This is a genomic window from Luteimonas sp. A611 (assembly GCF_054072715.1).
Map to the genome: position 1 here is coordinate 1584471 of NZ_JBSVRP010000001.1, position 57212 is coordinate 1641682.

General features: G+C 69.4%; 49 protein-coding genes (1 of these 49 only partly in view). 22 read left to right on the forward strand and 27 right to left on the reverse strand.

The genetic code is table 11. The annotated features are described in order from the left end of the window. Positions 1 to 1449, forward strand: the 3' portion of a protein-coding gene (cydD, locus tag ACW5EG_RS07010; RefSeq protein ID WP_457018063.1) for a thiol reductant ABC exporter subunit CydD. The gene continues 267 nt to the left of window position 1, outside the view; only the last 1449 of its 1716 coding nucleotides appear in the window; the start codon falls outside the window, past its left edge; the stop codon is at positions 1447 to 1449. Further along, positions 1446 to 3113, forward strand: coding sequence for a thiol reductant ABC exporter subunit CydC (gene cydC / locus ACW5EG_RS07015; protein ID WP_457018064.1), 1668 nt, complete (start codon positions 1446 to 1448; stop codon positions 3111 to 3113). The genes cydD and cydC overlap by 4 nt, the downstream gene beginning before the upstream one ends. Before the next feature lie 27 nt (positions 3114 to 3140). On the opposite strand, the gene ACW5EG_RS07020 is transcribed toward cydC, so the two are convergent. Then, positions 3141 to 3803: a Crp/Fnr family transcriptional regulator gene (locus ACW5EG_RS07020; RefSeq protein ID WP_457021414.1), complete on the reverse strand. Its 663-nt coding sequence runs from the start codon at positions 3801 to 3803 to the stop codon at positions 3141 to 3143. 235 nt (positions 3804 to 4038) lie between these two features. Here ACW5EG_RS07020 and hisS point away from each other — a divergent pair, with 235 nt between their 5' ends. The 12 genes from hisS to hisIE all read left to right on the forward strand — a co-directional run bounded on the left by hisS (position 4039) and on the right by hisIE (position 15488). After that, a complete protein-coding gene (gene hisS / locus ACW5EG_RS07025; RefSeq protein WP_457018066.1) occupies positions 4039 to 5421 on the forward strand; it encodes a histidine--tRNA ligase in 1383 nt (460 codons plus the stop codon). Positions 5422 to 5600: 179 nt separating this feature from the next. Continuing rightward, a complete protein-coding gene (locus ACW5EG_RS07030) occupies positions 5601 to 7484 on the forward strand; it encodes an HAL/PAL/TAL family ammonia-lyase (RefSeq protein ID WP_457018067.1) in 1884 nt (627 codons plus the stop codon). 4 nt (positions 7485 to 7488) lie between these two features. Further along, positions 7489 to 7860, forward strand: a complete 372-nt coding sequence (locus tag ACW5EG_RS07035) for a hypothetical protein (protein ID WP_457018068.1) — start codon at positions 7489 to 7491, stop codon at positions 7858 to 7860. Between the two features lie 91 nt (positions 7861 to 7951). Continuing rightward, positions 7952 to 8278: a YerC/YecD family TrpR-related protein gene (locus ACW5EG_RS07040; protein ID WP_457018069.1), complete on the forward strand. Its 327-nt coding sequence runs from the start codon at positions 7952 to 7954 to the stop codon at positions 8276 to 8278. Between the two features lie 12 nt (positions 8279 to 8290). Beyond that, positions 8291 to 9205 (forward strand): ATP phosphoribosyltransferase, encoded by a 915-nt coding sequence (hisG, locus tag ACW5EG_RS07045; protein ID WP_457018070.1) that lies wholly within the window; start codon positions 8291 to 8293, stop codon positions 9203 to 9205. Between the two features lie 11 nt (positions 9206 to 9216). After that, complete coding sequence (gene hisD / locus ACW5EG_RS07050; protein ID WP_457018428.1) at positions 9217 to 10527, forward strand: histidinol dehydrogenase; 1311 nt, start codon at positions 9217 to 9219, stop codon at positions 10525 to 10527. After that, on the forward strand, positions 10524 to 11666 hold the full coding sequence (hisC, locus tag ACW5EG_RS07055) for a histidinol-phosphate transaminase (protein WP_457018071.1): 1143 nt from the start codon (positions 10524 to 10526) through the stop codon (positions 11664 to 11666). Before hisD ends, hisC begins: the two co-directional genes overlap by 4 nt. Next, positions 11666 to 12742, forward strand: a complete 1077-nt coding sequence (gene hisB, locus ACW5EG_RS07060; protein ID WP_457018072.1) for a bifunctional histidinol-phosphatase/imidazoleglycerol-phosphate dehydratase HisB — start codon at positions 11666 to 11668, stop codon at positions 12740 to 12742. The genes hisC and hisB overlap by 1 nt, the downstream gene beginning before the upstream one ends. Further along, positions 12739 to 13341 carry an imidazole glycerol phosphate synthase subunit HisH gene (hisH, locus tag ACW5EG_RS07065; protein WP_457018073.1) on the forward strand — a complete coding sequence of 201 codons (603 nt, stop codon included), beginning with the start codon at positions 12739 to 12741 and terminating at the stop codon, positions 13339 to 13341. Before hisB ends, hisH begins: the two co-directional genes overlap by 4 nt. Continuing rightward, positions 13338 to 14099, forward strand: coding sequence for a 1-(5-phosphoribosyl)-5-[(5-phosphoribosylamino)methylideneamino]imidazole-4-carboxamide isomerase (gene hisA / locus ACW5EG_RS07070; protein ID WP_457018074.1), 762 nt, complete (start codon positions 13338 to 13340; stop codon positions 14097 to 14099). The genes hisH and hisA overlap by 4 nt, the downstream gene beginning before the upstream one ends. Beyond that, positions 14099 to 14872: an imidazole glycerol phosphate synthase subunit HisF gene (gene hisF / locus ACW5EG_RS07075; protein ID WP_457018075.1), complete on the forward strand. Its 774-nt coding sequence runs from the start codon at positions 14099 to 14101 to the stop codon at positions 14870 to 14872. The genes hisA and hisF overlap by 1 nt, the downstream gene beginning before the upstream one ends. After that, positions 14865 to 15488 carry a bifunctional phosphoribosyl-AMP cyclohydrolase/phosphoribosyl-ATP diphosphatase HisIE gene (hisIE, locus tag ACW5EG_RS07080; RefSeq protein WP_457018076.1) on the forward strand — a complete coding sequence of 208 codons (624 nt, stop codon included), beginning with the start codon at positions 14865 to 14867 and terminating at the stop codon, positions 15486 to 15488. The genes hisF and hisIE overlap by 8 nt, the downstream gene beginning before the upstream one ends. Positions 15489 to 15541: 53 nt before the next feature. On the opposite strand, the gene ACW5EG_RS07085 is transcribed toward hisIE, so the two are convergent. Beyond that, a complete protein-coding gene (locus tag ACW5EG_RS07085) occupies positions 15542 to 17356 on the reverse strand; it encodes a sensor domain-containing diguanylate cyclase (protein WP_457018077.1) in 1815 nt (604 codons plus the stop codon). 107 nt (positions 17357 to 17463) lie between these two features. Between ACW5EG_RS07085 and ACW5EG_RS07090 the strand changes: the two genes are divergently transcribed. Together ACW5EG_RS07090 and ACW5EG_RS07095 are read left to right on the forward strand one after the other, a co-directional pair. Beyond that, positions 17464 to 19020, forward strand: a complete 1557-nt coding sequence (locus ACW5EG_RS07090) for a calcineurin-like phosphoesterase C-terminal domain-containing protein (RefSeq protein ID WP_457021135.1) — start codon at positions 17464 to 17466, stop codon at positions 19018 to 19020. 112 nt (positions 19021 to 19132) lie between these two features. Next, positions 19133 to 20017: a cupin-like domain-containing protein gene (locus ACW5EG_RS07095; protein ID WP_457018079.1), complete on the forward strand. Its 885-nt coding sequence runs from the start codon at positions 19133 to 19135 to the stop codon at positions 20015 to 20017. Positions 20018 to 20237: 220 nt separating this feature from the next. On the opposite strand, the gene ACW5EG_RS07100 is transcribed toward ACW5EG_RS07095, so the two are convergent. From ACW5EG_RS07100 to ACW5EG_RS07125, 6 genes are all read right to left on the reverse strand, one after another. After that, entirely contained in the window at positions 20238 to 21155 is a 918-nt protein-coding gene (locus ACW5EG_RS07100; RefSeq protein ID WP_457018080.1) for a C13 family peptidase, read from the reverse strand. Further along, entirely contained in the window at positions 21152 to 21850 is a 699-nt protein-coding gene (gene mtnC / locus ACW5EG_RS07105) for an acireductone synthase (protein WP_457018081.1), read from the reverse strand. The genes ACW5EG_RS07100 and mtnC overlap by 4 nt, the downstream gene beginning before the upstream one ends. 271 nt (positions 21851 to 22121) lie before the next feature. Then, positions 22122 to 22676, reverse strand: a complete 555-nt coding sequence (locus ACW5EG_RS07110) for a 1,2-dihydroxy-3-keto-5-methylthiopentene dioxygenase (protein ID WP_457018082.1) — start codon at positions 22674 to 22676, stop codon at positions 22122 to 22124. A gap of 114 nt (positions 22677 to 22790) precedes the next feature. Then, positions 22791 to 23432, reverse strand: coding sequence for a methylthioribulose 1-phosphate dehydratase (locus ACW5EG_RS07115; protein ID WP_457018083.1), 642 nt, complete (start codon positions 23430 to 23432; stop codon positions 22791 to 22793). 40 nt (positions 23433 to 23472) lie between these two features. After that, entirely contained in the window at positions 23473 to 24771 is a 1299-nt protein-coding gene (locus ACW5EG_RS07120; RefSeq protein ID WP_457018084.1) for an amino acid permease, read from the reverse strand. Positions 24772 to 24834: 63 nt separating this feature from the next. Next, complete coding sequence (locus ACW5EG_RS07125; protein WP_457018085.1) at positions 24835 to 26322, reverse strand: amino acid permease; 1488 nt, start codon at positions 26320 to 26322, stop codon at positions 24835 to 24837. Between the two features lie 163 nt (positions 26323 to 26485). On the opposite strand from ACW5EG_RS07125, the gene ACW5EG_RS07130 reads away from it, so the two are divergent. After that, positions 26486 to 27055, forward strand: coding sequence for an NUDIX hydrolase (locus ACW5EG_RS07130; protein WP_457018086.1), 570 nt, complete (start codon positions 26486 to 26488; stop codon positions 27053 to 27055). 251 nt (positions 27056 to 27306) lie between these two features. Here the strand turns inward: ACW5EG_RS07130 and ACW5EG_RS07135 are convergent, their stop codons facing one another. Beyond that, positions 27307 to 27990, reverse strand: coding sequence for an HAD family hydrolase (locus ACW5EG_RS07135; protein WP_457018087.1), 684 nt, complete (start codon positions 27988 to 27990; stop codon positions 27307 to 27309). Between the two features lie 146 nt (positions 27991 to 28136). Beyond that, positions 28137 to 29378 (reverse strand): phosphoglycerate dehydrogenase, encoded by a 1242-nt coding sequence (gene serA, locus ACW5EG_RS07140; protein ID WP_457018088.1) that lies wholly within the window; start codon positions 29376 to 29378, stop codon positions 28137 to 28139. A gap of 329 nt (positions 29379 to 29707) precedes the next feature. Here serA and ACW5EG_RS07145 point away from each other — a divergent pair, with 329 nt between their 5' ends. The 3 genes from ACW5EG_RS07145 to ACW5EG_RS07155 all read left to right on the forward strand — a co-directional run bounded on the left by ACW5EG_RS07145 (position 29708) and on the right by ACW5EG_RS07155 (position 33320). After that, on the forward strand, positions 29708 to 31108 hold the full coding sequence (locus ACW5EG_RS07145) for an FAD-binding oxidoreductase (protein ID WP_457018089.1): 1401 nt from the start codon (positions 29708 to 29710) through the stop codon (positions 31106 to 31108). 71 nt (positions 31109 to 31179) lie between these two features. Continuing rightward, positions 31180 to 31482: a DUF2388 domain-containing protein gene (locus ACW5EG_RS07150; protein WP_457018090.1), complete on the forward strand. Its 303-nt coding sequence runs from the start codon at positions 31180 to 31182 to the stop codon at positions 31480 to 31482. A gap of 8 nt (positions 31483 to 31490) precedes the next feature. After that, positions 31491 to 33320 carry a DUF7844 domain-containing protein gene (locus tag ACW5EG_RS07155; RefSeq protein WP_457021136.1) on the forward strand — a complete coding sequence of 610 codons (1830 nt, stop codon included), beginning with the start codon at positions 31491 to 31493 and terminating at the stop codon, positions 33318 to 33320. 250 nt (positions 33321 to 33570) lie between these two features. On the opposite strand, the gene yeiP is transcribed toward ACW5EG_RS07155, so the two are convergent. The 8 genes from yeiP to ACW5EG_RS07195 form a co-directional block, all read right to left on the reverse strand. After that, positions 33571 to 34137: an elongation factor P-like protein YeiP gene (yeiP, locus tag ACW5EG_RS07160; RefSeq protein WP_457018092.1), complete on the reverse strand. Its 567-nt coding sequence runs from the start codon at positions 34135 to 34137 to the stop codon at positions 33571 to 33573. Between the two features lie 274 nt (positions 34138 to 34411). Further along, entirely contained in the window at positions 34412 to 35182 is a 771-nt protein-coding gene (locus tag ACW5EG_RS07165) for an SDR family NAD(P)-dependent oxidoreductase (protein ID WP_457021137.1), read from the reverse strand. Positions 35183 to 35236: 54 nt separating this feature from the next. Continuing rightward, the gene (locus tag ACW5EG_RS07170) at positions 35237 to 37795 is read right to left on the reverse strand and encodes a sensor domain-containing protein (protein WP_457021138.1); all 2559 of its coding nucleotides are present in this window, start codon (positions 37793 to 37795) and stop codon (positions 35237 to 35239) included. Next, positions 37792 to 38685, reverse strand: a complete 894-nt coding sequence (locus ACW5EG_RS07175; RefSeq protein WP_457018096.1) for a hydroxymethylglutaryl-CoA lyase — start codon at positions 38683 to 38685, stop codon at positions 37792 to 37794. The genes ACW5EG_RS07170 and ACW5EG_RS07175 overlap by 4 nt, the downstream gene beginning before the upstream one ends. Beyond that, complete coding sequence (locus tag ACW5EG_RS07180) at positions 38682 to 38825, reverse strand: hypothetical protein (RefSeq protein ID WP_457018097.1); 144 nt, start codon at positions 38823 to 38825, stop codon at positions 38682 to 38684. The genes ACW5EG_RS07175 and ACW5EG_RS07180 overlap by 4 nt, the downstream gene beginning before the upstream one ends. Beyond that, entirely contained in the window at positions 38822 to 40822 is a 2001-nt protein-coding gene (locus ACW5EG_RS07185) for an acetyl/propionyl/methylcrotonyl-CoA carboxylase subunit alpha (protein ID WP_457021139.1), read from the reverse strand. Before ACW5EG_RS07185 ends, ACW5EG_RS07180 begins: the two co-directional genes overlap by 4 nt. 47 nt (positions 40823 to 40869) lie before the next feature. Next, a complete protein-coding gene (locus tag ACW5EG_RS07190; RefSeq protein ID WP_457021140.1) occupies positions 40870 to 41253 on the reverse strand; it encodes a GxxExxY protein in 384 nt (127 codons plus the stop codon). A gap of 72 nt (positions 41254 to 41325) precedes the next feature. Continuing rightward, entirely contained in the window at positions 41326 to 42108 is a 783-nt protein-coding gene (locus tag ACW5EG_RS07195) for an enoyl-CoA hydratase-related protein (RefSeq protein WP_457021141.1), read from the reverse strand. A gap of 410 nt (positions 42109 to 42518) precedes the next feature. Here ACW5EG_RS07195 and ACW5EG_RS07200 point away from each other — a divergent pair, with 410 nt between their 5' ends. Continuing rightward, positions 42519 to 44465, forward strand: coding sequence for an FTR1 family protein (locus ACW5EG_RS07200; protein ID WP_457021142.1), 1947 nt, complete (start codon positions 42519 to 42521; stop codon positions 44463 to 44465). A 375-nt stretch (positions 44466 to 44840) separates the two neighbouring features. Here the strand turns inward: ACW5EG_RS07200 and ACW5EG_RS07205 are convergent, their stop codons facing one another. The 7 genes from ACW5EG_RS07205 to ACW5EG_RS07235 all read right to left on the reverse strand — a co-directional run bounded on the left by ACW5EG_RS07205 (position 44841) and on the right by ACW5EG_RS07235 (position 51266). Next, positions 44841 to 45221, reverse strand: a complete 381-nt coding sequence (locus ACW5EG_RS07205) for a hypothetical protein (protein ID WP_457021143.1) — start codon at positions 45219 to 45221, stop codon at positions 44841 to 44843. 4 nt (positions 45222 to 45225) lie between these two features. Further along, positions 45226 to 45789, reverse strand: coding sequence for a bactofilin family protein (locus ACW5EG_RS07210; protein ID WP_457021144.1), 564 nt, complete (start codon positions 45787 to 45789; stop codon positions 45226 to 45228). A gap of 163 nt (positions 45790 to 45952) precedes the next feature. Further along, on the reverse strand, positions 45953 to 47287 hold the full coding sequence (locus ACW5EG_RS07215) for a glycosyl hydrolase family 8 (RefSeq protein ID WP_457021145.1): 1335 nt from the start codon (positions 47285 to 47287) through the stop codon (positions 45953 to 45955). Between the two features lie 86 nt (positions 47288 to 47373). Then, positions 47374 to 48981: a carboxyl transferase domain-containing protein gene (locus ACW5EG_RS07220; protein WP_457018105.1), complete on the reverse strand. Its 1608-nt coding sequence runs from the start codon at positions 48979 to 48981 to the stop codon at positions 47374 to 47376. A 127-nt stretch (positions 48982 to 49108) separates the two neighbouring features. Further along, the gene (locus tag ACW5EG_RS07225) at positions 49109 to 49480 is read right to left on the reverse strand and encodes a hypothetical protein (RefSeq protein ID WP_457021146.1); all 372 of its coding nucleotides are present in this window, start codon (positions 49478 to 49480) and stop codon (positions 49109 to 49111) included. Positions 49481 to 49627: 147 nt separating this feature from the next. Then, a complete protein-coding gene (locus tag ACW5EG_RS07230) occupies positions 49628 to 49963 on the reverse strand; it encodes a hypothetical protein (RefSeq protein WP_457018107.1) in 336 nt (111 codons plus the stop codon). Between the two features lie 130 nt (positions 49964 to 50093). Beyond that, entirely contained in the window at positions 50094 to 51266 is a 1173-nt protein-coding gene (locus ACW5EG_RS07235) for a thiolase family protein (RefSeq protein ID WP_457021147.1), read from the reverse strand. 151 nt (positions 51267 to 51417) lie between these two features. Between ACW5EG_RS07235 and ACW5EG_RS07240 the strand changes: the two genes are divergently transcribed. Further along, positions 51418 to 54255 carry a S8 family serine peptidase gene (locus ACW5EG_RS07240; protein WP_457021148.1) on the forward strand — a complete coding sequence of 946 codons (2838 nt, stop codon included), beginning with the start codon at positions 51418 to 51420 and terminating at the stop codon, positions 54253 to 54255. A gap of 89 nt (positions 54256 to 54344) precedes the next feature. Here the strand turns inward: ACW5EG_RS07240 and ACW5EG_RS07245 are convergent, their stop codons facing one another. Both ACW5EG_RS07245 and ACW5EG_RS07250 read right to left on the reverse strand, forming a co-directional pair. Further along, on the reverse strand, positions 54345 to 55502 hold the full coding sequence (locus tag ACW5EG_RS07245; protein ID WP_457021149.1) for an acyl-CoA dehydrogenase family protein: 1158 nt from the start codon (positions 55500 to 55502) through the stop codon (positions 54345 to 54347). A 281-nt stretch (positions 55503 to 55783) separates the two neighbouring features. Continuing rightward, on the reverse strand, positions 55784 to 56884 hold the full coding sequence (locus tag ACW5EG_RS07250) for a Glu/Leu/Phe/Val dehydrogenase dimerization domain-containing protein (RefSeq protein WP_457018111.1): 1101 nt from the start codon (positions 56882 to 56884) through the stop codon (positions 55784 to 55786). Positions 56885 to 57212: the final 328 nt, after the last annotated feature.

Here is a 57212-nt window from a genome sequence, read left to right on the forward strand (position 1 = left end):
GCGCAGGGCGCGGCGGCGAGCGTGGCCGAGGAGGTGAAGGCGCGGCTGCGCACGCGACTGGCGGAACTGGCCCTCGCGCGCGGGCCGCTGTGGCTTCGCAGCAGGCGCAAGGGCGCGCTGGTGGAGATGTCGATGGCGCAGGTCGATGCGCTCGACGGCCACTACGCGGGTTACCTGCCGGCGCGCGCGGAAGTCGTTTGGGTGCCGGCGGTGCTGCTGCTGGCCGTGTTCATGGCCGACTGGGTGGCTGGCCTGCTGTTGTTGCTGACCGCGCCGCTGGTGCCGCTGTTCCAGATGCTGGTGGGCTGGGGCGCCGAAGCCGCGGGGCGGGGCCAGCTGCAGGCGCTGGCGCGGGCCGGCGCGCACTTCGGCGATCGCCTGCGTGGCCTGGACCTGATGCGCATCCACGGCCGCGGGCGTGAGGAACTGGCCGAGGCGGCCGAAGCTGCGGACGCGGTGCGCGACGGCAGCATGCGCGTGCTGCGCATCGCCTTCCTCTCGTCGGCGGTGCTGGAGTTCTTCGCTTCGGTCAGCGTCGCCCTGGTGGCGATGTACTTCGGCTTCCGCTACCTCGGCCTGGTCGACTTTGGCCCGGCACTGCCGGCGGGATTGCTCCATACCGGCCTGTTCTGCCTGTTGCTCGCGCCTGAGTACTTCGGGCCACTGCGGCGGCTGGCCGCGCATTACCACGACCGGGCCAATGCGCTGGCCGCGGCGGCGCTGGTGGAAGAGACGCTGGGCGCTCTTCCGGATGCCGCGACGCCTCCCACGACGCCTGCACCCCCTGCGGCACGCCGCACGGACATGGCGATCGTGGCGTCGCGGCTGGCGCTGCGCCACCCGGGCGCGGATGCGCCGGTGCTGGCCGACCTGTCGTTCGAGCTGGCGCATGGCGAGCGGCTGGCGCTGGTGGGCGGCAGCGGATCGGGCAAGAGCAGCCTGCTCGAGGCACTGGCCGGTTGGTTGGCGCCGGCCGAAGGTTGGCTCGAGCTGCCGCCCGGTGCGCGCATTGCGCTGGCCACGCAGCGGCCCTGGATCTTCCGCGGCACGCTGGCGGACAACATCCGTCTGGGCGATCCCGATGCCACCGATGCTGCCGTGCAGACCGCCGCCGAGGCGGCGCAGGTGTGGCGCTTCGCCCGCCACCTTGCGCTGGGACTGGACACGCCGGTGGGCGAGCGCGGCCTGGGGCTGTCGGGCGGCGAGGCGCGCCGTGTTGCGCTGGCGCGTGCGCTGCTGCGCGATCCGGACGTGCTGCTGCTCGACGAGCCCAGCGCCTTCCTCGATCCCGCCACGGAGGCCGACCTGCTTGCCGCGCTCGATGCCTTCGCGCCGGGCAGGACGGTGGTGGTCGCCACGCACAGTCTGGCGGTGATGGCCTGGGCCGGGCAGGTGCTGCGGCTGCCCGGGGGCGGGATCGCCGCGGTCCCGCCAGAGGTGCGCAGGTGAGCGGTGACCGCGCATGGCAGGTGCTTGCCGGCCACCGGCTGGCCGTTGCGGCGACCGTGGCCCTGTTGCTGGCGACGATGCTCGCCGGCATCGGCCTGCTTGGGGTCTCGGGTGGGTTCCTGACCGGCGCGGCGCTGACCTTCGGCGTGCTCGGCGGCTTCAACTTCTTCCTGCCCTCGGCCGGCATCCGTGCCCTGACCCTGGCGCGGATCGTGTGCCGCTACGGCGAAAAGCTGGTCGGCCACGAGGCGACGCTGCGGGTCGCGCGGGACCTGCGCGTGTGGCTGTTCGCGCGGATGCTGGGGCTCTCGCCGGGTCAGCTGTCGCGGCTGCGCACCGGCGACCTGCTGGCGCGGCTGATGGACGACATCGATGCGGTCGATGGATTGCTGGTGCGGGCATTGGGGCCGCTGCTGACGCTGGCGCTCGCCGCGCTCGTGCTGGCCGGATTCGCGCTGGTGCTCGATCCCCTGCTGGGCGGCTGGATCGCGCTGACGGCCGCCGCCAGTGCGGTGCTGGTGCCGTGGCGCGTGGCGCGCCGGCAGCAGCACGCGGAAACGGTGCGCGCGCAGGTGCGCGCCGGTCTTCGCGCAAGCCTGCACGAGCTGTACGACGGAGCTGCCGACCTGGCCGCCATGGACGCGACCGGGCGCTGGCTGCAGTCGCTGCCGGGGCAGGGCGCGGACCTGGCGCAACGCGAACGCCGGCGGCGGCTGCGGGTCGCCGACGGCACCGGCATGCATGGCGCAGTGGGCGCGGCCGGATGGGTCGGCCTGCTCTGGTTCGCCTGCGGGGCGGTGGTGGGAGGGCGGATCGACCCCGCGCACGCCGCCGGCCTGGCGTTCGCGGCGCTGGCCCTGTCCGAGATCGGATCGGGTGCGGCGCTGGCCTGGCAGGCGCTGCAGGCGGCGCGCGCTTCGATGCGTCGGATCGACGCGCTGGCCGGCCAGGCCCCTGCGGTGGCCGATCCACCGCATCCGCGCGCGCTGCCCGCGGGCGGGCCGCTGGTGTTCGAGTCGGTCCGCTTCGGCTGGCCCGGCGGCCGCCGCATCCTCGATGGCGCGGAGCTGTGCATCGACCCGGGCGAACGCGTCGCGATTCGCGGCGACAGCGGCATCGGCAAGAGCAGCCTGGCCGCGCTGGCGCTGCGCGCGGTGGACCCGGAGTCCGGTGCGGTGCGCTGGGGCGGGGTCGACCTGCGCGAGGCTGCACAGGCGGACTGGCATGCGCGCGTGGCCTGGCTGCCGCAGGAGGCGCCGGTGTTCGCCGGCACCCTGGCGCAGAACCTGCGCCTGGGCTGCGCCGACGCCAGCGATGCGCGGCTGCGCGAGGCGCTTGCCTGCGTGCGCCTGGATGCGTGGGCGCAGGCCGCGGGCGGACTGCAGGCCTGGATTGGCGAAGGCGGCGCCACGGTGTCGGCGGGGCAGGCGCGGCGCATCGCCCTGGCGCGCGCGCTGCTGCGCGATGCGCCGCTGCTGGTGCTCGATGAGCCTACCGAGGGCCTGGACCAGGACACCGCCGATGCGGTGATGCGCGCGCTGCCTCATTGGTGTCTCGGCCGCAGCGTGCTGGTCATCACCCATGCACCACTTCCGCCCGGCACCGTGGATCGCGAGCTGCTGCTGCGCGAAGGCCGGCTGCATCCGCTGGAAGATCCGCAATGAGCGCGCGGCCCGGCGGCGCGGCCTGCGTCAGTGCAGGACCGAGGCCAACTCCGCGAGCGCAGCGTGGTCGAGGATCTCCACGTGCTGCGGGTCGGGCAGGGCGATCAGGCCCTGCTCGCGCAGGCGGGTGAAGCTGCGGCTGACGGTCTCGACGGTCAGCCCGAGGTGATCGGCGATGTCGCTGCGCCCCATCGGCAGCGACATCTTCGGCTCGTCGTCGCGGATCCGCATCTGCCTGCGCAGCCGCAGCAGAAAGCTGGCCAGGCGCTCCATCGGCGCCAGCCGCGCCAGCAGCAGCATCGAATCGTGGGCGTCGTCGAGTTCGCGGCAGGCACGCTCGAGCAGGGTGTGCTCGAAGCTGGGGAAGCGCTGGCGCAGGTCGCGCAGCGCGTCGAGCTCGAACACGCAGACGCGGCTGGGCACCACCGCCTCGATGCTGTGCCGGTGCAGCGGCGCATCGGACAGGCCGAGGAAGTGCCCCGGCACGGCGAAGCCGACCACCTGCCGGCGCGCGTCGGGCAAGGTGCGCACCAGCCGCAGCATGCCGCTGGTGACGTTGTAGACGTGGCTGCAGGGCTGGCCGCTGCGCGCGAGTTCGGCGTTTGCCTGCAGGGACAGCGAGTTTGCGAAGCGCTCCAGCGAGTCGACTTCCGGCGGCGGCAGTGCGGCGCAGACCGCGAGGTCGCGCACGGCGCAGCGCGCACAATCGAGGGGAACGACGGCGCGGCTCTGGTGGCGGCAGCGGCCGACGGCAAGGCTGGACATGGGGTTCGTGCTTCGCAGACTTTTCCCATGATACCGGTACGCGCGGGTTCGGCCTCCGGAAAAAATGTCCCAACTCCCCGATGCGCCGCGCGGGGCAATGCGCCGGCGCGGCGGCACCGGCGGGTAGAATGGGCGTCTTTCCCAGGCTTCCGCGACAGGCATGATCAAGCCCAGAACCCCGCCCGGCGTCATGGAACTGCTGCCTCGCGACCAGATCGCGTTCCAGCGCATGCTCGACACGATCCGGCGCATCTTCGAGGGCTTCGGCTTCCTGCCGATCGAGACGCCGGTGTTCGAACTGTCCGAGGTGCTGCTGACCAAGTCCGGCGGCGAAACCGAGCGCCAGGTGTATTTCGCCCAGTCCACCGGCGCGCTGGAGAAGGCGTCCGAGGGCCTGCCGGAACTGGCCCTGCGCTTCGACCTGACCGTGCCGCTGGCCCGCTACGTGGCCGAGCACGAGCACGAGCTGGCGTTCCCGTTCCGCCGCTACCAGATGCAGCGCGTGTACCGCGGCGAGCGCGCCCAACGCGGGCGCTTCCGCGAGTTCTACCAGTGCGACATCGACGTGATCGGCAAGGACGCGCTGTCCACGCGCCACGACGCCGAGATCCCGGCGGTGATCAGCGCGGTGTTCGAGGCGCTGGATATCGGCGATTTCACCATCCAGTTCAACCACCGCAAGATGCTGCGCGGCTATTTCGAAGGGCAGGGCATCGGCGCGGACGCGCAGGTGCCGGTGCTGCGAGAGATCGACAAGCTCGACAAGCGCGGCGAGGACGCGGTGCGCGCGACCCTGGCCGGCGAGGGCTTTGCGCTGTCGCACGAGGTGATCGATCGGCTGATGGCGTTCTCGCGCGTGCGTTCGAACGACCACGGCGATGCGCTGGCGAAGCTCGACGCGCTCGGCGGCGGCACGCCGCTGTTCGAGGAGGGTCGCGGCGAGCTGCGCGAGGTGCTGCACCGGCTCAAGGCCCTGGGCGTGCCGGAGTCGCGCTACGCGATCAACCTGTCGATCGCGCGCGGCCTGGATTACTACACCGGTATCGTCTACGAGACCACGCTGGACGCAAACCCGGGCATCGGCTCGATCTGCTCGGGTGGGCGCTACGACAATCTCGCCAGCCATTACACGAAGTCGAAGCTCCCCGGCGTGGGCATCTCGATCGGGCTGACGCGCCTGTTCTGGCAGCTGCGCGAGGCGGGGTTGGTGACCACGGCCGACAGTTCGGTCGACGTGCTGGTCACCCTGTTCGACGACGCCGGGCTCGACCATGCGCTCGGCGTGTCGCAGCAGCTGCGCGCGGCCGGGCTCAACGTCGAGACCCAGCTCGAGCCGCGCAAGCTCGGCAAGCAGATGCAGTACGCCGACCGCGCCGGGATCCGCTTCGTGGTGATCCGCGGTGAAGACGAAGCGGCCAAGGGCGTGGTCGCGGTCAAGGACCTGCGCCGCGGCGAGCAGTTCGAGGTCGCCGATGGTGATCTTGCGCGTACCCTGCTGGTGGAACGCGAGCAGTGGCGCGCGCTGGGGAAGGCGCGCGGCTAGACCGGAACCTAGCGCCATCCTGGTGTCATCCCGAGCGCAGCGAGGGATCTGCTTTCTATGCGCGAGGCCAGGCGGGATTTACCGGCTTCGCCGTTGAACAGCACTTCTCACTGCGTTTGAAATGACAGCAATGCGGCGGTGCGGGCGGGAAGCTTCTGAATGACAACGGCGAACGACCAATGAAACCTGTCCTCCTCGACGGAAAATCCCTCACCCGCGACCAGCTGGTGATGGTCGCCAGCGGCGCGCAGGTCGCGCTCGATCCCGCTTCGCTGCGCGCCGTGGCGCGCGCGGCCGACTTCCTGGCCGAGCAGGTGCGGCGCGAGGAACCGATCTACGGCGTCTCCACCGGTTTCGGCAGCAATGCCGACAAGCTGCTGGGCGCGCATCCGCTGCGCGACGAGCTGCCCGGCGCCAGGAAGTCCGGCCGCTCGCTGCACGAAGAGCTGCAGCACAACCTGATCGTCACCCATGCCGTCTGCGTCGGCGAGCCGCTGGCCGCGGACGTGGTGCGCGCGATGCTGTGCATCCGCATCAACACCCTGCTCAAGGGCCACTCGGGCATCCGCGTGCAGACCCTGGAGGCGCTGACGGCGCTGCTCAATGCCGGCATCGTGCCGGTGGTGCCGGGGCTGGGCTCGGTCGGCGCCTCGGGCGACCTGGCGCCGCTGTCGCACCTGGCGATCGTGCTGCTCGGTGGCGGCGAGGCCTGGTTCGAAGGGCAGCGCATGCCCGGTGCGCAGGCGCTGCAGGCGGCGGGGCTGGCGCCGGTGTCGCTGTCGTACAAGGAAGGCCTGGCGCTGAACAACGGCACCGCGCAGATGCTCGCCACCGGTGCGCTCGCTTTGCATCGGCTTGAGCGCCTGCTCGAAACCGCCGACCTCGCCGCGGCGATGACCATCGATGCCTTCGCCGGACGCCTGGGTGCGTTTTCCGAAGAGGTCCACGCGCTGCGCCCGCATCCGGGCCAGGTGCATACGGCTGCGCACCTGTGCGAGCTGCTCGCCGGTTCGACCCTGGCCGACATCGCCTACCACCTGGTGCCGAGGTTCCAGGCCTGGCTGCCGACGAGCTGGGACACGGACGAGGCGCGCGACCTGAGCTTCGACATCGGCTGGGACTGGGTGCCAAGCGACCAGCGCCACGGCCGCGAGAAGTTCTACGCACGCTTCAAGCCGTTCCGCGGCGGCAAAAAGCACCAGCCGCAGGACAGCTACTCGCTGCGCTGCATCCCGCAGGTGCACGGTGCGGTGCGCGACACGGTGGCGTACGCGCGGCGCGTGTTCGATATCGAGCTCAACGCGGTCACCGACAACCCGCTGGTGTTCCCCGATCGCGAGGCCGAACACGTCGAGCAGAAGGTGATCTCCGCCGGGCACTTCCACGGCATGCCGCTGGCGCTGGCGATGAGCGCGGTCAAGGCCGCGATCCCGGTGCTGGCCTCGATCAGCGAACGCAGGCTCAACAAGCTGGTTGATCCGTCCACCAGCGACGGCCTGCCGGCGTTCCTGATCGGCAACGAGGACGGCACCGAGTCGGGCTACATGATCGTGCAGTACACGGCCGCGGCCATCGTCAACGACCTGGCCACGCGTGCGCATCCGGCCAGCGTCTACTCGATCCCGACCAGCGCCAATGCCGAGGACCACGTGTCCATGGGCGCCAACGAGGCGCGCCACGTGCTGTCGATGGTCGACGACCTGGGCAAGGTGTTGGCGCTGGAGCTGTACACGGCGGCGCAGGCGCTGGATTTCCGCGTCGACATGATCAATGCCGCGCGCGACCTGGCGCGGCGCAGCGACGCGGCCGGCTTTGCGCGCAAGATCCGCGGCGTGGACGAGGGCTCGCCGCTGCACGCTGGCTTCCTGGAGGAAGTGGAAGCGCTGCGCGCGCAACTCGCGGCGGCCGAGCCGTTCCATCCGGGCACCGCGGTGGCGCTGGCGCATGCACAGATCCGCCGGCGGATCGCCTTCCTCGATCGCGACCGTGCGCTCGATGGCGAGGTCGCTGCGGCAGTGGCCATGGTCGCCGACGGCAGCCTGCTGTCCGCGATCGGCCGGTGACGGGATGAACCTGCCGTTGCCCGTCGGCTGGACCGGCGTCCTGATCGCTGCCCTGATCGCCTTCGCCATTGGCATCGCCTGCCTGCTGTTCTGGCGCTGGCTGGGGCGCCGCGCCGGCTTCAGCGAGGCCCACGCCATCGGCTGGGCCTGCGTCACCGCCGTGGCGATCGGCGCCGGGATCGACAGCTGGCACCTGTTCTACCTGGGCGTGGTGACGCTCGAATCGCCGCTGTACGCGCGCCTTGCGCTGGCCAAGATCCACGACGCCGATTCTGTGGGGACGCGCGTCTTCCTGGAATGGGTCGGGGCGATCTCCGGCGTGGTAGCCGGCTGGGTGATGGTGCGCGAGCGGGAACCGGAACCGGGCGCGGACTGATTCGCGGCTGGGCGTCTGCGGCTGTAGCGGCTTCAGCCGCGGACTCCGGCTATTGACTAATGTAATAGCACGCTATTACATTATGCCGGCCATGAAACAGCGCCTCGAACCCCTGCCGGACTCCGATGCCGACGCCTCCTTCCGGGCGCTGGCCAAGGCCCTGGCTGGCCTGGAACGGGTCGACGAAATGGCCGCCTTCCTGCGCGACCTGTGCACGCCGGCCGAACTCGAGGCCATGGCCGACCGCTGGCGGGTGGTGCCCCTGCTGCTGCAGGGACTGCCGTACCGCGAGATCCACGAGCGCACCCTGGTCAGCGTCACCACGATCGGAAGGGTCGCGCGCACGCTCGAACACGGCGCCGGCGGCTATGCGGCCGCGGTGAAGCGCCAGTACCCCCGGCTTGCGTCGGACCACTGAGGAATTCCCGAGATGAGCCCCACGGCCGTCCCCGCGACGCGCGATCGCCTGCGCATCGCCATCCAGAAATCCGGTCGCCTGAGCGATCCGGCCCGCGCCCTGCTCGCGTCCTGCGGCCTGTCCTGGCGCGAGAGCCGCGACAAGCTGTTCTGCTACGGCGAGACCGCGCCGGTGGACCTGCTGCTGGTGCGCGATGACGACATCCCCGGCCTGCTGGCCGACGGCGTCTGCGACTACGGCATCGTCGGCCGCAACGTGCTCGAGGAACAGGCGGCTGAGCGCGCCGCGGCCGGCAAGCCGCAGATGTCCCAGGAGGTCGTTGCGCTTGGCTTCGGCGGCTGCCGGCTCGACATCGCGGTGCCCGACGCCTGGGACTGGCAGGGTGCGCAGCAGCTGCAGGGCAGACGCATCGCCACCAGCTATCCCGGCCTGCTGGGCAAGTGGCTTGCGGAGCAGGGAGTCGAGGCGGGCATTGTCGTGCTGTCCGGCTCGGTCGAGATCGCGCCGCGGCTCGGACAGGCGGACGTGATCTGCGACCTGGTGTCGAGTGGTGGGACGCTGGCGGCAAACCAGCTGCGACCGGTCGAGACCATCATGCGCAGCGAGGCCGTGCTGGCCGGCCCCGTGCAGCCGTTCGCCGACATCCGTGGCGAGCTCGCGCAGATGCTGCTGCGTCGGCTGGACGGCGTGCTGCGGCTCAAGGACAGCCGCCTGCTGATGTTCCAGGCGCAGCGCGACGAGGTGCCGGGGCTGCTGGAGCTGCTGCCCGACGCCGAGCGACCGACGATGCTGCAGGTCGACGGTGCCGACACCCTGGCGCTGCAGGCGCTGTGCCATGGCGCGATGACCTGGCAGCGGCTGGAGGACCTCAAGCGCGCCGGTGCGCGTGGCCTGATGGTGCTGCCGGTCGAGAGGATGCTGGCATGAACGTGGCCCTGCTGCGCCGGCTGGACTGGAGCGCACTTGACGACGACGCGCGCGCGCAGGTGCTGCAGCGCCCGGTGCAGAAGGTGGCCGCGCAGACGCGCGCCGCGGTCGAGGCGCTGGTCGAGGACGTGCAGGATCGTGGCGACGTGGCGCTGCGCGAGATCACGCTGCGCTTCGATGGGGTTGCGCCGGAGTCCTTCGAGGTCACGGCCGAGGAGTTCGCTGCGGCCGAGGCGGCCGTGTCGCTGGAACTCAAGACGGCCATGTGCGAGGCGGCCGCGCGCATCGAGCGCTTCCACCGCGCCGGCATGGCGCAGGACTATGCGGTCGAGACCGCGCCCGGCGTGGTCTGCGAACGCATGGTGCGCGCGATCGCGCGGGTGGGGCTCTACGTGCCGGCCGGCAGCGCGCCGCTGCCGTCCACGGCGCTGATGCTGGGCGTGCCGTCGCGGCTGGCCGGCTGCCGCGAGGTTGTGCTGTGCACGCCGCCGCGCAAGGACGGCACGGCCGACCCGGCGGTGCTGGTCGCTGCGCGCATGACCGGCGTGCATCGCGTGTTCAAGCTGGGCGGCGCGCAGGCGATCGCGGCGATGGCGTTCGGCACCGACAGCGTGCCGCGCTGCGCCAAGCTGTTCGGGCCGGGCAACAGCTTCGTCACCGAGGCCAAGCAGCAGGTTGCGCGCGCGGGTGTGGCGGCGATCGACATGCCGGCCGGACCGTCGGAAGTGCTGGTGATCGCCGACGCGGGTGCCGATCCCGGGTTCGTCGCCGCCGACCTGCTGTCCCAGGCCGAGCACGGTCCGGATTCGCAGGTGCTGCTGCTCAGCGACAGCGACGCGCTGCTCGCGCGCGTCGAGGCCGAGCTGGACACCCAGCTCGCGGCGCTGCCGCGCGCCGACATCGCACGCCAGGCGCTGGCGCAATCGCGCCTGGTGCGCGTGCACACGCTCGACGAAGCCTTCGCCATCAGCAACGCCTATGCGCCGGAGCATCTGATCCTGGCGCTGCGCGAGCCGCGTGCCTGGCTGCAGCGGGTGGAGGCAGCGGGCTCGGTGTTCCTCGGCGACTTCACGCCCGAGGCACTTGGCGACTACTGCAGCGGCACCAACCACGTGCTGCCGACCGGCGGTGCCGCGCGCGCCTGGAGCGGGGTCTCGGTCGCCAGTTTCCAGAACTTTGTCAGCGTGCAGTCCGCGAGCGCTGTCGGCATCGGTGCGATCGGGCCCTGCGCGGTGACTCTGGCCGAGGCCGAAGGGCTTGAGGCGCACGCCAATGCCGTGCGTCTGCGGTTGGACAGGGCGCTTTCACCGGAGGCGGCATGAACAGGGCAACAGGCGACGTGCTCTCGCTGGTGCGCGCGGACCTGCGCGATTTCGCCGGCTACAGTTCGGCCCGCAGTTCGAAGCTCGACGGCGAGATCTGGCTCAATGCCAACGAATCGGCCTGGGGCAATGCGGCAGACGCGGACGCCAGCTGCCGCCGCTATCCGGACCCGCAACCGGCGGCGCTGTGTGCGGCGCTGGCCGGCCTCTATGGCGTGCAGCCGGAACAGTTGATCGTGGGGCGGGGCAGCGACGAGGCGATCGACCTGCTGGTGCGCGCCACCTGCACGCCAGGTCGCGATGCGGTACTGGTCACGCCGCCGGTGTTCGGCATGTATGCGGTCAGCGCGCGGCTGCAGGGCGCGCCCCTGGTCGAGGTTGCGCTGCGCGACGACGCACGCCAGGGGCTGGTGCCGGATTTCGATGCGATCGAACGCGAAGCGCTGGCGCGTGGCGCGAAGCTGCTGTTCCTGTGCTCACCCTCCAATCCGGGCGGTGCGGCGATCGCGCTGGACGATATCGCCGCGCTGGCGCAGCGCCTTGCCGGCCGCGCCCTTGTCGTGGTCGACGAGGCCTACGGCGAGTTCTCGGACACGCCGTCGGCCACGCGCCTGCTCGACGCGCATCCCAACCTGGTCGTGCTGCGCACGCTGTCGAAGGCGCATGCGCTGGCGGCGGCGCGCATCGGCGTGGCCATCGCCGCGCCGGAACTGATCGCGGTGCTGCGCCGCTGCCAGGCGCCGTATCCGGTGCCGGGCCCGGTCGCCCGGCTTGGCGTCGAGGCGCTGTCACCTGAATCCCGCGCGGCGACGGCCGCGCGCATCGAACAGATCCGCCGCGAACGCGAGCGCCTGCTTGGCGCACTGTCGAGCCTGCCCGGTGTGCGCCGGGTCTATCCCTCGCAGGCGAACTTCCTGCTTGTGCGTTTTGACGATGCCACGGCCGCGTTTGACGCGCTGCTGGGCGCGGGCATCGTCGTGCGCGACCAGCGTGCCGCGCCGGGGCTTGGCGACGCGCTGCGCATCACCATCGGCACGCCGGAGCAGAACGACCGCGTGCTGTCGACGATTTCCGCCTTGAGCCCCTCCTCCGCTTGCGGGGGAGGGGTTGGGGTGGGGACAAACGCAGGAGCCGCCTGATGGCCACGAAAATCCTCTTCGTCGATCGCGACGGCACCCTGATCGAGGAGCCCGACGACTTCCAGATCGACGCCTACCACAAGCTGCGCTTCTTCCCCGGCGTGATCCCGGCGCTGCTGAAGCTGCGTGACGCCGGCTTCGAGTTCGTGATCGTCACCAACCAGGATGGCCTCGGCAGCGAAGCCTATCCGCGCGAAACCTTCGACGGGCCGAACAACCTGATGCTGCAGGTGTTCGAAAGCCAGGGCATCGTGTTCCGCGAGGTGCTGGTCGACTGCAGCTGGCCGGCCGACAACGCGCCCACGCGCAAGCCCGGCCTGGGACTGGTACAGCATTACCTGCGCGACCGCGGCATCGACCTGGACCGCTCCGCCATGGTCGGTGATCGCGAAACCGATATCCGCTTCGCCGACAACCTCGGCATCCGCGGCTTCCAGCTGCGCACCGCGCAGTTCGGCGGCGAGTGGGACTGGCCCGGCATCGCCCACGAACTGGCGGATACACCGCGCTGCGCACTGGTGCAGCGGAACACGAAGGAAACGCGCATCCGCGTCGAAGTCGATCTCGACCGGGTGGCGGATGCGCAGGTGTCCACGGGCCTGCCGTTCTTCGACCACATGCTCGACCAGATCGGCAAGCACGGCGGCATCGCACTGTCGGTGCAGGCCGAAGGCGACCTGCACATCGACGAGCACCACACCATCGAGGACACCGGCATCGCCCTGGGGCAGGCGCTGCGCGAGGCGTTGGGCGACAAGCGTGGCATCGCGCGCTATGGCTTCACCCTGCCGATGGACGAGACCCTGGCCAGCGCCGCGCTCGATTTCGGCGGCCGACCCTATCTGGTGTTCGACGGCAGCTTCAAGCGCGAGCGCGTGGGCGAGATGCCGACCGAACTGGTCGAGCACTTCTTCCGCTCGGTATGCGATGCGGCCGCGCTCAACCTCAACCTGAAGGTCGAGGGCGACAACGACCATCACAAGGTCGAGGCCTGCTTCAAGGCCTTCGCGCGTGCCCTGCGCATGGCGGTGCGGCGCGAGGGCGCCGAGCTGCCGAGCACCAAGGGCGTGCTGTGATGCGACTGGTCATGGTCGATGCGGGCGGCGCCAACATCGGTTCTGTGCGCTGCGCACTCCAGCGGCTGGGCGTGGATCCGGTGCTCAGCGCCGACGTCGACACCATCGAGGCCGCCGACCGCGTGATCCTGCCCGGTGTCTCGACTGCGGCGACGGTCATGGGGCGCCTGCACGCACTCGGCCTGGTGGACGTGCTGCGCGGCCTGCGCCAGCCGCTGCTTGGCGTATGCGTGGGCATGCAGCTGCTGTTCGAGCACTCCGAAGAGGACGACACGCGATGCCTCGGCCTGCTGCCCGGGCGGGTGCGGCGGATTCCGGGCAACGCGGACATCCGCGTGCCGCACATGGGCTGGAACCGGCTGGCGCTGCGCCGTGCCGACCCGCTGCTGGATGGCTTCACCGACGGCGAGCACGCCTACTTCGTGCACAGCTACGCCGCCGACGCGACCGCCGACTGCATCGCCAGCACCACCCACGGCCACGAGTTCGCGGCGGCGGTGCGGCGTGGCAACGTCATGGGTGCGCAGTTCCACCCGGAGCGTTCGGCCGCGGCCGGCGCGCGCCTGCTGCACAACTTCCTGACGATGGAACCGGCATGAGCAGCTACACCCTGTATCCCGCGATCGACGTCCGCCACGGCCGCATCGTGCGCCTCGCGCAGGGCGACTACGCGCAGGAGACGCAATACGGCGACGATCCGCTGGCGCTTGCGCAGGCATACGCAGAACAGGGCGCCGCGTGGCTGCACCTGGTCGATCTCGACGCCGCACGTGCCGGCGGCTACACCCTGCTCGAACTGGTGCGCGGCATCAGCGCCAGCACCGGGCTGCGCGTACAGACCGGCGGTGGCGTGCGCTCACGCGACGATGTGCAGCGCATCCTCGATGCCGGCGCAGCGCGGGTGGTGATCGGTTCACTCGCCGTGCGCGAGGCGGAAGCGGTGTGCGGCTGGATCGACGAGTTCGGCAGCGACCGGATCACCGTTGCGCTCGACACGCGCCAGGATCGCGAAGGCGTCTGGCGCCTGCCGGTGCACGGCTGGACCGAGACCGCCGCCGGCACCCTGCAGGAGATGGCGCGGCGCTATGCCACGCGGGGCCTGCGACATCTGCTGTGCACCGACATCACCCGCGACGGCATGATGACCGGGCCCAACCTGGACCTGTACCGCCTGCTGGTGGAGCAGGTGCCGGGGCTGGCGCTGCAGGCTTCCGGCGGCGTGCGCGACCTGGCGGACGTCCTCGCCGCACAAGCCCAGGGCTGCGCCGGCATCGTGCTGGGCCGCTCGCTGCTCGAAGGCAGGCTGCAGCTGCCGCAGGCGCTGGCGCAGGTCGGCAACACGGCGGAGCCGGCCTGATGCTCGCGCGCCGCATCATTCCCTGCCTGGACGTGCGCGATGGCCGCGTGGTCAAGGGCGTGCGCTTCCGCGACCACGTCGACATGGGCGACATCGTCGAGCTGGCCCTGCGCTATCGCGACGAGGGCGCCGACGAGCTGGTGTTCTACGACATCAGCGCGACCCCGCAGGGGCGCTCGGTGGACCGTGGCTGGGTCGAGCGTGTGTCCTCGAACATCGACATCCCGTTCTGCGTGGCCGGCGGCATCCGCGACGTGGACACCGCACGCGCGGTGCTGCACGCCGGCGCCGACAAGATCTCGATCAATTCGCCGGCGCTGGAGCGCCCGGCGCTGATCGGCGAACTGGCCCGTGCATTCGGCGTGCAGTGCGTGGTGGTGGGCATCGACTCGACCCGCGAGGCCGACGGCGAATGGCGCGTGCGCACGCATACCGGGGATCCCGACCGCATGCGCGCGCCATCGATCCGCACGCTCGACTGGGTGGTCGAAGCGCAGCGCCTGGGTGCCGGCGAGATCGTGCTCAACTGCATGGACAGCGACGGCGTGCGCAGCGGCTACGACCTGGAACAGCTGCGCGCGGCGCGGGCACTGTGCACGGTGCCGCTGGTGGCCTCGGGTGGCGCGGGCGAGCCGGCGCATTTCGCGGATGCATTCCGTGATGCCGACGTCGACGGCGCGCTGGCCGCAAGCGTGTTCCACAGCGGCAAGGTCCGGATCCCGGAACTCAAGCGGTTCCTGCGCGAAAGTGGAGTGGAGGTGCGTGATGCATGAGATCGGACCCGATGCGGGCAGCTTCGGCGCCGACGCGCTGGACTGGGACAAGAACGATGGCCTGGTGCCCGCGATCGTGCAGGATGCGCGCACCCTGCGCGTGCTGATGCTCGGCTACATGGACCGTGCCGCGCTCGAAGCCACCCTGGCCACGCGTCGCGTGACCTTCTTCAGCCGCAGCAAGGGGCGGCTGTGGACCAAGGGCGAATCCTCGGGACATTTCCTCGAGCTGGTGTCGCTGGACCTGGACTGCGATCGCGACACCCTGCTCGTGACCGCGCATCCGCAGGGGCCGACCTGCCACCTGCAGCGCGAGAGCTGCTTTGCCTCCGCGCCCGGTGCCGCGCTGGCGGAGCTGTCGGCGCTGGTCGAGCAGCGCCATGCCGACATGCCCGCAGGCAGCTACACCACCAGCTTGTTCGAGGGAGGAACGCGGCGCATCGCGCAGAAGGTCGGCGAGGAAGGCGTGGAAACCGCGCTGGCTGCGGTCGTGCAGGACGATGATGCGCTGCTGGGCGAAGCCGCCGACCTGGTGTTCCACCTGCTGGTGCTGCTGCGCGCGCGCGGCCTGGGGCTGGCGGAGGTGGAGGCGAAGCTGGCGACGCGGCGGCGCTGAGTGCGAGGTGGTTCGGCAGCAGCCGCGGATGTGCGGCGGGAGTTCTTTCGCACCTACGCGGCGCTGATCGAGGTCCGCACGCAGTCGCGGCCGTTGGCCTTGGCTGCGTACAGCGCCTTGTCGGCGGTATCCAGCGCGTCGTCGATGTCGTCAGCTGCATCCGGTGCGACCGTGTGCACGCCGATGCTGGCCGAGATCCGGACCTGCAGGTCGTGCGTCTCGCAGCGCTCGTCCACCAGCGAGCGGCGCAGCTCCTCGGCCACCGCGACCGCTGCGCGGAGGTCATGGTTGGGCAGCACCACCACAAATTCCTCGCCGCCGAAGCGCGCCAGCAGGGCCTCATGCGGGCGCAGCGTGCGGCCGATGCGGCGCGCGGCCCAGCGCAGGCAGGCGTCGCCTACCAGGTGGCCGTAGCGGTCGTTGATCGCCTTGAAGTGATCGAGGTCGACCATCAGCAGCGACAACGGCCGCCGCGCCTGGCGGCACTCGGCCAGCATGCGATCGAATCCCTCGTGGAAATAGCTGCGATTGAACAGCCCGGTCAGCCCGTCTCGACGACTGGAGTCCTGCAGCTTCTCGTGCGTATCCTTGAGCTGCACCAGCGCCTGCTGCAGCTCCTGCGTGCGTCGCGCCACGTTGCGCTCGAGCTGGCGGTTGGCCTCGTCGGTGATGCGCTGGTTCTCGTTGCGCAGCTGCGCGTAGCGATAGCCCAGCGCGATCGAGAGCAGCAGCATCTCCAGCGCCGAACCGATCTGCACGCCGTATTCGGTGGCGAAATTCTTGGGCAGAGCGCCGAACGCCAGCAGGGTGAAGACCGCCGTGCCGAGCAGGAACATAGACCAGGCCAGCAGCAGCAGGCGCGCCGGCGTGTAGCCGCGGCGCAGCACGTGCAGCGAGGCGAACACGATCCAGACCACGCCCACCAGCACTGCGCGCGATGCGACCGGCGTGGCGATCCGGTACGGCAGCCATACCGAGGCCACGCCAAACACCGTGAAAAACCCGATCAGCGCGATCGTCACCAGGTTGAGCCGCGGCGCGCGTTGCGGCAGCTCCAGGAAGGTGCGCGCGAACTGCAGCATCGCGATCAGCGCCAGGCAGATCGAGATGGGCACCATGTGGTCCGCCATCCACGACGAGTTCGGCCACAGGTATTCGAAGCCCAGTCCGTTGAGGGTGAACAGCACCAGCCCGAAGGCGCTGATATGGCACAGGTACCAGAAGTAGCTGGCGTCGCGCAGCGAGAGCCACAGTACCAGGTTGTAGAAAAACAGCGCCAGCAGGATGCCGTAGTACAGGCCGATCGCCAGCTGCGCGTCGCGCGAGACCTCGGTGAACGCCGACGGCGTATAGAGCTGCAGCGGCACCTGCATCGAGCTCTGGCTCTGCACGCGCAGCAGCAGCTGCACCGGCTCGCCCATCGGCAGGTCGACGAGCACGTTGGGATGGCGGTAGCGCACGGAGCGCGCAGAGAACGGCACGTGGTCCCCGCCCACGTGGTGGATCGTGCGGCCGTCGGGATAGCGCAGGTAGATGTCGAGCCTGTCGCTCAGCGGGTATTCCTGCACCAGCAGCCAGCGTTGCTCGCCGGGGTTGCGATTGACGACGGTGGCGTGGAACCAGAACGCGCCGCTCTGGAAGCCGAAGGCGTCCTTGCCGCCCGGCAGGGCGGCGAACCCACCTTCCTCGACGCGCCGCCACGCGTCCTCGGCGCGATCGGAGCTGGTGGCGTCGTGGCGGTAGCCCAGGTGTGGCGCGAGTGACGCGCTGGCCGTCGCCGGCGCCAGCTCAAGGACGGGTCGCGCCCAGACCGGCAGGCACACGACCAGCGCCAGCAGCGCAGGCAGCCATCGCCAGGCAATCCTCATCCCGTCTCCGTCGTGAAGTCCATGGCGCAAGGCCCGTCGTGATGACTCACAGTGCAAACGCTGACCGGCGGCATAATGGGCCAGTTTTGTCGACAAGGGGAGGGTGTGTGGTCCATCGACACGTGGTCCGTGCGCTGCTGCTGATCGTCGCGATGTCGGTCGCGTCGGCATGGGCCTGCGATCGCGGCGTCGTGTTCGAGGACGTCGACGGTGACGGCCGGCGCGATGCCCGGGAACCGGCGCTCCCCGGCGTGCGGGTCTCCAACGGTGTGGAAATCGTTTCCAGCGACGTGGAGGGGCGCTGGCGCCTGCCGCCGCGCGCGGACGCGCCGGTCTTCGTCATCAAGCCGGCTGGATATGCGGTGGCATCCGGTCCCGACGGCCTGCCGGGATTCTGGCGCGCGGCGGGCGATGCGTCCTGCGATTTCGCGCTGCGGCCGCACGACGAGCCGCAGGGGCTGAAAGTGATCGTCAGCAGCGACCCTCAGGCTGGCACGCCGCGCGAGGTCGACCATTACGCGCGAATCGCGGCGCGCACGTTCGCGCCGCATCGCGATGCCAGGTTGGGCCTGACCCTGGGCGACATCGCCAACGACGAACTGTCGCTGTATCCGGCGCTGGTCCGCGCCACCACTGCGGTGGGCGTGCCGTGGCTGCACGCCGCCGGCAACCACGACCTGGATCCGGACGCCGTCGACGATGCGTCCTCGCTGGCGAGCTTCCGCAACGTGTTCGGCCCGGACAGCTTTGCCTGGGAGCAGCGCGATGCGGTCTTCGTGGTGCTCGACAACGTGGTGGCGCAGCCCGGCCAGCGGCCCGGTTATGTCGGCGGGCTGCGCGAGGATCAGTTCGATTTCCTGGACAACTACCTGGCCGGATTGGATCACTGCCGGCTGCTGGTGATTGCCGCGCACATCCCCTGGTTCGATACCGCCGGCCAGGGCCGCCCGCCGACGATGCGTGCGCAGGATCGCGAGCGCCTGTTCGCGCTGCTGCGCCCCTTCCCGAAGCTGTTGCTGCTCAGCGGCCACCGCCACAGCCAGCGCAGTGTCTTCCACGACGCTGGCAGCGGCTGGCATGGGGCGACGCCACTGCACGAATACAACGTCGGCGCGATGAGCGGCGCGTACTGGTCGGGCGTGGCGGCCGCCGACGGCATGCCCGATGCGACCATGGCCGACGGCACGCCGCGCGGATTCGCCACGCTGCAGGTCGACGCCGACGGAGGCTACCGCCTGGCTTGGCATCCGACCTCGCTGCCGGCCGACGATCCGGCGTTGACCGATGCGATGGCGCTGCACGCACCGAAGCTGCTGCGCCGCGGTGCGTATCCGGCCTGGGGCGTGTACGCCAACGTGTTCCTCGGGCACGCAGGCACACGGGTGGAATACCGCGTCGATGGCGGCGCGTGGCAGGCGATGGAGCGGGTGGAGCGCGCCGATCCGCGGCTGGCCGCGGAAAATGCGCGCGATGATGAGGCAGAGACACTGCGCGGTTTCGATCGATCGCCCGAAGCCGAAGCGTCGCCGCACCTGTGGCGCGGGCCGCTGCCCACCAGGCTCGACGCCGGTCGCCATCTCATCGAGGTGCGCAGCTTCGATGACGCGGGACGCGAATCGCGGGCGAGCACGCACTACCGGCTGGAGGACGCGGAGGCGCGCTGATCGGCGGCGCAACGGTTGCTGGGACACCCGCGCCGGGATATTGTGATCCGGTTCCGGATTCTTGCGTCCGGATGCGAACACCGCCACGACGGCGGGCGCCACAGGGGACCACATGTCGAAGTGCTTCGCCGACGGGCTGCCCGCCGGCCAGTTGGACCGTGCGCCATTCCAGTTCAGGCACGGCCTGCTGGACCATCCCGCGCTCACCATCGAGGGCCTGGCGAAGGTCCTGCCGGAGCTGCCGCCGGAGCGGGTCAGGTATTCCAGGGGGCTGGACGACCTGCGCATCAACTTCGACCACGCGCACGTCGAACACCGCAACGGCATGGGCCTCGAGGAAACCATCGAGACGATCCGGGCGGGCAATTCCTACATTGCCGTGAGCGATCCGGAGGTGCATCCCGCATTCCGTGGCCTGTACGAGGACCTGTGCCGCGAGATGACGGCGCTGCTGCGCGAGGGCGGCCGATCGAAGGCGATCCACGAGCCGCGCATCTGGCTGTTCATCGCCTCGCCCAACGCGATCACGCCGTTCCACTTCGACCGTTATTCGAACGTGCTGATGCAGATCCGGGGCAGCAAGGAAGTGGCGGTGTTTCCGAACTTCCGGCCGGACATCGTGCCGGTCGATGTCTGCGAGGCCTACATGGACCGACAGGCGATCGAACCGCTGTGGCGCGAGGAGCTCGACCAGCACGCGATCAAGTTCGAATTCCGCCCCGGCGACGCGCTGCACATTCCCTACACCAGCGGGCATTACGTGAAGAACGGTGCCGAAGACGTCTCGATCTCGCTGTCGTTCTTCTTCCAGACCGACGAGACCCTGCGCTGGACCCGTGCGATGCAGTTCAACCATCGCTTGCGTCGCTGGTCGAAGGCGGTAGGGCTCAGGCCGACGCCGGTGGGCCACTCACACTGGCTGGACGTGACAAAGTCGCACGCGCTGCCGTGCGCGGAGGCCGTGGGCCGCGTGGCGCGACGGCTGCGGCGCGCCTAGCGGGCGAGGGCGGTTCCCAGCGGGGACATCGCATCGGTTGCGTCGAAGGCGGCGATGGACACGACTTTGTTGCGATCGACTGGCTGGCGTCGGCTTGCGGACGGATCGTCGCGTGTCGCCGGCTGGCGATGGGTCCGGAGGCAGCCCGGAGCCGGTCTACGCGCCCGCCGGACTCGATCGCGGGACGGGACGCGCACGCGGCTGTGCACCCTGCGGTGGGCTACAGCGGATGCGGGTAGGCCAGCGGCGGTCCGCGCACCAGCGCCGCTTCCCAGGCGTCCAGCCGGGCGCGGATGCGGTCGCCCACATTGATCTGCGGGAACGACGCCTCGTGGCCTTCCCTCACCTCGCGCCGCGCCACCTGCTGCCGGGCGTAGGCGAACGTGTCGACCAGCCCTCCGTCGCGATTCAGGCCTTCCACCAGCAACGCCTGCCCGAAGTACGTCGCGCTCGCGGTGTCGCCGCAGCCGAACGAGGGACGGTCGCTGCGTGCTGCGGTGATCACGAGCGTGTCGGGCGTGGCGAGCTCGGGAATGAAGCCGCCGGAGAAGCAGGCCGATACGATCAACAGCCGGTTGCGGATGCCGGATTCGTCCAGCATTGCGCGCAGCTCGCCAGGTCGCAGCGCGGTGTCGAAGTAACCCGGGAGCTGCACCGACAGCGCATGGTCACGGCTGCCGTGGGTGGTGATGAGCAGGAGCAGCAGGTCCTCGTCCGGGTTCATCAGCCGGCCGATTCCCTGCAGCGCGATGCGCAGGTTGTCCGTCGTGGCCAACGGCAGCGGCGTGTCGGCCAAGCTGTCTGGATGGTTCACCAGGGCCAGGGTGCGGCCGCCCGCGCCGTAGCGGGCGGTGGTCAGCTGCTCGAAGTAGAGCGCCTCGTTGCGGAACACGTCCTCCTCGCCGTCGCCGGCAAAGGCGAGCGCGTACAGATCCGGCTGCCCGGCCACCGGGGGCGGCATCTGTTGCAGTCGTGCTTCGATCAGGGCGCGGTCGCGGATGGCGATGGCGGCCATATCCGCCGCCGCCGGGGTGACGGCATCGGCGCGGGCGTGGAGCGGCAGCAGACCGAGGCAGGCCAGCAGGACGACCAGCGCCGACGCGGCGCTGGGATGGCGATGCCCGGGCATCGCGTTCATGCCGGCAGCGGGATGCCGTCGAAGCCGGTGACGCGGGGATGGCCGCCGGCGGCATCGCCGGTGCGCGGCTGCGGATAGTCCTGCGTGCGGTCGACCAGGATGGTGCGCAGGCCCGCCTCGCGCGCCGCGTCCAGTTCGGCGACCACATCCGACAGGAACAGGATGTCGCCCGGGGCCACGGCCAGCGCCTGCGCGATCTTCGCGTAGCTCGCCGCCTCGCGCTTGCCGCCCACGCCGGTGTCGAACCAGGCCGAGAACAGGCCGGTCAGGTCGCCCGCATCGGTGTGGGCGAACAGCAGCTTCTGCGCCGGCACCGAGCCCGAGGAATACACCGCGAGCGGATGGCCCGCCTGATGCCACTGACGCAAGGCTTCGGTCGCATCCGGATAGACCGGAGCGGTGAAGTCGGCGCTCGTGTAGCCCGCTTCCCAGACCATGCCCTGCAGCGCCTTGAGCGCGATGTGCTTGCGGTCATCGTCGATCCAGCCCTGCAGGGTCTCGACGATCATCGCGTCCTGGCACAGGCCGCCGTTCTCAAGCGCCACCTCGTCCAGCCAGCGCCGCACCTCGGGCTCCTGGCTGTGTTCGCGCACGAAACGCGGCAGCTCGCGCCGCGCATAGGGAAACAGCACGTCCTTGACGAACGAGATGCTGCTGGTGGTGCCTTCGATGTCGGTGAGGATGGTGGTGGTCATGTTCTTCATTCTTAGGGCAATGCCGAAAAAGTCCCGTTTGTCATTCCGAACACAGTGAGAGGCGCTTTACAACGGCGAAGCCGGTCAATCTCGGAGAATCAACAGCATAGATTTCTCGCTGCGCTCGAAATGACAGTTTTCCAGCTGTTGCCTTGGCCACGGATTACGCGGATCAACACGGATAAGGCGATGAACCCCGAGAGCGCGCCTGCCATCTGCCTTGCTCGTGATCCGCGTCCATCCGCGTGATCCGTGGCGGAACCGCTCCGGCTCAGCCTGCTTCTTTTTCGTAGCGCGGGAACTTCTGCGCGATGTCGGTGCCGGTGAAGTGGCCGATCCAGCCGTCGGGCTGCTGGAAGAAGCGGATCGCGACGAAGCGCGGCTCCGGGCCCATGTCGAACCAGTGCGTGGTGCCGTCGGGCACGGCGATCAGATCGTCCTTGACGCACTCGATCTCGTAGACCTTGTCGCCGACATGCAGGGTGAACAGGCCCGAGCCGTCGACGAAGAAGCGCACCTCGTCTTCCTTGTGATAGTGCTCGTCAAGGAACTTGCCGCGCATCTCCTCCTTCTTCGGGTTGTCCGGCGCGATGCTGATCACGTCCACGCTGGTGAACCCGCGCTCGGCCGAGATGCGGTCGATGTCGGCCTTGTATGCAGCCAGTACCTGTTCGGGCGACGCGCCGGCCTCGACCGGATGGCTGGCCTGCCAGCGCTCGAAATGCACGCCGATCTTCGCCAGTTCGCGCGCGATCTCCTCGCCATCGTGGCTGGTGAATTCGGGTGCGTCCGGGTGGGCGTCGGGGAAGATGCGCAGTCGGCTCATGGCGGCAGGCTCGCGGGGGAGGAAGGTGGAAGGGAATCAGGCTAGCAGGGACGACGAAGACGGGGGGTCATGGCGGCGGAACACAGGCATTCCACCGTCGCAACGCGGCTGCGATCAGTGGCGCGCGCCCAGCCGGTGCAGCTCCAGCTCGCAGCCCAGCAGGAAGTCGAACGCCTCCAGGTGGCGGCGCGCTTCGGCCATGTCGCGGCCCCAGGCGTACAGGCCATGGCCATCGATCAGGTAGCCCCACATCGGGCCGCGATCGAGCAGGGCGTCGACCTGCGCGGCCAGCGTCGGCATGTGCTGGCTGTTGGGCAGCACCGGCACGTCGATGCTGGTTTCGTGCGTTTCGTTGCCGCGGAAGGCCTTGAGCAGTTCGTAGCCCTCCAGTCGCACGTGGCCGGCGCCGGAAAACAGGCGCGAGGCAACCGTCTGGTTGCGCGAGTGGGTGTGCAGGATGCAACCGACCTCGTCGAACCGGCGGTACAGCTGGGTATGCAGCAGGGTCTCGGCCGAGGGCCGGTGGTCGCTGCCGACGGCCAAACCGTCGAAATCCACGACCATGATGTCGTTCTCCACCAGCCGGCCCTTGTCGCGTCCGGACACGGTGATCGCGGCATGGCGCCCGTCCAGGCGCGAGGAGAAGTTGCTGCTGGTGGCAGGCGTCCAGCCCAGCTGCGAAAGCTCGCGCAGGTTGGCGATGAGCTCGGCGGCGCGCTCGCGCAGGCGCTGCGGGTCGTAGGGCGTCTGGTTCATGGCGCAAGTCTAGCGCCTCGCCGCACGCGGCCGGCGTCGCTCAGGGCGCCGGCTCGCGCCTGCGGCCGAACCCGCGGTAGGCGGCCAGCGCCAGCAGCGCGATCACGACAGCGCCGATCAACGTCTCGACCGGCGTCGACCAGACCAGCAGTCCGCAGGCGATCAGTGCCCCCATGCCGAGCAGGCGATCGCCGAGCGTCGAGGGCCGGTCGCGGCGGCCAAGCAGCAGGCTCAGGCCTGCCGCCACGTACGCCATCACCACCAGGGTCACGGCCATGTTGATGATCGTCTCGAACTGGCCCGACACCGAATCCGACAGCGTGGTCAGCGCGATGACGGTCATCGAGAGCACCACCAGCAGCAGGCCGCTGAAGGCCGCGCCGTTGCGCAGGGTGCGCCCGAAGATTGCCGGCAGGAAGCCGCGCTGGGCCGCGCGCGCGCCCGATTCGCCGGTGACCAGCATCCAGCCGCCAAGCGTGCCGGTGGCCTTGAGCGCGGCCGCAGCGGCGATCACCGGGATCGCCCAGGCGCCGAACATCTCGCCCGCGACCAGCGCGAACGGGGCGCTGGATTGCGCCAGTTCCGCCACCGGCACGATCCCCATCATCAGCACCGACGAGACCAGGTAGACGATGCCGGCCAGCAGGATCCCGCCGATGGTGGCGATGGGGACGTTGCGATCCGGCTCGCGCACCACGCCGGCGATCATCGCCCCGGTCTCCAGCCCGATGAAGGCCCAGAACACCGAGGCCAGCGAACCGAGTGCGACCGAGACGTCGGACTGTCCGGTCACGTTCCAGCCGGCGCGGTAAAGCTCGGGATTGAAGTGGGCCCAGCCTGCGACCAGGATCGCCACCACCGGCAGCAGGCCGAACACCACGCAGAACGACTGGAAGTGCGCGATCTTGCGCGGGCCGAGCAGGTTGAGGCCGAACATCGCCCAGATCAGCAGCACCTGCCCGACAAGGTGCACCACCGGTGCGTCACTGATCGGCAGCAGGATGATCAGGTAGCCGAACGCCGCCACCGCGATCGCGTTGTTGCCCACCCAGGACGAAAGCCAGTACAGGGTCGAGGCGAGGAAGCCCATGTCGCGTCCCAGCGAGGGACGGATGTAGTCGTCGGGCGAGGTCAGGTCGGGGTACTGCCGCGCCAATCGCGCGAACGCCGCGCCAAGCGCCACCGCCAGCAGGGTCCCGATCAGCCACGAAAACGCGGTCACCGCGCCCGACCTGGCCAGCGAGGCCGGCAGCAGGAAGAAACCCGAACCGATCATGTTGTTGGCGACCACGAAGGTCGCGAGGACCGGGCCGATCTTCTTGGCGGTCTGGGCCGTCATGCAAGGACTCGCGCAGGTAGTCGCATAGGGAGCGGCGCCCCGTGGGGCGCCGCGATGCCTGGATCAGGCCCGGTTGAGCTTGCTGTTGCGGTAGCCGTAGCCGAAGTAGATCAGCTGGCCGAGCAGCGTCCACAGCACGAAGATCAGCCAGTGCTCCATGAACGACTGCAGGAACAGGAACAGGCAGGACAGCACGCCCAGCGGGCAGATCAGCCAGAACAGCGGCACCCGGAACGGACGCTCGAGGTCGGGCCGCCTGTAGCGCAGCACCAGCACGCCCAGGCATACGGTCGCGAACGCGATCAGAGTGCCCATCGACACAAGCTCGCCGAGCACGCTCAGCGGCATGAAGCCGGCCAGCAGGCAGGCCGCGACGCCGACGATGATCGTGCCCACGTGCGGAGTCCGGAACTTGCGGTGCACGCGGCCGAACAGCGGCGGCAGCAGGCCGTCGCGCGACATCGAGTAGAAGATGCGCGGCTGCGCCATCAGCATCACCAGGATCACCGAGGACAGACCGGCGATCGCGCCCACCTCGACCGCGGTCTTGAGCCAGGCGAGGTTGGCTTCGGGGTTGGCGAGCATGGCCAGCTCGATCGCCGTCGCCACCGGCTTGGCGGTGTCGAGTTCGCGGTAGGGCGCAATGCCCACCAGCACCGCGCACACGGCGATGTAGACCAGGGTGCAGGCCACCAGCGAGCCGAGGATGCCGATCGGCATGTCGCGCTGCGGGTTCTTGGCCTCGCCGGCGGCGGTGGAGACCGCATCGAAGCCGATGTAGGCGAAGAACACGATGGTCGCGGCGCGGAATACACCCTCCATGCCGAACTGGCCGGGTCCTTCGTTGGGCGGGATGAAGGGGGTGAAGTTGGCCGGATCGATGTACATCACGCCGAAGCCGAGGAAGGCCGCGATCACCGCGACCTTGATTGCAACCACGATCCCGTTGACGAAGGCCGACTGGGTGATGCCGACGTAGCACAGCCCGCTGACCGCGGCGACGATCAGGATCGCCGGCAGGTTGATCACGCCCTCGGTGCGCACGAACTCGCCGTTTGCCCAGGTGATCGGCGCGGAGGCGAGTTCGGCGGGGAAGGGCAGGCCCAACGTCGTGGTGAGGAAGCTGACCAGGTAACCCGACCAGCCCACCGCCACCGTGGACGAGGCGAACAGGTATTCCAGCACCAGGCACCAGCCGATGAACCAGGCGACGTACTCGCCCAGCGTGGCGTACGAATACGAATAGGCGCTGCCCGACACCGGCATCATCGCCGAGAACTCCGCGTAGCACAGGCCTGCGAACGCGCATGCCAGGCCGGCGAGCACGAAGCTCAGCATGATCGCCGGGCCGGCGTGGTTGGCCGCGGCCTGGCCGGTCAGCACGAAGATGCCCGCGCCGATCACCGCGCCGACGCCGAGCAGGACCAGGTGGCGGGCGGTCAGCGTCCGCTTGAACGTGGCCTCCCCCTCCAGGGAGCCTTCGACCGGTTCGCCGGCATCCACGTGCGGCGCCGGCTCGACCGGCTTGACCCTGAACAGACTTTTCGACATCGGTGGTTCCCTGCAGATGGACTGGGGCGCCGCTGGGGGTCGGCCGCGGAATCGTTACCGCGGCTACCTTGCCAAACGCCGATCCGGCGCACAAGCGCGCAAGCATGCGCCAGAATCTCAGGCCCATGACCAATGCCACTGGAGATGCGCGACCTTGAGCCCGATGCAATTACAGATCAGCGTGCTGGCTGGCGCCTTCGATGCCTACGCCAGGAAGTGTCCGGACCAGGCCAGCGTGGCCGCGGACTTCCATGCGCTGCTGGGCGATGTGGCCGACCCGTTCGTGCGCGATCGCCTGGACGGGCACTTCACCGCATCGGCCTGGCTGGTCGACCGTTCGCGCACGCGCGTGCTGCTGACCCATCACCGCAAGCTCGGCATCTGGGTGCAGTTGGGCGGGCATGCCGACGGCGATCGCGACCTGTGCGCGGTCGCGCTGCGCGAGGCGGAGGAGGAGTCGGGACTGGCCGGGCTGCGCGTGGAGCCCGAGGTGTTCGACCTGGACCGGCACTGGATCCCCGAGCACAAGGGCGTGCGCGGCCATTGGCACTACGACGTGCGCTACGTGGTGCATGCGGGCGAGCGCGAGGACTTCGTGGTCAGCGCCGAATCGCATGCGCTGGCGTGGCGCGACATCGGCGCGATCGCGAATGATGCGGATGCGGACACGTCGCTGCGGCGGATGGCGTTGCGATGGTTGTCGCGTCGGCAGGGCGTTGAAGAGGTGCCGTAGCGGCGTTCCAGCGCTGCGCGCTGGCCCCCACCCCAGCCCTCCCCCGCAAACGGGGGAGGGAGCGAAAAGTGCGTGCCCCGGTGTCCTGCTCCTTTCCCGCGCGCAGGGGAGGGAGCGAAAGCGCGTACTCCGGTGTCCTGCTCCCTCCCCCGCGTGCGGGGGAGGGTCGGGGTGGGGGCAGCCGAAGCGTCGAACCTGACGCCGCTGTGCCGTCGTCCAAGCCTTGCTTTGCGGCCCGCGCGCGCCGCCCGTCAGCGCCGCGCAGCCACCTCGTCCACATGCCGCAGCAGGTCCGCCGGATCGTCATAGACCCGGAACGCGCCGGAGCGCTCCAGCTCCTCGCGCCCGTAGCCTCCCGACAACAATCCGACGCCCAGCGAACGCGCACGCTGCGCGGCCAGCATGTCCCAGATGCTGTCGCCGATCACCAGCGAATGCTGGATATCCACGCCCAGGCGATCGGCTGCCGCCAGGAACAGGTCCGGATCGGGCTTGGCGTAACGCACCTGGTCGCGGGTGACCACCGGAACCTGCGCCGGATCCACGCCGAGCGCGGCGATATTGGGCGCCGCGGTTTCCATGCGCCCGCTGGTGGCGATCGCCCAGGGGATGCCCTCGGCGGTGAGGAAGGCCAGCAACTCGCGCGCGCCGGGCAGGGGCCGGATCGCGCCGGCGGCCGCCTGGCGGTTGTAGGCCTCGGCATGCCAGCCGCGCAGCCGTTCAAGGCGTTCGGGCGTGATGTCGATACCGGTTTCGCGCAGCAGGATGTTGGTGAACAGTCCGCCGCTCATGCCGATCTTGCGATGGATGCGCCAGACCGAGAGGTCGACGCCCTCGCGGTCGAGCGCCTCCTTCCAGGCCAGCACGTGCTGGTAGACGCTGTCGACCAGCGTGCCGTCGAGGTCGAACAGGAAGGCGGTGGATGTGCGTGGCATGGGTGGCTCTCCTTTTGTCTCGATCTGTCATTGCGAGCAAAGCGAGGAATCTGCTTGCAGATCACGACGACGAGAACGCGAGCAGATTCCTCGCTGCGCTCGGAATGACAACCCATTCTGGCCGCAGGCAGCCGACGACTGGTTCCTCAGTACAGCACCCGAGTCCGTAGCGTTCCGTCAATCTCGTTGAGCGCGGCGCGCAGGCGCGCGGTGATCTGCGGCGTGGACGCGATGTCGATGACCACGTAGCCGACCTTGGCATCGGTGCGCAGGAACTGTCCGTCGATGTTCACGCCCTCGCGCGAGAACAGTTCGTTGATCTGCGACAGCACGCCGGGCACGTTGCGATGGATGTGCAGGATGCGATGGCTGCCTGCGTGCTCGGGCAGGGTGACTTCGGGGAAGTTCACCGCCGAAAGCGTGCCGCCGTTGTCGCTGTAGCGAACCAGTTTGGCCGCGACCTCGGTGCCTATGTTGTCCTGCGCCTCCAGCGTGCTGCCGCCCACGTGCGGGGTCAGGATCACGTTGTCGAACCGCGTCAGCGGCGACTCGAACGCTTCGCCGTTGCCCTTGGGCTCGACCGGGAACACATCCACCGCCGCGCCACCGACATGTCCGGACTCCAGCGCCGCTGCCAGCGCATCGATGTCCACCACCGTGCCGCGCGAGGCGTTGATCAGGTGCGCACCCGGCTTCATCTGCCCGATCTGCGCGGCGCCGAACATCATCTGCGTGGCCGGCGTCTCGGGCACGTGCAGGGTCACGATGTCCGAGCGCGCCAGCAGGTCCTCCAGGCTGGTCGCCGCACGCGCGTTGCCGAGCGACAGCTTGGCTTCGATGTCGTGGAACAGCACGTTCAGGCCGAGCGATTCGGCAAGTACCCCGACCTGGGTGCCGATGTGGCCATAGCCGATGATGCCCAGGGTCTTGCCGCGCACCTCGTGGCTGCCGAGCGCAGACTTGCTCCAGCCGCCGCGGTGGCAATCCGCGTTCTTCAGCGGGATCCCGCGCATCAGCATGATCGCCTCGGCCACCACCAGCTCGGCCACGCTGCGGGTGTTGGAATAGGGTGCGTTGAACACCGGGATGCCGGCCAGTTCGGCCGCATCCAGGTCGACCTGGTTGGTGCCGATGCAGAAGCAGCCGATGGTGATCAGCTTGCGCGCCTCGGCGAGCACGTCGGCGGTGAGCTGGGTGCGCGAGCGGATGCCGACGATATGCGCGTTGGCCAGCTTGGCCTTCAACTCGTCGCCGACCAGCGACTTGGTCAGCAGCTCGACCTGCTCGTAGCCGGCGGCCTTGAACACCTCGACTGCGCTCTGGCTGATGCCTTCGAACAGGACGATGCGGATGTCCTGCTTCGGGAACGAGGTCTTCAGTGGCGTCATGCGCTTTGCATCCGGCTGCGGGGAAGCCCTGCATTATTCCAGATGCGGGCGTGCGTTTCCGCACTGCACCAAGGCTTTTTGCCATGCTGCGCGGAACACCGGGCGCGGATCGACAGAACAGTGACGGTACCAATTCCGTTGCGCGCGAAACCGACACGATCCAAACCCCTGGATGCGGGAAGCCCAGGACTGCTGCGAACAACGTGCGACGCGCGTGAGGCAACGGTACGGGAACCAGGCGCTTGCATGCACGTGCGCGTGCACCGTGGCGCTGGACGCATCCCGTCGCTGCTGGCACGCTTGCGCTCCCTTTGCCGCCGCCTTTTCCGATGACCGATCCGCGCCTTGACGTGCTCTTGCAGGTGTTGCCGGAGCTGCGTCTGCTCACGGACGCCGCCGACCTGGAGCACTACGGCCGCGACTGGACCCGGCGCTGGACGCCGGCGCCGCTGGCGATCGCGCTGCCATCATCGGTCGAGCAGGTCCAGGCGATCGTGCGTTGGGCACGCCAGGCCCAGGTGGCGATCGTGCCTTCGGGCGGACGCACCGGCCTGTCCGGTGGCGCGGTCGCGGCCAACGGCGAACTGGTGCTGAGCCTGGAGCGGATGAATCGGGTGCTCGCGTTCGATCCGATCGACCGCAGCATGACCGTGCAGGCGGGCATCGCGCTGGAGGCCGTGCACAACGCGGCGCGCGAACACGGACTCGAGTATCCGGTGGATTTTGCCGCGCGCGGCTCGTGCACGATCGGTGGCAACATCGCCACCAACGCCGGTGGCATCCGCGTGATCCGCTATGGCAACACCCGCGAGTGGGTGGCCGGGCTCAAGGTGGTCGACGGCCGGGGCGAAGTGCTCGAGCTCGGGCGCGGCCTGGTCAAGAATTCCAGCGGCTACGACCTGCGCCATCTGATGGTGGCCTCGGAAGGCACGCTGGGCATCATCGTCGAGGCCACGCTGCGGCTGACCGATCCACCGCCGCCGACCAGCGTGATGCTGCTTGCACTGCCGGACTTCGATGCGCTGATGCAGGTGTTCGCCAGCCTGCGCGCGCGGCTGCGGCTGGAGGCCTTCGAGTTCTTCACCGACCGGGCGCTGCACCACGTGCTCGCGCACGGCGCGCAGAAGCCGTTCGACGAGGCGTATCCGTACTACGTCGTCGCCGAGTTCGCCGCCGGCGAGGCGGAGGAGGCCGCGGTGATGGCCGCGTTCGAGCACTGCGTTGGCGAGGGCTGGGTGCTGGACGGGGTGATCAGCCAGAGCCAGGCGCAGGCGGCGCAGCTGTGGCGCCTGCGCGAGGGCATCACCGAGAGTCTGGCGCCGCATGTGCCGTACAAGAACGATGTCTCGGTGCGGGTGTCGGCGATGCCCGCGTTCCTGGCCGAAACCCAGGCGCTGCTGGCGCGCGAGTACCCGCAGTTCGACGTGGTCTGGTTCGGCCACATCGGCGACGGCAACCTGCACATCAACGTGCTCAAGCCCGGCGACATGGCGCAGCCGGACTTCGTGTCCGAGTGCGAGCGGGTGACCAGGCTGCTGGCTGGCGCGCTGCAGCGGCACGCGGGCAGTATTTCGGCCGAGCACGGCATCGGCCTGGTCAAGAAGCCCTACCTGTCCTCGACGCGCAGCGAGGCTGAAATCGAGCTGATGCGCGGCATCCGCCGCACGCTCGATCCGGATGGCCTGATGAACCCGGGCAAGCTGTTCGACCAGGATCCGCCGGCGCGATAGTGCGCGCCGTATTCAGCCCGGCGCGCCGGCGAGCCGCTAAACTGGCCACCCCGCACCCGGACCTCTCGTCGATGAAAGCTGCCGCATTCCTGTTTGCGCTGTGCGCCTGCACCAGCCTTGCCTCCCACGCTGGAAGCTTTGCCGGGACCACCGGCGGCGCGGCTTCGGCAGGCAGCTCGGCTTCTTCGGGCAGCAGCTCGGGCGACGACAAGGTGGTTGCCGTTGCGCGCGAGGATGCTGCGCTGTTCGTCGCCAGCGATGGCGTGATCCGTGGCGCCCGGCTCGAGGCGGCGCTGCGCCAGCTGCGCGAACGCGATCCGGCAGCGCGCACCGCCAGCGACCTGCGGCTGGCGCAGGCGATCCTCGCCCGCTGAGCGGAACCATGGGCGCGATTGGCCACGCCTGGCTGCTGGCCACGCTGCTGGCGGCGGCCGCGCCGCTGCAGGCGACGCTGCGGATCGATGTCGACCCGGCGGGCCTGGCGCTTGCCGAGCTGGAGGCGAGCCACGCACTCGTGTCGCGCACGCGGGAGCTGCTGCCGGCGACGTTTGAGCACGATCTCGATACGACCGTCGTGCTGCGCTGGCGCGATGACCTGCCGCATGCGGTGCACGGGCGCGCGCACGGCGGACGCATCGGACTGCGCCGCTCGCTGTTGGACGGATGGTTGCGCCGCGATCCGGCGGCAGGCGATGCCGATCCGGATGCACGCGTCGCACTGGCGGCACTCCTGCACGAACTGGCGCACGTCCACGACCGCTCGCCGCGCGGCGGCCTGTCGCGGGAGCCGCGCCTGCTCGACCTGGCCGGCTGGCCGGTGCAGCCGCTGCGCCTGGGGCTGCGCACCTCACGCAACGACCTGCGCGATCGCACGCCCGATGCCTACGAGCTGGCCTCACCGGCCGAATTTGTCGCGGTGAACTTCGAGCATTTCCTGCTCGATCCGGGCTACGCCTGCGCGCGCCCAGCGCTGTACCGTCATTTCGCGGACCGGTTCGGACTGCCGCCGGCACGGGGCGCGACGACGGGCTGTCCGCGGCAACTGCCGTTCGTCGCGGCGGGACAGGGCGGAGCGATGCTGCAGGGACTGGAGCTGGATCCGTCGCGGATCCATTCGGTGGACTACCTGTTCGCCGAAGCCAGCGAACAACCAATGAGCCGCTGGGGCCACGCCATGCTGCGGCTGGTGGTGTGCGCGCCGGGGCGGCCGCGCGGGCCGGAGTGCAGGCTCGACCTGCAGCATCACCTGGTGCTGTCGTTCCGCGCATTCGTCGACGACGTGCAGGTCTCCAGCTGGCGCGGCCTGACCGGTTCGTATCCGTCGCGGCTGTTCGTGCTGCCGCTGGAACAGGTGGTGGACGAGTACACCCGGGTCGAGCTGCGCGGCCTGCAGTCGATCCCGCTGCGGCTGGACGATGGCGAGGTCGCGGGCCTGCTGGAACGGGCGGCGCAGATGCACTGGAGCTACGACGGCCGCTACCGCTTCATCGACAACAACTGCGCGGTCGAGACCTGGAAGCTGCTCAACGACGGCGCGCCGCGGCTGTCGCAGACACGACTGCGCAGCATCACGCCGACGGGCCTGCTGCGTCGGCTGGAGCGTGAAGGCATCGCCGACATGTCCGCGCTCGACGACGCGGCGCGTGCGCTGCGCGAGGGATACCGGTTCGCGTCGATGGGCGAGCATTTCGACGCGATGTTCGCGATTGCCGACGCGGCGCTCGGACTGCCGGCCGCCGATGCGCGGGCATGGTTTGCGCTGGATCCGGAATTGCGCACGCCCTTTCTCGAACGCGGCGATCTTCGCGCGACGGCTGCGCTGCTGGTGCTCGAAGAGGCCGCCATGCAGCGAGAGCAGGCACAGGCGAGGGAGGCGCTGAAGCAGCGGATCCTGCGCGGCGACGGAGCGTCCGGCGAGGCCGCCGAACGCCTGCGGCAACTGTTTGCCGATGGTGCCTGGGCAGGACGTCCGTCGCTGCTGCTGGGTGGCGCAGGCTACGGCCTGCCGCGGGCGAACGAACGTGCAAGCCTGGCTGGCCTGCTCGAGCGGGATGACGCGCGGCTGCGCGCACTGCGTGACGCGCTCCACCTGCAGGCCCGTGAGTGGCTGCCGCCGGCGCAGCTGGCGCGGCTGGAGGGAACGGAGCGCAACCTGGAACGCCTGGGTGAACGTCTGCGCACGGTGCAGGACACGGAGGCATCCAGCCATTGAGGTCCGCGCTGCGGGCTAGCCGTACACGCGGCCCGGGGAACACGAAACAGGCAAATCCCGTCATCCCGGCGAACGCCGGGATCCATCTTGATCTGTCTTCAGGGCCCGTGCAGGAGAACGGCAACGGCACAATGGATCCCGGCGTTCGCCGGGATGACGATTGCAGAGTATCTACGTAAGCGGTGACAAGGCGCTGCCGGGCTTGCTGCGCAAAGGCGTTGGTGGTGCCGACGAACTGGCGAGCCGACACTCAGTCGGCGCGGCCGCCGAACTCGCCGGTGGTGGTGTTCACCAGCACGCGTTCGCCGTTGGCGATGTACTCCGGCACCATGATCTCGAGGCCGGTGTTGAGCGTCGCCGGCTTCGGTCGCTTGGTGGCGGTGCCGCCCTTGAGCTCGGGCGGGGTATCGACGACTTGCAGCGTCACGTGCTGCGGCAGCTGCAGCCCCACCGGCTGGTCGTCGATGATCTGCACGTAGCTGCCCTGCAGGCCGTCGGTGATGTAGCCCGCGTCGTCGCCGATCACCTCGGCGTCGAGCGTGTAGGGGGTGTAGTCCTCGTCGTCGAGGAACACGAAGGCCTCGCCGTCCTTGTACGAGAACGTGGCCTGGCGGCGCAGCAGCTCGACCTCGGTCAGGTTGTCTTCGGCATCGAAGCCCACGTCCGTCTTGTTGCCGCCGGGCACGCTGTACATGATGAAACGGAAGCGCACGTTGCCGCCGCGACCCTGCGGCGAACTGCGCTCGATGTCACGCACCTGGTACACGGTGCCGTTGTGTTCGACCACGTTTCCTTTCTTGACGTCGTAGGCTTTCATGGGAAGACCGGGGTTGGGGATAAGGGGGTTGGAATCGGGACCTGAATCGACACGCCTCGTTGTCATTCCGACCCGAGGCCTCGCTGTCATTCCGACCGGAGGGTCGCTGTCATTCCGACCGGAGGGAGGAATCTCCGCCGGAGAAGATGCCACACGTCATTGGAGACGTCATGCCGGTGCGGCGTGGAGAAGATCCCTCACTTCGTTCGGGATGACATCCGGGCGGCGGGCGAGATCCCTCGCTGCGTTCGGGATGACCGCCGCTGTGTGGCGGTCATTTCGGCGCCAGCCGCACCGCGCCGTCGAGGCGGATGGTTTCGCCGTTGAGGTAGCGGTTGCCGAGGATGTAGTGCACCAGGTCTGCGAACTCTTCCGCGCGGCCGAGGCGGGCGGGGAAGGGGATCGAGGCCGAAAGCGACTTCTGCACGTCTTCGGGCATCCCGTCCACCATCGGCGTCCAGAAGATGCCGGGGGCGACGGTGTTGACGCGAATGCCGAAGCGGGCGAGTTCGCGCGCCATCGGCAGGGTCATGGCGACCACGCCGCCCTTGGATGCGGAGTACGCGGCCTGTCCGATCTGCCCCTCGTAGGCCGCGACGCTGGCGGTGTTGACGATCACGCCGCGCTCGCCGTCATCGCCGGCCGCGTTGTGCTGCATCACAGCCGCTGCAGCCTTGGCCACGTTGAAGCTGCCCACCAGGTTGACCATCACCGTGCTCTGGAACTGTGCCAGCGGCATCGGTGCTTCGCGGCCCAGCACGCGGCCCGCGCCGATGATGCCGGCGCAGTTCACCGCCACGTTGAGCCCGCCCATGGCGTCGGCCGCGGCCGCGATGTTCGCCGCCACGCCCTCCTCGCTGGTGACGTCGGTGTGCAGGTAGCGCGCCTGCGCATTGCCGAGCCCGGCGATCGCAGCCGCACCCTTGTCATCGTTGACGTCGAACAGCGCGACCTGACCACCATCGGCAACGATGCGACGGGCAACGGCCAGGCCCAGTCCCGAGACGCCGCCGGTGATGACGGCGCGGATGGAGGAAGGCTGCATGGGGTGCCCCGGATCGGAAAGGCGCGATTTTAGCGTGTCGCCTTGCAGACTGCCTCAGCCTTGCGCGCGCAGCCGTCGCGCAAACTCGTCCGGTGGCAGCCCCGGCGCGAACAGGAAGCCCTGGCCGATCGGCACGCCCAGCTGCAGCATGAAGCGCCGCTGCGCCTCGGATTCGATGCCCTCGGCCACCAGTCCCAGGCCCAGGCTGCGGGCGATGCCGGCCACCGCCTGGCAAACCGCCACGTCAGAGTGGTTGGTTGGCACGCCCTCGACGAACAATTGGCTGAGCTTGAGGCCGTGGATGGGCAGCCGGCGCAGGTAGTTGAGCGCGCTGTAGCCTTCGCCGAAGTCGTCGATGGTCAGGATCACGCCCATTTCGCGCAGCGTGGCGAAGGTGCGCAGGGTGTCGGGCGCATCCTCGATCAGCACGCGCTCGGTGAATTCCAGCTCCAGCGCCGACCCCGGCAGTCCGTGCTCGTCCAGCGCCTGGCGGATGGTGTCGGCCAGGTCTTCGGCCAGGAACTGGCGGTACGACACGTTCACCGCGACCCGGATGATGCCCAGGCCCGCGTCGCGCCATTCGGCCGCCTGGCGGCAGGCCTCGTGCAGCACCCAGCGACCGATGCGGACGATGTCGCCGGTGCTTTCGGCGTGGCCGATGAAATGGTCCGGCCGCATTTCGCCCAGCTGGTGGTTCTGCCAGCGGATCAGCGCCTCGGCGGCCACCGTGGTGCCGCGGCGCAGGTCGACCTGCGGCTGGTAGACCAGGCGGAACTCGTCGTTGTCGGCGGCGCGGCGCAGGTGGGTTTCCATGCGCAGCCGGTCCTGCTGCGACTGCGCGAGTTCGGGGGTGAACTCCTGGCGGCCGTTGCGGATCCGGCGCTTGCTGTCGTACATCGCCGCGTCGGCGTTCTGGATCAGCGTCTGTGGCCGGTCGCCGTCGCGCGGCGCGCGCGCGATGCCGACGCTGGCGGTGATCGCGAACTCCTCCTTGTCGAAGCGGAAGCTTTCGCTGAAGGCGTCCAGGATCGCGTCGGCGATACGCTCGGGCCGCGCGTCGTCGTCGCCGGTGTTGCAGATCACCAGGAACTCGTCGCCGCCGAAGCGCGCGATCAGCCCTTCGGTCCCGGTGGCGCGGCTGATGCGGCGCGCGGCGGCGGCGAGCAGGTCGTCGCCGGCGGCATGGCCGAGCACATCGTTGACCACCTTGAATCGGTCCAGATCGATGTACAGCACCGCCATCGGGCCGTGCACCGGATCGCGCATGCGCGTCTCCAGCTCGTGCAGCATCGCGTCGCGGTTGAGCAGGCCGGTGAGTGGATCGGTACGCGCGCGGATGCGCAGGGCTTCCTGCTCCTGCTTGCGCTCGGTGATGTCCTGCAGGGTGCCGGTGATGCTGGTGCCTTCGGAACGGTTGATCTCGGCCTCGCCGATGATGTACAGCCACAGCGGACTGCCGTCGGCGTGCTTGCCTTCCACCTCCAGGTCGATCGGCCGGTTGCCGTCGATGGCCCGGCGCAGTGCGGCGTCCAGGCGCAGGCAGTCGGGCTCGGAGAGCACCGCCAGCAGGTCGCCGATCGAATGTACATCGCGGCCGCCGCCGATGATGCGCAACGCTTCCTCGGTCATGTACAGCGCGTCGCGGTCGACCTCCCATTCCCAGCCGCCGATGTGCGCCAGCGACTGCGCGCGATCGAACAGGGCGCTGTCGCGCTTGAGCTCGGTGACGTCGCTGAAGAACGACAGCACCTGCAGCGGGCTGCGCCCGCCCGGCGCGAACAACGGCACGCTGCTGATCGAGAGCCAGCGCAGGCGGCGCTCGGGGCGGTGGTAGAGGCCGAGCACCTGGCTGCCGGTCGCCTTCCCGGTGCGCAGCGTGAGCGTTGGCGGCAGCTCGCGCAGGTCGAGCGGGTGGCCGGCTTCGTCGACCACCGCCCAGTCGGCCGGCTGCAGGTAGGCCTGGAAGTCCTGGTGCTCGTCGGCGCCGAGGATCCGCATCGCCGCCGCATTGGCCTGCAGCAGGTGGCCGCTGTCGTCGAACACCACCACGCCCTTGTCGATCACCTCCAGCAGCTGTCCGTAGCGCAGCTCGGCCATGCGCCGTGCGCTGAGGTCGCGCGCCACCGCCACCACGCAGCGGCGGCCGTCGTGCACGAAGCCGGCCGAATGCACCTCGACCGGGAAGCGGGTACCGTCGCCGCGCTTGTTGGTGACCTCGATGACGTAGGTCTCGCCACGGTGCAGCGTTTCCAGCACCGGCCGCATGTGGTCCTTGGGCAGGTCCGGGTTGAGCACTTCGATCGGCTGGCCGACGATCTCCTCGCGCGGGCGCCGGTACGCGGCCATGCCGGCGCGGTTGAGGTCGAGCACGATGCCGCTCTCGTCGAGGATGCTGACCGGGTCGGGGACCGCGTCGAACAGCGCGTGGTAGCGCAGGCGGGCGCTCTCGGCGTCGGCGCTGGCGGCCTGCAGTGCTTCGCGCGCCTGCCCGAACAGGGCACGGGCGTCGGGCGGCAGCGAGGCGTCGACGCTCGCGGCCTGCAGCGCGGCGAGGATGTCGGCGTTGCCGCAGCCGGGCGCCGCCTCCTCCTCGGACGACGGCTGCGCGTTCATCCGGCCGCCAGCGCCCGGCCGGCCTTGCTGCCGGTTTCGCGGCCGAGCAGCCCCGCCAGCCAGCGCCCCGTTGCCGCCAGCGCCGCCAGGTCGATTCCGGTGTCGATGCCCATGCCGTGGAGCATATACACCACATCCTCGCTGGCGACATTGCCGCTGGCGCCTTTCGCGTAGGGGCAGCCGCCTGCGCCGGACACTGCGCTGTCCACCACCGCCACGCCTTCTTCCAGGCACGCCAGGATGTTGGCCAGCGCCTGGCCGTACGTGTCATGAAAATGTACCGCCAGCGACGTCATCGGCACCGCGCCAGCCACCGCGCGCAGCATCGCCCGGGCTTTGCGCGGCGTGCCGACGCCGATGGTGTCGCCCAGCGAGATCTCGTAGCAGCCCATCGCGTGCAGGGCGGCGGCCACCCGCACCACGTCGGCCAGCGGCACTTCGCCCTGGTAGGGGCAGCCGAGCACGGTGGACACATAGCCGCGCACCTGCACGCCGTCGACCTTCGCGCGTTCCAGCACCGGCTCGAAGCGCTGCAGCGATTCGTCGATGCCGGCGCCGATGTTCGCCTGGGTGAACGCGCCGGAGGCGGCGGTGAAGACAGCCACCTCGCGCGCGCCGGCCGCATGGGCGCGCTCGTAGCCCTGCAGGTTCGGCACCAGCACCGGGTAGGACACCCCCGGCTGCCTGTCGATGCCGGCGAACACCTCGGCGGCGTCGGCCAGCTGCGGCACCCATCTGGGGCTGACGAAGCTGGTGGCTTCGACGGTCTGCAGGCCGGTCGCCGAGAGGCGGTCGATCAGTTCGATCTTGGCCGCCGTGGGCACCGCCACCTTCTCGTTCTGCAGGCCGTCGCGCGGGCCGACCTCGACGATGCGCACCTGGGCGTTCACGCCAGCAGTTCCGGGTGCGGCGCCACGGGCCTGGTCGGGTAAAGCGCCTGCGCCTCGACTTGCGTGCTCACCTGCAGGCACGCGGCCGGGGGCGGCAGCTGCGCGCCGCGATACGCGCTTTGCGTGCGCGCTGCCGTCATTGCGCAGCCTCCAGCACGACCAGCACGCTGTCGGCCTCGACGAACTCGCCCACACTCGCACGCACTTCGCCTACCACGCCGGTGCGCGGCGCCTTCAGCGCAAGCTCCATCTTCATCGCTTCCAGCACGGCCAGCTCCTGTCCAGCTTCCACCTGATCCCCCGCGGCGACGCGCAGTGCCACCACGCGTCCGGGCATGGGGGCGCGCACCCGGTCGTCGCCGGCATCCTGCGCCGCGGGCTCGTGCCGGTACACCGCAAGCGACTGCAAAGAGAGCCGCCGCACGCCATCGTGCACGTCGACGCGGCCCGGGCGCAGCGACACGCGAAAACGCCGCCCCTGGCCATCCATACGCAGGGAGAGGCTGTCGTCGGACAGGCGTGCGCCTTCGATCGCGGCAAAGCGGTCGCCGCAGCGGATGCGATAGCGCCCATCGTCGCCCTGCGCCAGCAGTTCGATGCGTTCGCCTCGGTGCTGGAACGCCAGCGGCCGCTGGCCGGCGTGGCCCAGCCGCCAGCCGTCCGCGATCGCCCACGGCGAGGTGGGATCGTTCGATGCGGCCGCGGCCTCGCGCTGGCCGCGCTCCTGGTCGAGCAGGGTGGCGGTGGCCGCTGCCAGCAGCAGTCCGGTGTCCGCCGCGTGCGCAGTAGTGAACTCGTCCAGGTGACGGTCGAGATAGCCGGTGTCGATGCGCGCCTCGACGATCGCCGGGTGCCGCACCAGCGCCTCCAGGAAGGCGATGTTGGACTTGGGCCCTTCGATCACGCACTGCGCCAGCGCCTCGCGCAGGCGGGCGAGGGCGGAGGGGCGGTCACGGTCGTGGACGATGAGCTTGGCGATCATCGGGTCGTAGAAGATCGATACCGTGTCGCCTTCGACCACGCCCGAGTCGATGCGCACCTGCGCCGTGGGGTCCGGCAGTTCCAGCCGGTCCAGCCGTCCGGATCCGGGCAGGAAGCCGGCGTCCGGATCCTCGGCGTACAGCCGCACCTCGATCGCGTGGCCGCGCTGGGGCACGTCCGCCTGTGCCAGCGGCAGCGACGCGCCCGCGGCGATCCGCAGCTGCCATTCGACCAGGTCCAGGCCGGTGGTCATCTCGGTGACGGGATGCTCGACCTGCAGCCGGGTGTTGATCTCCATGAAATAGAAGTTGCCGGCCGGGTCGACGATGAACTCGACCGTGCCGGCGTTGCCGTAGTCGATCGCGCGCGCCGCCAGCACCGCGGCCTCGCCCATCGCCTGGCGCAGCGCCGGAGTGAGGAAGGGCGAGGGCGACTCCTCGAACACCTTCTGGTAGCGGCGCTGCGCCGAGCATTCGCGTTCGTTGAGATGGATGACGTTGCCGTGCGCATCGCCGAACACCTGGATCTCGATATGGCGCGGCGATTCGACGTAGCGCTCCAGCAGCACGCGATCGCGTCCGAAGGCGTTGGCGGCCTCGCGCTGGCAGCTTTCCAGGCTGGGCAGGAATTCGTCGGCCGAATGCACGACGCGCATGCCCTTGCCGCCGCCGCCGTGCGCGGCTTTGATCATCATCGGAAAACCGATGCGTGCCGCCTCCCGCGCCAGCAGCGCCGGCGACTGGTCCTCGCCCGTGTAGCCAGGCACCACCGGCACGCCCGCGGCCTGCATCAGGTCCTTGGCGCCGGCCTTGCTGCCCATCTTGCGCATCGAGGCGGCCTTCGGGCCGATGAACACCAGGCCTGCCGCTTCCACCGCGTCGGCGAACTCGGCGTTTTCGCTGAGGAAGCCGTAGCCCGGGTGGATCGCCTGCGCACCGGAGTGCCTGGCCACCTCGATGATCGCCTCGCCGCGCAGATAGCTGTCGGCGGGCCGCGGCCCGCCGATCGGATACGCCTCGTCGGCCAGGCGCACGTGCTGCGCATCGGCATCGGCCTCGGAGAACACGGCGACGGTGCCGATGCCAAGCCGCCGCGCGGTACGGATCACACGGCATGCGATTTCGCCGCGGTTGGCGATGAGGATTCTGGTGAACATTCTTCTGGCCACGGATTGCGCGGATACACGCGGATATGACGCGGAGTCTATGAGAAAACGCGGCGGCGGAACTCCGCGCGCGGACCGAAGTTGAGGAGCAGGCCGAGCTGGATGCCGGTCGCTTTCAAATAGTTGAGTAATTGGGCTTCATGGGCTGCCAGCAGGCCACGACCGGCCTTGACCTCCACGAGTACGCAGTCTTCCACCAGCAGGTCGGCGCGAAAGCAGCCAACGACCTGGCCGTGGAAGCGCACCTCAATGGGCATCTGCCGTTCGACGGTCAGCCCGCATTCTTCCAGCCGCATGGCCAACGCCGCCTCGTACACGCCCTCCAGAAATCCATGGCCGAGTTCGGTGTACGTCTCGAAAAATGCCCCGATCACGCGTCTGCTGATGTCCCGATGCAAAAGTCCCACCGCGTCCGCATCCATGCGACTCCTCCCGATCCCATTCGCCTGATCCGCGTTCATCTGCGCAATCCGTGGCCAAACCCCGCCACACATTCACTCCACCCAGTTCGCCTTGCGCTTGTCCAGGAACGCGGACAGGCCTTCCTGGCCTTCCGGCGAGACGCGCAGTGCGGCGATCAGGCGGGCGTTGGATTGGTCGAGCTGGTCGCGGTCGGGCTCCAGGGCGACGTCACGGACCAGCCGCTTGGCGGTCGCCGAGGCGATGGGGCCGGCCTTGAGCAGCAGCGCGACCTGGCGTTCGACCGCGGCGTCCAGCGCGTCGGCGTCCACCACCTCGTGCAGCAGCCCCATCCGCAGCGCCTGCGCCGCATCGAAGACCTCGGCCGTGGCGAACCAGCGCCGCGCCTGGCGCGGGCCGATCGCCGCGACCACGTAGGGTGAGATCACCGCCGGCAGCAGGCCGAGCCGGCTTTCGGTCAGGCCGAACTTGGCCTCCGCTACGCCGATGGCGATGTCGCAGCACGCGACCAGGCCAACGCCGCCGCCGAACGCCGCACCGTGCACGCGCGCGATCGTCGGCTTGGGCAGCTCATCCAGCGTGCGCATCAGCCGGGCGAGCGCCAGCGCGTCCTGGCGGTTGGCGTCTTCGCCGGCGGCGGCCATGCCGCGCATCCAGTTGAGGTCGGCGCCGGCCGAGAACGAGGGGCCTTCGCCTTCGAGCACCACCACGCGTATGCCGGGGTCGGCGGCGGCGCCGTCCAGCGCGGCGGTCAGACGGGCAATCAGCCCGGCGTCGAAGGCGTTGTGCAGTTCGGGCCTTTGCAGGCACAGCCGCAGGACGGCTCCGGTGCGGCGGATCGACAGCGGTGCGGACATGGCGTCGTGGTGGATGCGGCAGGCTCTGCATCATAGCCGCCGGCAAGTCGCCAACCGGGTAAGCGCCGAGCGATGACGGGGTAGGGGGCGCACTGCCTGTGCGCGAGCTGTTCCGCCACGGAAACCGGCCGTGGGCCATGGCCGGAATGCCGTTCCGCCCAACCGATACCGACTGTCGACAGGGATGGGCCGGACAGACGCGCTGTCGATCCGGGCAGCATTCAATGCGGCACGTGCGCCAAGGCAATGCTGAAAGCCCGGTTTGTCATTCCGAACGCAGTGAGAGGCGCTTTACAACGGCGAAGCCGGTCAATCTCGGAGAATCAACAACATAGATCTCTCGCTACGCTCGAAATGACAGTGCTTCAGCGTTGCCCTAAAATGGATGAGTCCCATTCTCATTGCATCCCATGCTCCCACGCCGCCTGCTGGCAACGCTGCTGCTCAGCGTCGCCCTGATCTGCACCTGCACCTGCGCCTTCGCCTTCGCCGCCGAGGCGTCCGTCGCCACCACCTGGCGCCTGCTCGACTACATCGCCGTCGACTATCGCGAAGCCGTGGCTGGTGGCGAGGTGGTCAACCAGCTCGAGTACGACGAGATGCTGGAGTTCTCGGCCACCGCGGCGGCCGCGATCGATGCGCTGCCGCAGGCGCCCGGGTCCGCGCAGCTCAAGCGTGAGGCCGGCGCGCTGCAGCAGGCCATCGTCGACAAGGCCGAGCCCGACCGCATCGCGGCGCAGGCGCGTGGACTTGCGGCGGCGCTGGTGCAGGCGCACCCGATCCCGCTGATGCCGGCCAGCGCCCCGCAGCATGCGCGCGGCGAAGCGCTGTACGCGCAGCTGTGCGCCAGCTGCCATGGCGCGACCGGTGCCGGCGACGGGCCGGCCAGCGTCGGCCTGGATCCGCCGCCGATCGACTTCAGCGACCGCGCGCGCGCCGACGAGCGCAGCGTGTTCGCGCTCTACCAGGTGATCGAGCAGGGTCTGGAAGGCACTTCGATGATCAGCTACCGCGGCCTGCCGCCCGAAGACCTGTGGGCGCTGGCGACCTACAGCGGTGCGATCGCCTATCCCGAAGCGCTCGCCGAGGCCGGTCGCATGCTGCTGGAGCGCGACCCGGCGTTGCGGGCCAAGCTCGACCTGGAGCGCTACGTCAGCGCCACGCCGGCGGACCTGGCGCAGGAGCTGGGCTCGCCGGACGACGCCGCGGCGATCGTGGCCTACCTGCGCCGGCACCCCGAGGCGTCGCAGTCGCAGGTGCAGGATCCAAGCTCGGCGCTGGCCGTTTCGCGCGGGCTGCTCAGGGACGCGATGGCCGCCTACCGGGGCGGCGACCCCAAGCGAGCGCAGGACCTGGCGCTGTCGGCGTACCTGGATGGCTTCGAGCCCGTCGAGCCGCTGCTCGCGGCGCGCGACAAACCCCTGATGGTGAAGATCGAGGCGGCGATGGCGCGGTTGCGCTCCAACCTCGCCGCCCGCGTCGACGCCGATACGCTGCAGGGCCAGGTCGAAGCGCTTGATGGACTGTTTGCCGAGGCCGAGCAGGTCCTCGCGCGGGACGACACGTCCGCCACCGCCAGCTTCGTCGCCGCCTTCACCATCCTGCTGCGCGAGGGCCTGGAGGCGCTGCTGATCGTGATCGCGATGATCGCGCTGCTGCGCAAGGCCAACCGTCAGGAGATGTTGCCCTGGGTCCACGGCGGCTGGCTGTCCGCGCTTGCGGCCGGCGTGGTCACCTGGGCGCTGGCGACCTGGGTCATCACCATCAGCGGGGCCAGCCGTGAGCTGTCCGAAGGCTTTGGGTCACTGCTGGCGGCGGTGGTGCTGGTCTGGGTCGGGCTGTGGATGCACGGCAAGAGCCACGCCGACGCCTGGCAGCGCTATGTGCGCGACAAGCTTGGGCACGCGCTGGGCAGGTCTTCGGGCGTGTTCCTGCTGGGCCTGGTGTTCGTGGTGGTCTATCGCGAGGTGTTCGAGACCATCCTGTTCTTTGCCGCGATCTGGAACCAGGGCAGCCAGGGGGCCGTGCTCGCCGGCGGCGCTACCGCGGCGCTGGCGCTGGTCGCGATCGGCTGGGCGTTGATGCGCTACAGCCAGCGTCTGCCGATCGGTCAGTTCTTCCGCTACAGCTCGCTGCTGATCGCAGTCCTGGCGGTGGTGCTGATCGGCAAGGCGGTCTCGGCGCTGCAGGAAGCAGGCTACCTGCCGGTCACCTGGCTCGAAGGCTGGCCGCGGATCGAACTGCTGGGCCTGTATCCGACGATGGAGGGCATTGGCGCGCAGCTGCTCGTGGCGCTGGTGCTGGTGGTCGGCTTCATGCTGTCGAACCGCGCGGCGCGGCAGGTGTCACCGGCCTGAGCCGAGGCATCCGCGCCTGCGGCGGCAACCCGAACGGTGAATGCCGCCCGATCCAGAAAGACAATGGATCCCCGCTTGACCAGCCTTCGGCTGTTGTAAAGCGCTTCGCGGGGATGACGGTGAGCTCAAGATGACACCGGATGGATAGGTCGGCTCGCCCGTTCGGGCTGGCTGCCGCCTGGCGGGTCAAACAGGCACGGCGCGCGTAGTGATATCCGCGACACGCCGGACCCTGTCATCTCGAACGCAGTGAGAGATCTCCAGGGTCGGCTACCGCGACGGAAAACAGGATCCCTCGCTGCGCTCGGGATGACATCCGAAAGATGATGACATCCGAAAGATAAAGTCAGCCGGCGCGCCCCGCACGCCGGCAGATCAGTGCCTCAGTCCCCGCTTGGCCGCCTTGCGCATGTCGCTGGTCGGGGTGACTTCCACCGACAGGTTGAAGGTGCGCTCCTCCCCGGCGTGCATCGCACCAACACCGACGACATGGCGGGCAAGCTCGTTGCCCTCGTCGTCGCGCACGGTCAGCAGCACCGAATATTCCCAGGCGCCGCCTTCGGCCGGGTGCCGGATCATGCCCTCGACCTGCAGGGCGGTGGTGCTGGCCAGCACCGCGCCCGGACCGGTGCGCGGCGTATCGAAACGCAGGTAGTGCTTGCACGACGGGCAGATGGTCGCGCTTTCGAGGATCGTGGTCTTGCAGTGCGGGCAGGTGCGCGTGGCACCTGCCGTACCCGGCTTCGGCGCGGCCATCGGCTCAGCTGGCCAGTTCGCGCGTCTCCGCCTCGCCCTTCGCCTTGTCCTTGCGCGGCGCCGCTGCGGATTCGGTGGCGTCCCAGCCGCATTCGACGTGGCCGCGGATCCTGGAGCCGGCCGCGACGGTCAGCGAGCCGGCCTTGATGTCGCCGGTCAGCACGGCTGAATCGAGCAGATCGACCTTGGAGGCCGAATCGATGTTGCCGTCCAGCTCACCGGCCACGACCACCTGCTTGGCCTTGACCGCGCCATTGAGCTTGGCGCCGTTTTCGATGCGCAGGTTGCCCTGCACGTTGACGTCACCCTTGAAGCGGCCGGCGATGCGGATATGGCCGCTGCCTTCGATCTTGCCTTCGATGGTCAGGTCGGCGGCGATCAGCGATTCCTTCGCGACCGGCTCGGGCGCGGTTGCCGGTACGTTCGCACGGGGCGGCCCGACCTGGGTGGGGCTGAAGTCGGCGACCCCAGGAGCTTCCCGTGGCGGTGTGGCCGGCGGCGCATCGGGCGCGAAGGACGGGATGTCCTTGCGTGCGTTGGCGTTGTTCTGGGAGGGGAAAATGGCCATGTCGCGGGATTCCTCGGGCTGGGCAGGGACCGTCCGGGCTGGCGCGCCCGGACGGCGATGGGGGCCTTGGAGGCTAGCACGTTGACATGGCCTTCACTCTGTGACGCCGCTCACCGAATCCGTGTCGCGGCAAGCACTTGCCGCACTTTTTTGAGCTGCGCCGTTACCGGGCGGCAGCCTCCGGCAGCCAGACCTGGTACTGCCCGCCCAGATGCAGCAGCGCCATCATCTGGAGTACCCCGTCGTAGTAGCGGAACTGACCGGTGGGCACCGGCCGCTCCCACAGGGCGCGCACGAATTCGAGCCTGCGCGGATGGTCGGCCGCCAGGCTGGCGACCGCGTTCATCGCCACCAGCCCCGTGGTCTGGCCACCGCCCAGCGGCTGGCCGTCCAGGGTGTAGAGGCTCACGTAATCGTCCAGGCCCTGGCCGTGGAAGAACGCCTGCAACCGGTTGGACAGCTCCACCTGGCGCGGATCGGCGCGCCACCACGACCAGTCCATCGACCAGTTCATCGCGCTGCGCCAGGCGTCGTAGCGGAAGTCCACCGATTCGGGCCGCCACGAGGCCGCCCAGGGGCTGCCGTCGAAGTTGCCGTAGTCGGGGGTGAGCGCGGTCTGCGGATGCGCTGCGGCGGCGAAGTAGTCGCGGCTGACCTGTGCAGCCTCGCGCCAGAACTCGCGATCTGCCTCGGGGCCAAGCTGCGCCCAGACCTCGTAGAAGGCGGGGAGGTGGTAGGACGCGTCGGTGTGCGCGGCGTTCACCACGTCCGGGGTGAAGCGCACCATCTTCGCGTCGCGGTCGAACAGGTTGACCGCGGTCATGGGGCCGCGATTGGTCGGGCCGGTGATCGACTCGCGATGCAGCACGTCGGCAAGCAGGCGGTCGGCCTGCGCGCGATAGGCATGGATGCCGTCGCCGTCGCCCCAGCGCGCCGAAGCAAAGTACAGCGCGGTGATGAAGTACTCCTCGCCGTCGGGCGCGGGCATCTCGTCGATCGCGGTGCCGTCGGTCCGCACCGACCACGCGAAGTAGCCATGCGCCGGATGCGCGGGATCGGCGTGGTACATGTGGCGCATCGCCCAGTTCCAGATCGCGTCGAACTCGCGCTTCCGGTCAAGCTGCACCGCGATCATCATCCCGTACGACATGCCTTCCGAACGCACATCGTCGCTGTTGACGTCGAGGATGTAGGCCAGCGGGCCATCGGCGTTGCTGCCGGCGTCGTAGTAGATGGCCTGGTCTTCCGGATCACCGTGGAAGAGCTGCGCGAAGCTCGCCTGGATCTTCGCTTCGATGTCGGCCTGGCTGTAGCCGGCTTCGGCGAAGAGGTTCGGATACTGGCCGGTGACGGCAGCGCCGGCATCGGCTTCGGGTGCGGCATTGGCGAAGCGATCCCCGCCGACGGTGCCGGTCGAGGTCGCGGCGCAGGCCGTCAGCAGCGATGCCAACAGGACCAGGGCGGAGGCGTGGAGGACTTGGCGCAGCAGCTTGGGCATGAAGGGCAGGGCGGTGCTGGTCGGGGCGACGAAGGTAGCAGACCACGTTGATCCGGATGCCGCCCCGCCAACTGCGCCCAGCATCACTACATCCGGAACACGCCGAACTTCGCCGGTTCGATCGGCGCATTGAGCGACGCGGAAATCCCCAGCCCCAGCACGCGCCGGGTATCGGCCGGATCGATGATGCCGTCGTCCCACAGCCGCGCCGTCGCGTACCACGGGCTGCCCTGGCTTTCGTACTGCTCGCGGATCGGCGTCTTGAACGCCTCCTCTTCTTCCGCGGACCATTGCCCGCCGCGCCCCTCAACGCCGTCGCGCCGCACCGTCGCCAGCACGCTCGCCGCCTGTTCGCCGCCCATCACGCTGATGCGCGCGTTGGGCCACATCCACAGGAAGCGCGCGCCGTAGGCACGGCCGCACATCGCGTAGTTGCCGGCGCCAAAGCTGCCGCCGATGACCACGGTGAACTTCGGCACGCTCGAACAGGCCACCGCGGTGACCATCTTCGCCCCGTCCTTTGCAATGCCCGCGTTCTCGTACTTGCGGCCGACCATGAAGCCGGTGATGTTCTGCAGGAACACCAGCGGGATGCCGCGCTGGTTGCACAGCTCGATGAAGTGCGCGCCCTTGAGCGCGCTCTCGCCAAACAGGATGCCGTTGTTGGCGATGATGCCGACCGGGTAGCCGTGCAGGTGCGCGAAGCCGGTCACCAGGGTCTTGCCGTAGCGCGCCTTGAACTCGTCGAGCACGCTGCCGTCGGTGATGCGCGCGATCACCTCGCGGATGTCGAAGGGACGCCGCGTGTCCTTCGGCACGATGCCGTACAGCTCCTCGGCCGGATGCAGCGGGTCGCGCACCTCGCGGACCGCCACCGGCAGCTGCTTGCGGCGGTTGAGATGCCCAACGATGCCGCGCGCGATCTCCAGCGCGTGCCGGTCATCCTCGGCGAAGTGGTCGGCCACGCCGGAGACGCTGGTGTGCACGTCGGCGCCGCCAAGCGACTCGGCGTCCACCACCTCTCCGGTGGCGGCCTTCACCAGCGGCGGCCCGCCCAGGAAGATCGTGCCCTGTTCCTTGACGATCACCGACTCGTCGCACATGGCCGGCACATAGGCGCCGCCGGCGGTGCAACTGCCCATCACCACGGCGATCTGCGGGATGTTGTCCGCGCTCAGCCGGGCCTGGTTGTAGAAGATCCGGCCGAAGTGTTCGCGATCGGGAAACACCTCGTCCTGCAGCGGCAGGAAGGCGCCGCCGGAGTCGACCAGGTAGATGCAGGGCAGCCGGTTCTCGCGCGCGACTTCCTGCGCGCGCAGGTGCTTCTTGACCGTCATCGGGAAGTAGGTGCCGCCCTTGACCGTGGCGTCGTTGGCCACGACCACGACCTCCTGGCCCATCACCCGGCCGATGCCGCAGACCATGCCGGCCGCGGGCGCGGCACCTTCGTACATGTCCTCGGCGGCCAGCGGCGCGATCTCGAGGAAGGGCGAGCCAGGATCGAGCAGGGCAGTGATCCGGTCGCGGGCGAGCAGCTTGCCGCGCCCGGTATGGCGCGTGCGCGCCTGTTCACCTCCACCATCGGCCGCCCGCGCAAGACGACGCTCCAGCTCCTCGACCAGGGCGCGGTGGTAGGCGACGTTGTCCAGGAATTCCGGCGAGCGTGGATCGAGCTGCGAGGTCAGTGCGGGCATGGTGCGCATCTGCAATGGGATGCGCCGAAGGATACGTGAGCGTGCGCGGCGGTGCGCCCGCCTGGCCGATGCCGCAAAAGGAAAGGCCCGCACGTGGCGGGCCTCCCGGTCGATCATGCAGCGTGGATCAGTTGCGCGCGGCTTCTTCGGCGTTGGCGGCGGCGTCCTTCACCGCACCGGCGGTGTCGGCGGCGGCTTCGCGGGTGGCGGCAGCGGCGTCGTCGGCGGCTTCGCGGGTGGCGGCAGCGGCGTCGTCGGCAGCGGCCTCGGCGTTGTCGGCGGCTGCTTCGGTCGCGGCAGCGGCGTCGGCATAGGCCTCTTCCGAAGCGGCGGCGACGTTGTCGGCGGCGCGCTCGGTGGCGGCGGCGGCGTCAGCGGCAGCCTGCTCGGCGGCGGCGGCGTTGGCGGCCGCGTCTTCCTTGGCACCGTCGGCGGTGTTCCCGCAGGCGGCGAGGGCCAGCATGCTGGCGGCGGCAATGGCGATGAGCTTCGTGTTCAAGGGTGATCTCCGGAATCTGGGTGGTGGGATGTCGTCCGGCCCGGGGCTCCCCACAGGCCGCAGCGCAATTGTGCAAAACGGGATGTTAAAAAAAGAAAAGCCGCCGGACGGGCCGGCGGCTTCCTTGACTACCTTGCGGCGTCGGACTTACGGGGTCGCTTCCTGGGCAGCGTCCTCGGCGTCCTTGGCAACGTCTTCCGCAGCCTCGGCCGTATCGGCAGCCGCGTCAGCAGCCTCCGAGGTCGTGGCGGCAGCGGCGTCGGCAGCAGCGTCGGCAGCAGCGTCGGCAGCGGAAGCTGCGTCGTCGGCGGCAGCCTGGGCGGTGTCGGCGGACGCAGTGCCGTCGGCCTCGACGGCAGCGGTTGCGGCGTCGGCAGCGGCGTCAGCCGCGTCGGCAGCGGCGTTCTCGGCCTGCTGCTGGTTGCTGCACGCAGCCAGGGCGAAGCCCAGAGCCAGCGCAAGCAGAGCCTTGTTGATGGTCATATCCGTCTTCCTCGTCTGAAGTTTGGCAAACGCGCAAGGTTGCGCGCCATAACAATGATGACAAGCCCGTGACCGCTGTCAAGCGGGATCGCGTGGAAATTTGTCAAGGCGACGTTAAGCGTTCACCGGCTCAGACCAGCTCGACCGCGATCGCCGTCGCCTCGCCGCCGCCGATGCACAGGGTGGCGATGCCGCGCTTGCCGCCTCGTGCGCGCAGCGCGTAGAGCAGGGTCACCAGCAGGCGGGCACCGCTGGCGCCGATGGGATGGCCCAGGGCGGTCGCGCCGCCGTTGACGTTGAGCTTGTCGTGCGCGATGCCCAGCTCACGGATTGGCGCCATCGCCACCACCGAGAAGGCTTCATTGACCTCGAACAGGTCCACCTGGTCCACCGACCAGCCCACCTTGTCGAGCAGGTTGCGGATCGCGCTCACGGGGGCCGTGGTGAACCACTCGGGCTCCTGCGAGAAGGTGGAATGGCCGACGATGCGTGCAATCGGTTCCAGCCCGAGCTTTGCCGCATTTTCGGCGCTGGTCAGCACCGTTGCCGCCGCACCATCGGAGATGCTCGACGAACTCGCGGCAGTCACCGTGCCGTCCTTGCGAAACGCAGCGCGCAAACCAGGGATCTTGGACACGTCCGACTTGCCCGGCTGCTCGTCGGTGTCGAACTCGACCTCGCCCTTGCGGGTGGACACCTTGACCGGGACGATCTCGTCCTTGAACGCTCCCGATGCGATCGCACCCTGTGCGCGCGTGACCGACTCGATGGTGAACGCGTCCTGCTCCTCGCGGGTGAACCCGTACTTGTCGGCGGTCGCCTCGGCGAACACGCCCATCGACTGGCCGTCGTAGGGGTTGGTCAATCCGTCCCAGGCCAGGTGGTCGACCAGCTTGGCCTCGCCGTAGCGCAGGCCCGGGCGCGCCGACACCATGTGCGGCGCATTGGTCATCGACTCCATGCCGCCGGCGACGACCACGCTGGCCGAACCCGCCTTGATCAGGTCGTGGCCGAGCATCACCGCCTTCATGCCCGAGCCGCAGACCTTGTTGATGGTGGTGCAGCCGACGCTGCTGGGCAGGCCTGCCGCCAGCGCGGCCTGGCGTGCAGGTGCCTGGCCGAGGTTGGCCGGCAGCACGCAGCCCATGATCACCTCGGACACATCCTCGCCCTTGATGCCTGCCTGCTCGATCGCGCCGCGGATGGCGGTGGCGCCCAGGGTCGGCGTCGGCACGCCGGTGAACTGGCCGAGCATGGAACCGATGGCGGTGCGCTTGGCACCGACGATGACGACGTCGCTCATGGAAAACTCCGGGACCGCGTGGGGAGACATCGATTATCGCTCCCGCCGGAGCGGCCCGGCAAACGGACCCCTGGTTCGCTGGCTCAGCACCCGGAATGGCGCTATAGAGGCGTGGGGCGCTCGACGCAGGGCGCGATCAGGGGTGGCAGCGATGCAGGACCGGGCAAAGGGGAAGACGTCGTTGCTGGCCGCGGCCGTGGTATCGGCCTGCCTGCTGGCGGCCTGCGGCGGTGGCGGTGGCGGTACCCGTCCGAACCCGCCGCCGCTGGCTCCACCGCCGGTCACGCCGCCGGATACGCCACCGGTCGTGCTGGAACCCGATCCGGCCTACAGCCACCATCTAGCCTGGACGGGCGCCGCGTCGGCGCACGCCGCCGGCCTGACCGGCGCCGGCGTGCGCATCGGCATCGTCGATAGCGGTGTCAACCGCAACCATCCGGCGATGCGCGAGGACCGCGTCGTGGTCAACCTCAATTACATCGATCCGGCCAGCAACAACCTGCGGCTCGATGACGTGGTCGGCCACGGCACCGCGGTCGCCCAGATCGCGGCCGGCATGCCGTTCGGGCGCTGGCCCGGCGGCATCGCGCCCGGTGCGCAGATCGTGTCGGCACGCATCATCAACGACAAGCCGCCGGAGGACGACGGTACGGGGCAGGGCAACGAGGTCGACGGCGCGCTCGGGCTGGCGCCGATCCACGCCGACCTGATGCGCCACGGCGTGCGCGTCATGAACAACTCCTGGGGCGGCCTGTACTGGACCAATGCCGCCGCGACGGCCCCGATCGCGGCCGAGTATCGGCCCTTCATCGTCGACCACGGTGGCCTCGTGGTGTTCTCGACCGGCAACGCCGGCTTCGCCGACCCCTCCGATACCGCCGCCCTGCCGAGCCAGGCCGGCACCGGCGGCAGCAGGCCCGCGGCCGACCTCGAGCGCGGCTGGTTGGCCGTGGCCGCGCTCGATGCTGCAGATCCGGCGCGGCTGGCGGTCTATTCCAACGCCTGTGGCGTGGCGATGCACTACTGTCTGGTTGCGCCGGGCACGGTCGTCTTCACCGGCACCGATGATGCGCCCGACGCGCCGGAGTACTACCAGGGGTCCGGCACGTCGTTCGCGGCGCCCATCGTCTCCGGCGCGGCGGCGCTGGTGTGGGAGGCGTTTCCGTACTTCGACAACGACCTGGTGCGGCAGACGCTGCTGGGCACTGCCACGGATATCGGTGATCCGGGCGTGGACGCGGTGTTCGGCTACGGGCGGGTCGACATCGCGCGCGCGGTGGCTGGACCGGCGCGCCTGGACTGGGGCGACCTCATGGTCGACTTCGACGGCATCAGCTCGCGTTGGGGCAATGCGCTGGAAGGCCAGGGCGCACTGGTCAAGCGCGGCAACGGCACCCTCGTGCTGGACGCCTCGGCCGGAAATGCCGGCGGTATCCGCGTGGAAGAAGGCGCGCTGCATGCCCATTTCTATGTGTCCGGCGACGTGGCGGTGGAACGCAACGCGAGCTTCGGCATCGGCATCGCGGTCGACGGTGACCTGCGCAACAGCGGCAGGGTGGAACTGCTCGAACGCGAAGGCGCAGGCGCCGGACTCACTGGGTCTGATGTCGGCGGCCACTACAGCCAGGCCGACGGCGCCGTGCTTGCACTGGACATCGGCCAGTTCCTGTCCCCGCTGACGGCCTCGCTCGACGGAACGCTGCACGTTCGCGGCGTGCAGGAGGGCTACACGACAAGCGACCGCGAACCGGTGGTCTCGACCACGCTTGGGCTGGACGGCCGCTTCGACACGATGACCTGGGCCGATTCCCTGTTCCTGGAGGCGACGCTTGGCTACGACGACTTCGCCGCCTGGCTGGACATCGAGCGTGCCGACGTCGTCGCTGCGGCCAAGGCGATGGCCGGCATGCGCGCCGCGGGATTGTCGGCCGCGCAGCGCGTGGAGAACGCGTTCGCCGGCATCGACCGCGTGACCGAGGACCCCGCCGGCACCGTGGACGACGACCTCCTGCGCCTGGCCGGCGAGTTCCAGGCCATCGGCGACGAGGGGCAGGCCAAGGCCGCGTTCGACAGCCTGTCCGGCGAGTCGCACGCGCTGGCCACCACGCTCACCTTCGATGCGATCGACATGGGGCGGCGTGCGCTGTCCTGGCGTGTGGGACAGCTGCAGCCCGGTGGGCGGCAGGCGGGCGCATGGAAGCAGTCGCTGGGTACAAACGGTGCGGGAACCGGCATCGCCGGCGGCGGCTTCCAGCTCGATGGCTGGCTGATGGGCAGCGACCAGGTGCTGGCCAACGGCCTGGTCACCGGTTTCGCCTTTGGCGAAACGCGCGCCGACGGCTGGGTCGGCGGCAACCGCGACCGCAGCCGCGACCGGCAGACGCAGGCCAGCGTCTATCTCGGCCGCCTGTCTGCGGATGCCTATGCCACCGGCCAGTTGACGACCGGCCGCTACGACCGTGACATCGAGCGCTGGTTGTTCGCCGGTGCCGACGCGCGCACGGGCGTGTCCAGCGCGTACGCGGGCAGTTACACCAGCCTCGGCACCGAGGCGGGGCGCCGCCTCCAGCTGGGCGAATGGCAGCTCACGCCCTGGTTGGGCGTGGACCACGTGCGCCTGCACAGCGACGGTTTCGAGGAATGGGGCAGCGGGTTTGGCCTGCGCGCCAACGCCGCCACCCTGACGCGCACCCAGGTCACCACCGGCCTGCGCGCCAGCCGCGACTGGCATGGCGTGCGGCTGCACGCCTGGTCGGAGTGGCAGCAGACCCTGCAGGCCAGTGGCTTCGACATGCAGGCCAGCTTCACCGGCATCGACAGCTGGTCACCGCTGCCGCTAGCCGGCGCGGCGAAGTCCGGCGGGCTGCTCGGCGTTGGAATCGACACATGGCTGGGCCACAACGCGCAGCTGTCGCTCGCCTGCGACCAGCGCTTTGGCCCGCGCGGGAATGAGCGGATGGGATCGGTGCGCTACGTACTGGGGTTCTGACGGCGGCCACCTGTCATTTCGACCGAAGGGAGAAATCTCTGCACGGCGAAGCAGATCTCTCCCTGCGGTCGAGATGACAGGACTCCGCGTCAGTGGTTTCCCGCCACCAGCTCGCGCCCGATCAGCATCCGGCGGATCTCGTTGGTGCCCGCGCCGATCGCATAGAGCTTGGCGTCGCGCAGGATGCGCCCGGTTGCGTACTCGTTGATGTAGCCGTTGCCGCCCAGCGCCTGGATCGCCTCCAGCGCCACCTGCACCGCGGCTTCGCTGGCATGCAGCAGGCAGCTGGCTGCGTCGATGCGCGAGCGGTGGCCGGCGTCGTAATCCCGCGCCACCTGGTAGGCGAATGCGCGCGAAGACTGCAGCGAGGTGTACATGTCGGCGATCTTGGCCTGCATGATCCCGAAGGTGCCGATCGCCTGGCCGAACTGGCGCCGTTCGCGCGTGTAGGGCAGGGCGATGTCGAGTGCGGACTGCATCAGGCCCAGCGGCCCGCCGGTCAGCACCAGGCGTTCGGTGTTGAGCCCGCTCATCAGCACCTTGACGCCGTTGTTGACCTCGCCCAGCACGTTCTCGTTGGGGATCTCGCAGTTCTCGAACACCAGCTCACAGGTGTTGGAGCCGCGCATGCCGAGCTTGTCGAGCTTCTGCGCGGTGGAAAACCCCTTCATGCCCTTCTCGACGATGAAGGCGGTCATGCACTTGCTGCCGAGCTCGCGGCTGGCGGTGCGCATGTAGACCACCAGCACGTCGGCCTCGGGGCCGTTGGTGATCCACATCTTGTTGCCGTTGGCGATCCAGGTGTCGCCCTTGAGTTCGGCGCGGCAGGACATCGAGCCGACCACGTCCGAACCTGCGCCCGGCTCGCTCATCGCCAGCGCGCCCTTCCACTCGCCGGTGCACAGCTTGGGCAGATACTTCTCGCGCTGCGCCTGGTTGCCGTTGGTATGGAGGTTGGACACGCACAGGTTGGAGTGCGCACCGTAGCTCAGGCCCACCGAACCGGAGGCGCGCGAAACCTCCTCCATTGCCACCAGGTGGGCCAGATAGCCCATCCCGCTGCCGCCCAGCTCGACGGGAACCGTCATCCCGAGCAGGCCGAGCTCGCCGAGCTTGAGCCACAGCTCCTGCGGGAAGGCGTTGTCCTCGTCGATCGACGCGGCCCGCGGCGCGATCTCGGACTCGGCGAACCGGCGCACCGCCTCACGCAGCGTGTCGATGTCCTCGCCGAGCGGGAAAGTGCGCATGCCGTGCTTCCTTGTGGGACTGGTTTCACATGCTACAACGGGCGTGTCGACGCGTCGCCGCGTTTAGCTCCTTCCCCCGCTTGCGGGGGAAGGTGCAACAGCGCAGCGTCGTCGTTTTGGCTCCCTCCCCCGCGGAGCGGGGGAGGGTTGGGGTGGGGGCGAGCAGATCGTCGCGCTGTTTCCACGCACGCCTTTGGCGCGCGCCCCCATCCCAGCCTTCTACCCCGAGGGCACGTAGCCCCGCTGGCGGGGGAAGGGGCAGTAGCGGGGAACCCGAGCCTTCAATTCCCCCTTACGCGCCCCTGGAAACGCGGGGTGGCGCGACCCATCGGCAGCTTGAGCTTGCCGATGGTCTCGATGCGCTCTTCGGCCAGGCGGTCGGCGGCCTGGTAGGTGGGGATGTTGTCGCGGTCAGCGATCTCGAAGATGCGGCCGAGGTTGTGGTAGATCGTGCGCATCATGCGCATCGCGCGTTCGCGGTTGTAGCCGTCGATCTCCAGCGAGATGTTCATCACGCCGCCCGCGTTCACCGCGTAGTCCGGCGCGTACAGGATGCCGCGGCGCGTGACCTCGTCGCCGATTGCGTTGCTCGCCAGCTGGTTGTTGGCCGCGCCGCAGATCACCTTGGCCTTGAGCCGCGGCAGCGTCTTCTCGTTGACCGTGCCACCCAGTGCGCAGGGCGAGTACACGTCCACGTCGACGTCGTAGATCTCGTCGGGGCCCACGGCCTCGGCGCCGTGTTCGCTCACCGCCTGTTCCACGCGCGCCTTGTTGATGTCGGTGACGTAGATCTTCGCGCCGCGATCCTTCAGCAGCTTCACGAATTCCATGCCCACGTGGCCCAGGCCCTGCACGGCATAGCTGTACTTGCCCACTTCCTCGTCGCCGAACTTGCGGTTCAGCGTGGCCATCAGGCCCTGCAGCGCGCCGTAGGCGGTGAACGGCGACGGGTCGCCCGAGCCGCCATGCACCTGGTGCACGCCGGTGACGAACTGGGTTTCGCGATACACGTATTCCATGTCGCTGACGTCGATGCCGACGTCCTCGGCGGTGATGTAGCGCCCGCCCTGCGTGTCGACGAACTGGCCGAAGGCGCGGAACAGCGCTTCGGACTTGTCCTTCGAGGGATCACCGATGATCACCGCCTTGCCGCCGCCCAGGTTGAGGCCGGCCACCGCGTTCTTGTAGGTCATGCCGCGCGACAGGCGCAGCACGTCGTCCAGCGCTTCCTGTTCGGTCGCGTATGGCCACATCCGGGTGCCGCCCAGCGCGGGGCCGAGCACGGTGTTGTGGATGGCGATGATCGCCTTCAGGCCGACGTCCGGGTTGTGGCAGAACACGACCTGCTCATGGCCGTAGGTCGCAAGCTGTTCAAAGATCATGGATAAAACTCCGTCGCGGGCGCCGCGCGTGCTGCGTGCGGGACCCTTGATCAGGTTGGGAGTGGGCTGACTGGATGTGAAGATCGGCCCGCGTGGCGGGCGGTCAGGCGTGACAGGCGCGGCATTCTACGCCCGTCTCCCGGGAAATGCCCGTCAGGGGTGTGAAGGCGAGGGCGGGTGGCGGCGGGGGCTGCATCCGTGGCGCTTGCCTGATCGGGGGCCGTCAATAGCTGTCATCCCGAGCGCAGCGAGGGATCTCGGCTCCGGAGGCGCCTGCGGCGAGATCCCTCGCTGCGCTCGGGATGACAGCTGTGCGCTCGGGATGACA

Bases quoted from the DNA above. Each gene is read 5' to 3' on its own strand.
- hisG (WP_457018070.1), top strand. From the start codon at position 8,291: ATGAGCCCCACGGCCGTCCCCGCGACGCGCGATCGCCTGCGCATCGCC.
- ACW5EG_RS07145 (WP_457018089.1), top strand. From the start codon at position 29,708: ATGACCGATCCGCGCCTTGACGTGCTCTTGCAGGTGTTGCCGGAGCTG.
- ACW5EG_RS07040 (WP_457018069.1), top strand. From the start codon at position 7,952: ATGAAACAGCGCCTCGAACCCCTGCCGGACTCCGATGCCGACGCCTCC.
- ACW5EG_RS07155 (WP_457021136.1), top strand. From the start codon at position 31,491: ATGGGCGCGATTGGCCACGCCTGGCTGCTGGCCACGCTGCTGGCGGCG.
- ACW5EG_RS07240 (WP_457021148.1), top strand. From the start codon at position 51,418: ATGCAGGACCGGGCAAAGGGGAAGACGTCGTTGCTGGCCGCGGCCGTG.
- mtnC (WP_457018081.1), bottom strand. From the start codon at position 21,850: ATGACCACCACCATCCTCACCGACATCGAAGGCACCACCAGCAGCATC.
- ACW5EG_RS07110 (WP_457018082.1), bottom strand. From the start codon at position 22,676: ATGAGCCGACTGCGCATCTTCCCCGACGCCCACCCGGACGCACCCGAA.
- ACW5EG_RS07235 (WP_457021147.1), bottom strand. From the start codon at position 51,266: ATGAGCGACGTCGTCATCGTCGGTGCCAAGCGCACCGCCATCGGTTCC.
- ACW5EG_RS07210 (WP_457021144.1), bottom strand. From the start codon at position 45,789: ATGGCCATTTTCCCCTCCCAGAACAACGCCAACGCACGCAAGGACATC.
- ACW5EG_RS07135 (WP_457018087.1), bottom strand. From the start codon at position 27,990: ATGCCACGCACATCCACCGCCTTCCTGTTCGACCTCGACGGCACGCTG.
- ACW5EG_RS07245 (WP_457021149.1), bottom strand. From the start codon at position 55,502: ATGCGCACTTTCCCGCTCGGCGAGGACATCGACACGCTGCGTGAGGCG.
- hisC (WP_457018071.1), top strand. From the start codon at position 10,524: ATGAACAGGGCAACAGGCGACGTGCTCTCGCTGGTGCGCGCGGACCTG.
- ACW5EG_RS07150 (WP_457018090.1), top strand. From the start codon at position 31,180: ATGAAAGCTGCCGCATTCCTGTTTGCGCTGTGCGCCTGCACCAGCCTT.
- ACW5EG_RS07100 (WP_457018080.1), bottom strand. From the start codon at position 21,155: ATGAACGCGATGCCCGGGCATCGCCATCCCAGCGCCGCGTCGGCGCTG.
- ACW5EG_RS07200 (WP_457021142.1), top strand. From the start codon at position 42,519: ATGCTCCCACGCCGCCTGCTGGCAACGCTGCTGCTCAGCGTCGCCCTG.
- ACW5EG_RS07205 (WP_457021143.1), bottom strand. From the start codon at position 45,221: ATGGCCGCGCCGAAGCCGGGTACGGCAGGTGCCACGCGCACCTGCCCG.
- ACW5EG_RS07130 (WP_457018086.1), top strand. From the start codon at position 26,486: ATGCAATTACAGATCAGCGTGCTGGCTGGCGCCTTCGATGCCTACGCC.
- ACW5EG_RS07215 (WP_457021145.1), bottom strand. From the start codon at position 47,287: ATGCCCAAGCTGCTGCGCCAAGTCCTCCACGCCTCCGCCCTGGTCCTG.
- hisA (WP_457018074.1), top strand. From the start codon at position 13,338: ATGAGCAGCTACACCCTGTATCCCGCGATCGACGTCCGCCACGGCCGC.
- ACW5EG_RS07085 (WP_457018077.1), bottom strand. From the start codon at position 17,356: ATGAGGATTGCCTGGCGATGGCTGCCTGCGCTGCTGGCGCTGGTCGTG.
- ACW5EG_RS07030 (WP_457018067.1), top strand. From the start codon at position 5,601: ATGAAACCTGTCCTCCTCGACGGAAAATCCCTCACCCGCGACCAGCTG.
- ACW5EG_RS07250 (WP_457018111.1), bottom strand. From the start codon at position 56,884: ATGATCTTTGAACAGCTTGCGACCTACGGCCATGAGCAGGTCGTGTTC.
- ACW5EG_RS07120 (WP_457018084.1), bottom strand. From the start codon at position 24,771: ATGACGGCCCAGACCGCCAAGAAGATCGGCCCGGTCCTCGCGACCTTC.
- ACW5EG_RS07220 (WP_457018105.1), bottom strand. From the start codon at position 48,981: ATGCCCGCACTGACCTCGCAGCTCGATCCACGCTCGCCGGAATTCCTG.
- hisB (WP_457018072.1), top strand. From the start codon at position 11,666: ATGGCCACGAAAATCCTCTTCGTCGATCGCGACGGCACCCTGATCGAG.
- yeiP (WP_457018092.1), bottom strand. From the start codon at position 34,137: ATGAAAGCCTACGACGTCAAGAAAGGAAACGTGGTCGAACACAACGGC.
- hisIE (WP_457018076.1), top strand. From the start codon at position 14,865: ATGCATGAGATCGGACCCGATGCGGGCAGCTTCGGCGCCGACGCGCTG.
- ACW5EG_RS07170 (WP_457021138.1), bottom strand. From the start codon at position 37,795: ATGAACGCGCAGCCGTCGTCCGAGGAGGAGGCGGCGCCCGGCTGCGGC.
- hisS (WP_457018066.1), top strand. From the start codon at position 4,039: ATGATCAAGCCCAGAACCCCGCCCGGCGTCATGGAACTGCTGCCTCGC.
- ACW5EG_RS07165 (WP_457021137.1), bottom strand. From the start codon at position 35,182: ATGCAGCCTTCCTCCATCCGCGCCGTCATCACCGGCGGCGTCTCGGGA.
- ACW5EG_RS07195 (WP_457021141.1), bottom strand. From the start codon at position 42,108: ATGTCCGCACCGCTGTCGATCCGCCGCACCGGAGCCGTCCTGCGGCTG.
- ACW5EG_RS07230 (WP_457018107.1), bottom strand. From the start codon at position 49,963: ATGACCATCAACAAGGCTCTGCTTGCGCTGGCTCTGGGCTTCGCCCTG.
- ACW5EG_RS07095 (WP_457018079.1), top strand. From the start codon at position 19,133: ATGTCGAAGTGCTTCGCCGACGGGCTGCCCGCCGGCCAGTTGGACCGT.
- ACW5EG_RS07115 (WP_457018083.1), bottom strand. From the start codon at position 23,432: ATGAACCAGACGCCCTACGACCCGCAGCGCCTGCGCGAGCGCGCCGCC.
- ACW5EG_RS07035 (WP_457018068.1), top strand. From the start codon at position 7,489: ATGAACCTGCCGTTGCCCGTCGGCTGGACCGGCGTCCTGATCGCTGCC.
- ACW5EG_RS07125 (WP_457018085.1), bottom strand. From the start codon at position 26,322: ATGTCGAAAAGTCTGTTCAGGGTCAAGCCGGTCGAGCCGGCGCCGCAC.
- ACW5EG_RS07185 (WP_457021139.1), bottom strand. From the start codon at position 40,822: ATGTTCACCAGAATCCTCATCGCCAACCGCGGCGAAATCGCATGCCGT.
- hisF (WP_457018075.1), top strand. From the start codon at position 14,099: ATGCTCGCGCGCCGCATCATTCCCTGCCTGGACGTGCGCGATGGCCGC.
- ACW5EG_RS07180 (WP_457018097.1), bottom strand. From the start codon at position 38,825: ATGACGGCAGCGCGCACGCAAAGCGCGTATCGCGGCGCGCAGCTGCCG.
- ACW5EG_RS07190 (WP_457021140.1), bottom strand. From the start codon at position 41,253: ATGGATGCGGACGCGGTGGGACTTTTGCATCGGGACATCAGCAGACGC.
- serA (WP_457018088.1), bottom strand. From the start codon at position 29,378: ATGACGCCACTGAAGACCTCGTTCCCGAAGCAGGACATCCGCATCGTC.